Source organism: Gelidibacter sediminis, assembly GCF_004364975.1.
Taxonomy (GTDB): Bacteria; Bacteroidota; Bacteroidia; order Flavobacteriales; family Flavobacteriaceae; genus Gelidibacter; species Gelidibacter sediminis.
Genome location: NZ_SOBW01000007.1, coordinates 749,728 through 807,398, shown reverse-complemented (window position 1 = coordinate 807,398; position 57,671 = coordinate 749,728). Strand labels below are relative to the sequence as shown.

General features: G+C 37.8%; 48 protein-coding genes (2 of these 48 only partly in view). 15 read left to right on the top strand and 33 right to left on the bottom strand.

Features of this window, described 5'->3' with window-relative positions; translation table 11 throughout:
- The 13 genes from BXY82_RS03415 to BXY82_RS03355 all read right to left on the bottom strand — a co-directional run.
- Positions 1–188, bottom strand: partial view of an NINE protein gene (locus BXY82_RS03415; RefSeq protein ID WP_133756771.1) — the start only. Its footprint begins 223 nt before the window's first position; the window shows 188 of its 411 coding nt (coding positions 1–188); it begins with the start codon at positions 186–188; its stop codon lies off the left edge, out of view.
- Positions 189–263: 75 nt separating this feature from the next.
- A complete protein-coding gene (locus BXY82_RS03410; protein WP_133756770.1) occupies positions 264–650 on the bottom strand; it encodes a VOC family protein in 387 nt (128 codons plus the stop codon).
- Positions 651–765: 115 nt separating this feature from the next.
- A complete protein-coding gene (locus tag BXY82_RS03405; RefSeq protein WP_133756769.1) occupies positions 766–1,224 on the bottom strand; it encodes a DUF1801 domain-containing protein in 459 nt (152 codons plus the stop codon).
- 38 nt (positions 1,225–1,262) lie between these two features.
- Positions 1,263–1,634, bottom strand: a complete 372-nt coding sequence (locus tag BXY82_RS03400; protein ID WP_133756768.1) for a VOC family protein — start codon at positions 1,632–1,634, stop codon at positions 1,263–1,265.
- 158 nt (positions 1,635–1,792) lie between these two features.
- Positions 1,793–2,731: a 2-hydroxyacid dehydrogenase gene (locus BXY82_RS03395; RefSeq protein ID WP_133756767.1), complete on the bottom strand. Its 939-nt coding sequence runs from the start codon at positions 2,729–2,731 to the stop codon at positions 1,793–1,795.
- Positions 2,732–2,964: 233 nt separating this feature from the next.
- On the bottom strand, positions 2,965–4,338 hold the full coding sequence (gene mgtE, locus BXY82_RS03390) for a magnesium transporter (RefSeq protein WP_133756766.1): 1,374 nt from the start codon (positions 4,336–4,338) through the stop codon (positions 2,965–2,967).
- A 19-nt stretch (positions 4,339–4,357) separates the two neighbouring features.
- A complete protein-coding gene (gene rsmA / locus BXY82_RS03385; RefSeq protein WP_133756765.1) occupies positions 4,358–5,143 on the bottom strand; it encodes a 16S rRNA (adenine(1518)-N(6)/adenine(1519)-N(6))-dimethyltransferase RsmA in 786 nt (261 codons plus the stop codon).
- Positions 5,144–5,268: 125 nt separating this feature from the next.
- The gene (locus BXY82_RS03380) at positions 5,269–5,592 is read right to left on the bottom strand and encodes a DUF4286 family protein (RefSeq protein ID WP_133756764.1); all 324 of its coding nucleotides are present in this window, start codon (positions 5,590–5,592) and stop codon (positions 5,269–5,271) included.
- Between the two features lie 179 nt (positions 5,593–5,771).
- Positions 5,772–7,556 carry a tetratricopeptide repeat protein gene (locus BXY82_RS03375; RefSeq protein ID WP_243835667.1) on the bottom strand — a complete coding sequence of 595 codons (1,785 nt, stop codon included), beginning with the start codon at positions 7,554–7,556 and terminating at the stop codon, positions 5,772–5,774.
- Positions 7,557–7,942: 386 nt separating this feature from the next.
- On the bottom strand, positions 7,943–9,211 hold the full coding sequence (gene serS, locus BXY82_RS03370; RefSeq protein WP_133756763.1) for a serine--tRNA ligase: 1,269 nt from the start codon (positions 9,209–9,211) through the stop codon (positions 7,943–7,945).
- Between the two features lie 108 nt (positions 9,212–9,319).
- The gene (locus BXY82_RS03365; RefSeq protein WP_133756762.1) at positions 9,320–10,648 is read right to left on the bottom strand and encodes an HTTM domain-containing protein; all 1,329 of its coding nucleotides are present in this window, start codon (positions 10,646–10,648) and stop codon (positions 9,320–9,322) included.
- On the bottom strand, positions 10,641–11,576 hold the full coding sequence (locus BXY82_RS03360) for a bifunctional riboflavin kinase/FAD synthetase (RefSeq protein ID WP_133756761.1): 936 nt from the start codon (positions 11,574–11,576) through the stop codon (positions 10,641–10,643). The genes BXY82_RS03365 and BXY82_RS03360 overlap by 8 nt, the downstream gene beginning before the upstream one ends.
- A 102-nt stretch (positions 11,577–11,678) precedes the next feature.
- Positions 11,679–12,218: a hypothetical protein gene (locus tag BXY82_RS03355; protein ID WP_133756760.1), complete on the bottom strand. Its 540-nt coding sequence runs from the start codon at positions 12,216–12,218 to the stop codon at positions 11,679–11,681.
- Positions 12,219–12,292: 74 nt separating this feature from the next.
- On the opposite strand from BXY82_RS03355, the gene BXY82_RS03350 reads away from it, so the two are divergent.
- Complete coding sequence (locus tag BXY82_RS03350) at positions 12,293–15,544, top strand: zinc-dependent metalloprotease (RefSeq protein ID WP_133756759.1); 3,252 nt, start codon at positions 12,293–12,295, stop codon at positions 15,542–15,544.
- 214 nt (positions 15,545–15,758) lie between these two features.
- Here BXY82_RS03350 and BXY82_RS03345 read toward each other — a convergent pair whose 3' ends face one another.
- Positions 15,759–16,949 carry a hypothetical protein gene (locus BXY82_RS03345; protein ID WP_133756758.1) on the bottom strand — a complete coding sequence of 397 codons (1,191 nt, stop codon included), beginning with the start codon at positions 16,947–16,949 and terminating at the stop codon, positions 15,759–15,761.
- Positions 16,950–17,028: 79 nt separating this feature from the next.
- Positions 17,029–19,764 carry a TonB-dependent receptor gene (locus BXY82_RS03340; protein WP_133756757.1) on the bottom strand — a complete coding sequence of 912 codons (2,736 nt, stop codon included), beginning with the start codon at positions 19,762–19,764 and terminating at the stop codon, positions 17,029–17,031.
- A gap of 179 nt (positions 19,765–19,943) precedes the next feature.
- Between BXY82_RS03340 and BXY82_RS03335 the strand changes: the two genes are divergently transcribed.
- A complete protein-coding gene (locus tag BXY82_RS03335) occupies positions 19,944–21,287 on the top strand; it encodes a deoxyguanosinetriphosphate triphosphohydrolase (RefSeq protein ID WP_133756756.1) in 1,344 nt (447 codons plus the stop codon).
- Positions 21,288–21,311: 24 nt separating this feature from the next.
- Here the strand turns inward: BXY82_RS03335 and dxs are convergent, their stop codons facing one another.
- A complete protein-coding gene (gene dxs, locus BXY82_RS03330; protein WP_133756755.1) occupies positions 21,312–23,090 on the bottom strand; it encodes a 1-deoxy-D-xylulose-5-phosphate synthase in 1,779 nt (592 codons plus the stop codon).
- A gap of 61 nt (positions 23,091–23,151) precedes the next feature.
- Here dxs and BXY82_RS03325 point away from each other — a divergent pair, with 61 nt between their 5' ends.
- Complete coding sequence (locus tag BXY82_RS03325; protein ID WP_133756754.1) at positions 23,152–23,601, top strand: nucleoside deaminase; 450 nt, start codon at positions 23,152–23,154, stop codon at positions 23,599–23,601.
- Here BXY82_RS03325 and BXY82_RS03320 read toward each other — a convergent pair.
- The 5 genes from BXY82_RS03320 to BXY82_RS03300 all read right to left on the bottom strand — a co-directional run bounded on the left by BXY82_RS03320 (position 23,598) and on the right by BXY82_RS03300 (position 31,224).
- The gene (locus BXY82_RS03320) at positions 23,598–23,831 is read right to left on the bottom strand and encodes a hypothetical protein (RefSeq protein ID WP_133756753.1); all 234 of its coding nucleotides are present in this window, start codon (positions 23,829–23,831) and stop codon (positions 23,598–23,600) included. The genes BXY82_RS03325 and BXY82_RS03320 overlap by 4 nt on opposite strands.
- Entirely contained in the window at positions 23,831–25,618 is a 1,788-nt protein-coding gene (locus tag BXY82_RS03315) for a chloride channel protein (RefSeq protein WP_133756752.1), read from the bottom strand. The genes BXY82_RS03320 and BXY82_RS03315 overlap by 1 nt, the downstream gene beginning before the upstream one ends.
- A gap of 57 nt (positions 25,619–25,675) precedes the next feature.
- Entirely contained in the window at positions 25,676–27,430 is a 1,755-nt protein-coding gene (aspS, locus tag BXY82_RS03310) for an aspartate--tRNA ligase (RefSeq protein WP_133756751.1), read from the bottom strand.
- 159 nt (positions 27,431–27,589) lie between these two features.
- Positions 27,590–30,067, bottom strand: a complete 2,478-nt coding sequence (locus tag BXY82_RS03305) for a ribonucleoside-diphosphate reductase subunit alpha (RefSeq protein ID WP_133756750.1) — start codon at positions 30,065–30,067, stop codon at positions 27,590–27,592.
- A gap of 176 nt (positions 30,068–30,243) precedes the next feature.
- Entirely contained in the window at positions 30,244–31,224 is a 981-nt protein-coding gene (locus tag BXY82_RS03300) for a ribonucleotide-diphosphate reductase subunit beta (protein WP_133756749.1), read from the bottom strand.
- A gap of 689 nt (positions 31,225–31,913) precedes the next feature.
- On the opposite strand from BXY82_RS03300, the gene BXY82_RS03295 reads away from it, so the two are divergent.
- Complete coding sequence (locus BXY82_RS03295) at positions 31,914–32,648, top strand: LytR/AlgR family response regulator transcription factor (protein WP_133756748.1); 735 nt, start codon at positions 31,914–31,916, stop codon at positions 32,646–32,648.
- 83 nt (positions 32,649–32,731) lie between these two features.
- Positions 32,732–34,642, top strand: coding sequence for a tetratricopeptide repeat-containing sensor histidine kinase (locus tag BXY82_RS03290; RefSeq protein WP_166643245.1), 1,911 nt, complete (start codon positions 32,732–32,734; stop codon positions 34,640–34,642).
- A 34-nt stretch (positions 34,643–34,676) separates the two neighbouring features.
- Here the strand turns inward: BXY82_RS03290 and BXY82_RS03285 are convergent, their stop codons facing one another.
- Both BXY82_RS03285 and BXY82_RS03280 read right to left on the bottom strand, forming a co-directional pair.
- Positions 34,677–35,297 carry an FEKKY domain-containing protein gene (locus BXY82_RS03285; RefSeq protein WP_133756746.1) on the bottom strand — a complete coding sequence of 207 codons (621 nt, stop codon included), beginning with the start codon at positions 35,295–35,297 and terminating at the stop codon, positions 34,677–34,679.
- A gap of 156 nt (positions 35,298–35,453) precedes the next feature.
- Positions 35,454–36,020, bottom strand: a complete 567-nt coding sequence (locus BXY82_RS03280; RefSeq protein ID WP_133756745.1) for a DUF3109 family protein — start codon at positions 36,018–36,020, stop codon at positions 35,454–35,456.
- 133 nt (positions 36,021–36,153) lie between these two features.
- On the opposite strand from BXY82_RS03280, the gene BXY82_RS03275 reads away from it, so the two are divergent.
- The 3 genes from BXY82_RS03275 to BXY82_RS03265 are packed head-to-tail and all read left to right on the top strand — an operon-like array spanning position 36,154 to position 37,557.
- On the top strand, positions 36,154–36,741 hold the full coding sequence (locus BXY82_RS03275; RefSeq protein ID WP_133756744.1) for a MarC family protein: 588 nt from the start codon (positions 36,154–36,156) through the stop codon (positions 36,739–36,741).
- Positions 36,742–36,752: 11 nt separating this feature from the next.
- Positions 36,753–36,962 (top strand): hypothetical protein, encoded by a 210-nt coding sequence (locus BXY82_RS03270; RefSeq protein WP_133756743.1) that lies wholly within the window; start codon positions 36,753–36,755, stop codon positions 36,960–36,962.
- Positions 36,955–37,557 (top strand): FAD-dependent oxidoreductase, encoded by a 603-nt coding sequence (locus BXY82_RS03265; protein ID WP_133756742.1) that lies wholly within the window; start codon positions 36,955–36,957, stop codon positions 37,555–37,557. The genes BXY82_RS03270 and BXY82_RS03265 overlap by 8 nt, the downstream gene beginning before the upstream one ends.
- Before the next feature lie 46 nt (positions 37,558–37,603).
- Here BXY82_RS03265 and BXY82_RS03260 read toward each other — a convergent pair whose 3' ends face one another.
- The 5 genes from BXY82_RS03260 to BXY82_RS03240 form a co-directional block, all read right to left on the bottom strand.
- Entirely contained in the window at positions 37,604–39,202 is a 1,599-nt protein-coding gene (locus BXY82_RS03260) for a S41 family peptidase (RefSeq protein ID WP_133756741.1), read from the bottom strand.
- Positions 39,202–39,633, bottom strand: a complete 432-nt coding sequence (locus BXY82_RS03255; RefSeq protein WP_133756740.1) for a deoxycytidylate deaminase — start codon at positions 39,631–39,633, stop codon at positions 39,202–39,204. The genes BXY82_RS03260 and BXY82_RS03255 overlap by 1 nt, the downstream gene beginning before the upstream one ends.
- Before the next feature lie 125 nt (positions 39,634–39,758).
- Positions 39,759–40,349: a HupE/UreJ family protein gene (locus BXY82_RS03250; RefSeq protein WP_133756739.1), complete on the bottom strand. Its 591-nt coding sequence runs from the start codon at positions 40,347–40,349 to the stop codon at positions 39,759–39,761.
- A gap of 556 nt (positions 40,350–40,905) precedes the next feature.
- Positions 40,906–42,123, bottom strand: a complete 1,218-nt coding sequence (gene dinB, locus BXY82_RS03245) for a DNA polymerase IV (protein WP_133756738.1) — start codon at positions 42,121–42,123, stop codon at positions 40,906–40,908.
- A 90-nt stretch (positions 42,124–42,213) separates the two neighbouring features.
- Positions 42,214–45,264, bottom strand: coding sequence for a DNA polymerase III subunit alpha (locus BXY82_RS03240; protein ID WP_133756737.1), 3,051 nt, complete (start codon positions 45,262–45,264; stop codon positions 42,214–42,216).
- A 587-nt stretch (positions 45,265–45,851) separates the two neighbouring features.
- Here BXY82_RS03240 and BXY82_RS03235 point away from each other — a divergent pair.
- Positions 45,852–46,622: an XRE family transcriptional regulator gene (locus tag BXY82_RS03235; RefSeq protein WP_133756736.1), complete on the top strand. Its 771-nt coding sequence runs from the start codon at positions 45,852–45,854 to the stop codon at positions 46,620–46,622.
- Positions 46,622–48,001: an exonuclease domain-containing protein gene (locus BXY82_RS03230; protein ID WP_133756735.1), complete on the top strand. Its 1,380-nt coding sequence runs from the start codon at positions 46,622–46,624 to the stop codon at positions 47,999–48,001. Before BXY82_RS03235 ends, BXY82_RS03230 begins: the two co-directional genes overlap by 1 nt.
- 72 nt (positions 48,002–48,073) lie before the next feature.
- On the opposite strand, the gene BXY82_RS03225 is transcribed toward BXY82_RS03230, so the two are convergent.
- Positions 48,074–48,514, bottom strand: coding sequence for a DUF2147 domain-containing protein (locus tag BXY82_RS03225; protein ID WP_133756734.1), 441 nt, complete (start codon positions 48,512–48,514; stop codon positions 48,074–48,076).
- A 9-nt stretch (positions 48,515–48,523) separates the two neighbouring features.
- Positions 48,524–49,459, bottom strand: a complete 936-nt coding sequence (locus BXY82_RS03220) for an outer membrane beta-barrel protein (RefSeq protein WP_133756733.1) — start codon at positions 49,457–49,459, stop codon at positions 48,524–48,526.
- A 337-nt stretch (positions 49,460–49,796) separates the two neighbouring features.
- Here BXY82_RS03220 and BXY82_RS03215 point away from each other — a divergent pair, with 337 nt between their 5' ends.
- Genes BXY82_RS03215 through BXY82_RS03195 form a run of 5 tightly spaced genes read left to right on the top strand, consistent with a single transcriptional unit; the run spans position 49,797 to position 55,573 of the window.
- The gene (locus BXY82_RS03215) at positions 49,797–50,795 is read left to right on the top strand and encodes a GntR family transcriptional regulator (RefSeq protein ID WP_133756732.1); all 999 of its coding nucleotides are present in this window, start codon (positions 49,797–49,799) and stop codon (positions 50,793–50,795) included.
- A 3-nt stretch (positions 50,796–50,798) separates the two neighbouring features.
- Positions 50,799–51,701, top strand: a complete 903-nt coding sequence (locus BXY82_RS03210; protein ID WP_133756731.1) for an aldose 1-epimerase — start codon at positions 50,799–50,801, stop codon at positions 51,699–51,701.
- Positions 51,702–51,729: 28 nt separating this feature from the next.
- Positions 51,730–53,376: a solute:sodium symporter family transporter gene (locus BXY82_RS03205; protein WP_133756730.1), complete on the top strand. Its 1,647-nt coding sequence runs from the start codon at positions 51,730–51,732 to the stop codon at positions 53,374–53,376.
- A gap of 2 nt (positions 53,377–53,378) precedes the next feature.
- Positions 53,379–54,533 (top strand): galactokinase, encoded by a 1,155-nt coding sequence (galK, locus tag BXY82_RS03200; RefSeq protein ID WP_133756729.1) that lies wholly within the window; start codon positions 53,379–53,381, stop codon positions 54,531–54,533.
- 17 nt (positions 54,534–54,550) lie between these two features.
- On the top strand, positions 54,551–55,573 hold the full coding sequence (locus tag BXY82_RS03195; RefSeq protein ID WP_133756728.1) for a UDP-glucose--hexose-1-phosphate uridylyltransferase: 1,023 nt from the start codon (positions 54,551–54,553) through the stop codon (positions 55,571–55,573).
- Positions 55,574–55,646: 73 nt separating this feature from the next.
- Here the strand turns inward: BXY82_RS03195 and BXY82_RS03190 are convergent, their stop codons facing one another.
- The 3 genes from BXY82_RS03190 to BXY82_RS03180 all read right to left on the bottom strand — a co-directional run.
- The gene (locus BXY82_RS03190; protein ID WP_133756727.1) at positions 55,647–56,573 is read right to left on the bottom strand and encodes a serine hydrolase; all 927 of its coding nucleotides are present in this window, start codon (positions 56,571–56,573) and stop codon (positions 55,647–55,649) included.
- 138 nt (positions 56,574–56,711) lie between these two features.
- Positions 56,712–57,269: a gluconate 2-dehydrogenase subunit 3 family protein gene (locus tag BXY82_RS03185; protein WP_133756726.1), complete on the bottom strand. Its 558-nt coding sequence runs from the start codon at positions 57,267–57,269 to the stop codon at positions 56,712–56,714.
- A gap of 2 nt (positions 57,270–57,271) precedes the next feature.
- A protein-coding gene (locus BXY82_RS03180; protein WP_133756725.1) for a GMC oxidoreductase crosses the window boundary here: on the bottom strand, positions 57,272–57,671 show its 3' portion. Its footprint extends 1,286 nt past the window's final position; 400 of the gene's 1,686 nt are visible here — the last part of the coding sequence; its start codon lies off the right edge, out of view — the gene reads right to left on this strand; its stop codon occupies positions 57,272–57,274.

Here is a 57,671-nt window from a genome sequence, read left to right as displayed (position 1 = left end):
ACAATGATGGCAAGAATCCCAGCCAGAATTTTTTTGTTTTCACCTGTGGTATTGTTAAACGCTTCTTTTGCACCTGAAGAGAATTCATTAGCGCTTTTTCGAGCTTCATTCGAGAATTCTCTCGAGTTGTCTTTTGCATCGTCTAACATGTCGTTAAGATCGTCTCCTAAATTTTGATCGTTTGCCATCTTTAATTTTATTTAGTCGTTAGTAGTAAGGTGTTTAAAATTAGAACATTAAATATAGCAAAAAATCTTAATGTTTTATAAGAATGCCTGATCGATAGGTTCCCAAAGTTCTATTTTGTTACCGTCATTATCCAAAATCCAACCAAATTTACCATACTCGTGGGTTTCCATGTCGCCTACAATGGTCACGCCTTCTTCTTTTAGGACCATTAGGAGTTCTTCTAAATTTTCAACCCGATAGTTGAACATAAAGTCTTTTTTAGAAGGCTCGTAGTAGTTGGTGTCCTTTGGAAACGGGCTCCATTGCGTAGAACAATCATTGCCTTCTTTATCCTTCCACCAAAAGGTGCTACCATAAGCGTCAGTGTCAAAGCCTAAATATTTTTTATACCAATCTTTTGAGGCGTCAGGGTCTGTGCTTTTAAAGAACAATCCGCCAATTCCTGTCACGCGTTTTTTCATTGAAAATTTATTTTTAATTCCCGTGAAGATGGGAATATTTTACATTAAACTTTTTTTATCAACATAGCATCAATGGTTTGTAAAATTATAAGTGATCGTTGATGGCTATTTATTGCTACCTATTCTTCACATTTTTTTCATACACCTCAATCCACTCATTAACCGATAATTTAGAAGCTAATTCTCCAATGAGTTCAAAGGGGATGTCTTCCGCTTTCTTAAACCGAATACAGCTTTTGCCCATATCTAATTTACGTGTGGAATGTTTTGAGTATTCCGCTACAAACCAGTCGTGAATTTCAGGAATTGCATAAATACCGCTATGATAGAGGTTGATTGAGTTTTTCTGTGATGCAAAACTCATAAAGGGTAGAGGTTCGGAGGGTTTGCAATGGTAGCCGTCAGGGTAGATACTGTGTGGGACAAAATACCCAATCATACCGTATTGAATGCCTTCTTCGAAACCTTCTGGTAAATTTTCGAGGATGGTTTTGCGTAATGTTCTTAAGCTGTGTTGACGTTCTTCAGGCACTTGGTTGATATAGTCTTCAGGTGAGTTTGCTTCGTATTGCATGTGGTGTGATTTAATAGTGCTATAAAGTGTAATTTCATCTACACGTGTTGGTCTACTAATATCATATTTCCGTCAGGATCTGTTAGCATAAAACTGGCGGGTCCAGAAGTATTTTCATCGGCTTCTGAAATTAAGGGAACCTGATTAGATTTCAAGTGTTTCTGCAGAGTTCTAACGTCTGTAAACTCTTCTAAAGGTGTAGCGTTTTCATCCCAACCCGGATTGAACGTAAGGATATTATTATCAAACATGCCTTGGAAGAGCCCTATTAAGGCATTTCCGTTTTTCATGATGAGGTAATTTTTTTCTGCCTGACCTGCAAAAATAACAAACCCAAGGTTTTCATAAAATGCTTGTGATATTTTAAGGTCTTTTACACTAAGGCTTATTGAGAATGCTCCGAGTTTCATGTGTTGTAATTTTAGAAGCACGGAAGTCGTGAGATCGAGCGCAACAGTGCTTAGGTTTCAAATAAAGATACACATTGCAATATGTATAAAAGGATACTTCAGCGGATTTTATTTCATCAATTTTTATAATAAACACATTTTACTAAAGCGCAAGAACGTTACATCTTGAATCGATTTTTAATTTTATCAACGATTGTTTGTGCTAATTTCTCTTTGCTTTCCACGGTCCAGCCTGCCACATGGGGGGTAAGGAGTACATTATCTGCAGTGATGAGGTATTGGAAGGCTTCTGGTATTTCTGAGGTAAATAAATCTTCAAATGATGATTTTTCGTATTCTAAAACGTCCAAGCCTGCCCCAAGTATTTTGCCAGATTTTAAGGCTGTCACCAAATCTTTTGTGACCACACTTTTACCACGTGCCGTATTCAATAACCAAAAGGGCTTCTTAAAAGCGTTGATAAATTCGCAGTTGATCATGCCTAAGGTCAGTGGTGTTTGTGGTGTGTGTAAGCTCACTACATCAACGCTGTCTTGAAATTCGTTAAGTGATACTTGTTTGGCATTAGCATCGCCCACATGATCTTGAATGTCGTAACACAGGACCTCTACATCAAATCCGCGGAGTTTTTTAGCAAATGCTTTTCCCATATTCCCGTAGCCAATTAAGCCGACAGTTTTTCCATCTAATTCAATACCTCTGTTGTCTTCGCGGAGCCAATGCCCTGAACGAACTTCCTGATCAGCTTTATTGAGGTTGTTGAATAGTGATAATAGCATGCCCAGGGCGTGCTCACCCACAGCATTTCGGTTGCCTTCTGGTGCTGCAATAAGCTGTACTCCTTTTTTTTGTGCATAATCGCCATCAATATTTTCCAATCCCGCACCTACACGACCAATGAACTTTAAGTTAGTAGCAGCGTCTAAAAAGGTTTTGTCAATGCTAAATCGGCTTCGGATGATCACGCCATCATACGCATGAATTTTATCCTCTATGGCTGATTTAGAAGAGGTGTAGTCTTCATCATTTATAAAGCCATAAGCTTGAAGTTGATTTATAAGTAACGGGTGATTGGTATCGAGATGTAGGATCTTCATGCGGGTTGCCTGATTGGGTAAGAGGTTTATTTAAGAAGTTATCGTATCAAAATTAAGAAAAGCGTGAGTATTTTCAGATGCTGTGAGTGATATATTTTAAAACCCTTCCGTCTTCAATTTCTAAATTGTTATTGCACCGAGCTCTCATTAAAAGGGAAGCGATTTTTATTTGCGTTGTATTTGAAGAATTAAATCTTCCTGTCCGTGAATGAAGAGAAGGAATTGATAAATTTTTAAAACCCTAAAATCAATTTCGCGATAAGGAAATAGGTCATAATACCAAAGATGTCATTACTAGTGGTGATAAAAGGTCCGGTAGCTACGGCTGCATCAACCCCGCGTTTATCCAAGAAAATAGGGATAAATGTACCAATTAAGGCAGCCATTATAATTACTGTGATCAGTGCAATGCAAATAGTCATGGATTCATAATACGTAGTTTTGAATCCAAAATGACTGATAATCAATACTACAAATGCAATCGCGAGCCCGTTTACCAAGCCTAAAAGCATTTCTTTAAATAATCGTTTTATAATGTTGCCATCAATAGTGTCATTAGCCAAACCTTGTACTACAATTGCCGAGGATTGTACGCCCACATTTCCGGCGGTTGCTTGTACTAAAGGGATAAATAATAATAACGCAGGAAATTTTAGCATCGCGTCACTAAACCCGTTAATGATACTGGCGGCGCCAATTCCGCCAAACATACCAATTAGAAGCCAAGGTAAGCGTGCTTTAGTTAATTGCCAAATGCTATCATCAGCCTCAACATCACCGGTAATACCTGCTGCCAATTGGTAATCCTTATCAGCCTCTTCACGCAAAACGTCAATAATATCATCAATGGTAATACGACCTAACAATACCATGTCATCATCAACAACAGGGATGGCTTCCAAGTCATATTTCGCCATTATTTTTGCTACTTCTTCTGGGTCTTCATCCACTTTTACATAATCCACACTTTTTATATAGATATCGGCAATCTTTTCGTTGCTTTTAGCTACAATCAGATCTTTAAGAGAGAGACGCCCAATAAGTTTATTTTGCTTGTTAACTACATAAATTGAGTGAACTCTGGTCACATCTTTAGCTTGACCTCTAATGCGGCGTAAACAGCCCTCTACCGTCCAAGTCTCATATACCTTGACCAACTCTTTGGCCATTAATCCACCTGCTGTGTCTTCATCATAGGCAAGCAGTTCAGTAATCTCTGCTTTATGGCCTTCGTCTTCAATGTGATGAATGACTTCGCGTTGCCGTTCTTCCGATAGTTCGGCAATAATATCTGCAGCATCATCTGTGTCTAGTGCTCCAACTTCATCTGCAATTTCTTTAGAAGAAAGGTTGCGCAGTACTTTTTCACGATTATCTTCATCCAATTCCATCAAGACTTCTGAGGTGGTTTCAGAATCGAGAAGTTTGATGACGTACATAGCCTCATCAAGATCAACTTCATCAAGAATTTCAGCAATATCAGCGTAATGGAATTCACTTAAAACCCGGTCCAGTTCCTCGTCATGTCTTATTTTGATGAGGTGCTGTACCTGTTCAATGAGTTCGTCAGTTAGCTCAAATTGTATGTTCTCTCTCTCGTCAGTCAAATGGTGTGATTTTTAAGAGTTAATTGTCGTTTTCAATCAGTTGGGTCAGCGTGATAAATTGTGCTACGCTTAACTGTTCAGGGCGTTGGTCAAAGATAGGGTTTGATTTTAAATTATCAGATAAATCCAATGATTTTAAACTGTTACGCAATGTTTTTCGCCGTTGTTGGAATCCTGTTTTCACCACTCTAAAAAACAGGTTCTCATCACATGGAAGCGTGTAATTATCCTTTCTGGTTAATAGTAAAACCCCCGAATCTACCTTTGGTGGCGGATTGAATACGCTTGGCGGAACGGTAAATAAATAGGTAGCGTCATAAAATGCCTGAGTCAATACCGATAGAATGCCATAAACCTTACTGCCCTCTTTAGAACAAATGCGCAGTGCTACTTCTTTTTGAAACATTCCAGAAAACTCCGGAATCTGATCACGCATATCCAAGGTTTTGAAAACGATCTGTGATGAAATATTATACGGAAAATTTCCAATTATAGCGAAGGCCTGCGTGTCAAATACCTCGTTAAGATTGTACTTTAAAAAATCTTTTTCAATAATCCGATCCGCTAAATTGAGATAGTTGCTCTTAAGATATGAAACAGATTCTGTATCAATCTCAATGACATGGGTGGTGATCTCTTTTTTTAGAAGATATTTTGTGAGCACCCCCATACCAGGACCAATTTCCAAAATATGGTCATACCCTTTAAAAGATAGGGAATCGGCAATTTTTTCGGCAATATTTTCATCAGTCAGAAAATGCTGACCAAGATGTTTTTTTGCTTTGACTTGATGATCTTTAGACACGTTTTAGAAGGATTAAGTGTAGGTAAAAACTAGGCGTAGGAAGCTTAAACTTGAAAGCACGAAGTTAGTGAGAATAATTTTGAAAAGCTGAAGTCGTTTATTTGTTTTAGGCGTTACTGAATACCCTAATGCGTTTTTACAGTATATTCATCTATAAGCTCTAACTCCGTGCGAAAGGCCAATACTTTATTGCCAAACATTTTTAATGCTTCCCCACGTAATCTGTCGGCGTCATTAAGATAATAGTTTTCTAGGGCTTCACGAGATTTTGCTCTGTATTGAACGGAATAGGTAGTAGCCCCTTCATGTTCTTCGACCATTACCTTGGTTAATTTTGCTTCGGTAAAATGACCCGTAGCCAATACGTGCGGAATATGTTCCTTAATCCAGACGAGCCATTGATCGTGCACGCTTGCGGCAACATTGGAAGTGACGTTATAGATAATCATAAGTTTAAAATTTAAAATACCACAATTTTAGAGTCATGAAAAAATGACAACTGTTTGAGGCTTCTTTACATATTTAAAGAATATTCTGCAAATTACTGAAGTTATTGACTGCCATCAAGAAAAACAGCGTTTTTTTATGCTGGTTTTAGTCGGTAAAAATACTGAAAGCTGCCTTTTATTTAATTTATAACGTCGCCACGTAACATTCTAAATTGCTTTCTGGCTTCTACAAAATAAATGCTGTCCTGATGGTTAAAGATGATTTTTTCATATAGGGCTTTCGCTTTCTCAGGTTCTTGAAGGATGTTTGCATAGAGTTCAGCTAAATAATAGTAGGCATCATCTGCCAAAATTCCATCCGAATAATGTGCAATAACAGCTTCATAGTTTGTGATTGCACGATCATACTGTTTTGTCTTTTTAAATAATTCTGCTTGTTTAAAGAGGGCTTGATCTTCTATGCTTTCACCTTTATGTTCAATCAATACGCGGTCTAAAAGTGCAATAGCCGCCTCAGCCTTATTTTGGAACGCCATTAAATCAGCCTTGGCATACAGTTGTAATGCGACTCGAAGTGAGTCTTCATATTTATTGTCAGAAATAAGTAGTTTTAAATCTAATGCATCATTCGCAATAAGTTGGGATGTGGATGATTTCAAGACATTTAATTGAGATTCTGCCCAATCAAAATCACCCTTGTAATAACTGGTTTTCGCAACTTTAAATCGCGCTTCCTGCGCTATTGGGCTGTTTTTCAAAGTGGCTTGAATCTGGGTATAAAAAATAAGGCCTTCATTAAATTTTTCTTGCAACACAAGTATATCGCCTAAAGCCATTTTAACTATAGCTTGTTGCTGGGTAGAAATGTTAAGGTCTAAAGTTTCTTTTAAGAATTTGCTGGCAGCATCTGGCTTTTTTAATTGGAAGGCAAGAAAATTGGCATAGGCTATTTGTAGTGCCAAGGTTTGTTGAGACCGTCCGTAGTTGGAAAAAAGATCGAGGTATTTTTGTTCTATATCTGGTAAATCTTCAATAGTCGCAGTGTCGGTCTTAATGCTTAACAAATAGTAGTGGACTTGCAGTATGGCTGTAATGTCTTGGGTGTGTTCTAAAACATAGTTAAAAATGTCAGTCGCTATTGTATTTTGCTTGTCGCTTAACGCTGTTAATGCCACTTCAATAATCCGGCCTAAACTTTCGCGTTGACGCATGTATAAAGCTTTTTCTTGTGTGAAGGCTTTATTGTAATCTTTTTCCTGAATAAAAAGCCAACTGAGTAATTCGTACCAATACGGGTGCGGTTGGGTTTGTATTTTTTTAAGCAATTGCTTTTTTAGGAGAATGTTGTTATCATTGTCTTTATTTTCTGATACAAAATCGCTAAACTCCCGTTTTATACTGTTTAGGTATTCAGGTTTAAGTTCTACATATGCCATATAATTACTGAAGAGCTGTTCTATATTGCCTAGTTCTCCATACACGCTAGCCAACTCCCGAAAATAATTAGCCTCAGGATTTAGCGCCATACCTTTGTTATAGCTTTTAATGGCGTAGTCCAATAAAGAATGTTGTTCAAATTGACGTGCAATTAAAGCGGCGTATTCCGGACGTTCTTCAAGAGCTGTTAGTGCTTCCTCATAATAGGTTTGCGCTTTCTCAAGGTCGTTTCGCAATTGATAATTATAACCCAATTCAATTATGAGGGACGGATTACGATATTGCGTCATCTTAGATGCAATTAATGTTTCGGCATCGTCAAAAAGTTCGAGTTCTTGATACGTTTTAATCAGATGGAAGATGACGTTGTAGTTGCTTGGTTGGGCCTCGTAAAGCTTTTGGTAGGTGAGCAGAGCTTTTTCAAATTCACCACGCTTATAATAGTCCGCAGCCACTTGTTCCTCATCGTTTTGGGTATACGATAAAAAACTGTTAAAGAAGATGAGCATACATATAAACCCTTTCATAGGACTAATTTATGGAAATATATGCATTTTATGGAGGTTGCTAATATGAATGTTATAATAAAAAAAAAGCCCAAACTTACGTTTGGGCATTACCATCAAAATAAATGTGCTATTAACCATTAATTATATAAAATGATTCAGTTATCCTGGTTGGTAATCTTAATATTGTGAGGACTATTTCTAACTAAATCAGAACCTTAATCATTAATACCACCAATGAGATAAGTATTAAAAGTCGCATAAAATTTTTCATATGATCTTAATTGTCATTTGGGATTACTAACATCAAAAAAAAATCTCGAATAACAAAAAAATATTACAAAAATTCGTTGAACAACGTGTTTTTTTAGCGTTTTATCCGAATTTTAACGAAAATTCTTACAATTTTAAATCTTTTTAAAACCTGTATATGGAATTAAAACTTTTGGAATATTGATGCCGTCTTCAGTTTGGTAATTCTCTAAAATTCCTGCCAAAACTCGAGGTAAAGCCAATGCGCTTCCGTTTAAGGTATGCGCCAATTCATTTTTGCCTTCAGAATTTTTAAAACGCAATTTTAAGCGGTTGGCCTGAAAAGTCTCAAAATTTGACACTGAAGAAATTTCTAACCAACGATCCTGAGCTGTAGAGAACACTTCAAAATCATACGTCAATGCTGAAGTGAACCCCAAATCGCCACCACACAATCGCAAAATTCGGTATGGTAACTCTAACTCATCTAATATGCCTTTTACGTGTTCTACCATAGCATCAAGTGCTTGGTAGGAATTATCAGGATGCTCTACACGTAAAATTTCAACTTTATCAAATTGGTGCAACCGGTTTAAACCTCTTACATGAGCGCCATAACTTCCAGCTTCTCGTCTAAAACATGGTGTGTAGCCTGTAATCCCGATAGGAAGATCAGATTCGTTAAGTAATTCATCTCTAAAAATATTAGTTCCAGGAACTTCAGCTGTAGGAATGAGATACAGGTTATCTTCCGTTACATGGTACATTTGCCCTTCCTTGTCTGGCAATTGCCCTGTACCAAATCCTGAAGCTTCATTTACTAAAAGGGGCAACTGATATTCAGTATATCCAGCTGCTGTATTTTTGTCAAGAAAATAGGCAATTAACGCACGTTGTAATCTGGCGCCCTTACCTTTATACACAGGAAATCCTGCGCCGGTAATCTTATTGCCCAATTCAAAATCAATGATGTCATATTTTTTGGCTAATTCCCAATGTGGTAAAGCCTTTTCGTGCAATTTAGGAATAGCTCCTTTTTTGTATACTTCCTCATTATCATCTTCTGTGCTTCCTGCAGGAACACTTTTATGAGGTACATTTGGAAGTTTGTATAGCAGCTGATTCAAATTTTCAACGGTGGTATTAAGTTCCTCTCCAAGTGTTTTTGAACTTTCTTTAAGCTCACCAGTACGCGCTTTTAATGCATTCGCTTTATCCGCATGACCGGATTTGTACAAGTTTCCTATTTCCTTTGATAAACCGTTAGATTCTGCCAAAGTATTATCCAATTCCGTTTGTAATCGCCTTCTCGATTCATCAAAAGCAATCACATCGTCAATCATTTGTGTAGCATCAAGGTTTCTTTTTTTTAAGGCCTCAATCACATGGTCTCGGTTTTCTCTAATAAATGGTACTTGTAACATAATTATTTAATTTGATGGTAAAAATAAGTAAATTTTGGGCATCCGCCTTGCCATAACTAGACAGTTGACTTAATTTTATATGAAGGAAGTTTGAAACAATTAGAAAACTTAATCTTTAGGTAATTTTTCCTGCTGAGAAGGTAGTAGCCAGTCGCTGTGTTTAAATGGATGCCATTCTTCATTCGCTAAATCGACATTAGGATCAATAAGCTGTTTCAGTTCGCCCCCGTTAACGCGTACATACGTTGTAACGTAGACTTTAACATCCCTCCCTTGCGCTGCAAAAAGTCGCTTCAATCGTTGAGAAAACTGCCAAATAACATCGGGCTTTGTGCTCACCGTGCGCAATTGCTTGCTAGATAGATAATCTTCTAACTTAATGGGAATCTGTTCGTTTGTTTTAGCATCCACCACTTTAAAAGTGGAGTGCCCGCTTTTTGCCCGTAACATCATACGCCATGATAAGCGATGACCTTCTTCAGTCCATAAAACATCATCCGTAAAAAACCAGTGCCGTAGCGGAAGGCCTATTTGTATTATGAAGTAAGTTATAAATACTGCGATAAATGGTTTATGATACTTTGGTACGATAATCTCTTGCTGGTCATAATATGGTTTATTTTTTAAAAATAAACGGTGTATGGTGGACGATGAGAAGAAGAATAACGCAAAGGATAATGATAAATACGGAAATATTCCAATCTGAAATATAAAGGAATTGAAAAGATGAAAGAAGATGGACGCACAAAAAGCCAATACTCTTGTGCGTTTCCATAAAAATAGTGGAATGATTAAGGCGTCAAATACAATACCCACGTAAGCAATGGCATAGTGGGTCCATTTTTGTTGGAGGAGTTTCCCCACCAATACATAATCTTCCTTGCTTTTCATTAAGATTTCTGCTACCGAAGCATTCAGCCAGTCAGGATAGATCTTTGCAATAGCGCCGTAGGTGTAAACGATAAACATTTGCAATATGAAGACTAATGCACACCAATTGGGCATAGATATCATCTTAATTTTTGGATTTAATCTGACATCTACGGAAAGGTATTTATGTGCTGGTTGAAACACCATGATAGCACTTAACAGAATTAATAAATAGTAATGATTATTATAAGAAGATTTTTGCATTAAATAGGTCCCCGTCCATAGTATTGTAAAGGCCAACATGCTCCAACGGTACTTATAACCAATCATTATAAAAAGCCCGCATAGTCCCATAACGCCGTAATAATAGTACATGCCATAGCCTGGAAGTGGTTGTAGCCACTCAAACCCAATAAAAGAGAATGTCACTTGGGGTTCCATAAGGGTGCGCCTAATATAACCTGTAGAAATGGCGCCAATACTTTCCATTATAATAAGAAATCCGAAAATAATTCGGAAAACAATCAGCGCGCTATTATCGATATGTTTAAAGAGAAGCTTATGCATTACGCTTTGTAATTGTTTGTTTGGCATTATAACGATCTTGCCTTAGCTGTGTTATAAGTGCATTAACAGATTCAAATTTACGTTCATCCCTTAATCGATCTAAAAAATAAATTCTCAGTTTCTGTCCATACAGATTTTCATTAAAATCAAAAAAATGAGCTTCAATGGTTGTTTTGTCACCCTCAAATGTTGGATTTATCCCTATATTCATCATTCCGTAAATAATTTTATCATTATAAATGGAAGAAATGACATAAACGCCATTTTTTGGAATCAATTTATAGGGCTCATCTATACTGATGTTGGCGGTTGGAAATTCCATTTTCTTACCAACACCTTTGCCATGTACCACGGTGCCGTTTATATAATAATCATATCCTAAAAATGCTGTAGCTGTTATAATATCGCCGGAATTCAAAGCATTTCTTATTTTAGTAGAGCTTACGGCTACGTCTTTTACATCTTGCGCTGAAATTTCTTCTACTTCAAAGCCAAATTCTGTACCGTATGCCTTTAAGTCATCAATATTGGCCGATCGGTCTTTTCCAAAATGATGATCATAACCAATAATGACGTGCCTTACATGGAGTTTTTCAACTAATATGTGTTTTACAAAATCACGTGCACTCATTTCTGCAAACGCCTTCGTAAACTCTTGTACATAAATATAATCCAATCCTAATGCCGATAAAATTTCCTTGCGTTCAGCAATAGTGTTTAATAATTTAATGTTCGCATTTTGTTGCAACACCATCCGAGGGTGTGGAAAAAAAGTAAGTACAACAGAAATAAGATGATGGTCTGCCGCTTTCTTGGTCAGTTTCTTGATAATTTTTTGATGACCAATATGAACGCCATCAAAAGTGCCAATGGTAACGACTGATGGTGTTTTGGGTATCGAATGTTTTGTGGGGGTAATGACCTTCAAGTTATTTTTTTGTAAAAATAACTATTTAAGGGTTTAAAAAAAATTACAATAGCTGATTTGAATCTCAGTATGACACAAATATCCAACAGCAGCTGCATGGGCTTATTTTAAGCTAAATAGTTCATCTATTTCACTGATGCTTTGTGGTACTTCAGAGGTTGAAAAGTGCAGGTTTAAATGAAATTTGTTTTGTTTTAAAGATGTTAGAGTTAGAGAACCATTGCTAATTTGGTAAACTCCTGTTTCTCCTTTACAATAGCACAACCGCTCAAACAGTAAATTAACTTGTTGTAGTGCCACATCATTTAATGCAAGAGGTTGCGGTTTGGAGGGAAGTTCTATGTAAACGCGTTCTATATGATAATCGTCAGGATTATTTGGGGTTTTATGTCGGTTATATTCAAAAATTAAAAGAATACTGTCTGTTTTTATTTGTTCAAGATAACCAATGTCAAATTCGTCCGTATTAAAAATATTTGAAGTATTTGGTAACACTTTAAAGCTGCAGTCGCCATTATCAGGACAGTTAGAATATGTGTTTAAGTTGTCAGAATCTTTCATGGTGTTGGTTTGACTTTTGCAGGAAGTTGCACCAATTAAAAGGAATAATACAAGCACTTGAATTGGCATTTTTATAAACATGAATTGTTTTTTGTAAGTTATTTATTTTGAATGTAACTTTCCGAATGTTAAATATAGTAGTAAAAAGAATTTAAATGGATATCAAATACTTAAAAGCATCCGTGTTTTCAATAGTTATTTTTGCTTTTTCGATGGGTTATGCCCAGAAAAATGAATCGGCATGGACCAAGATTTTAAAAGAGGATATCTCTTTAAACAAAATGCTACCTCAACAATCAATTCCTGAAAAAGCAACGTATTATAACCTAAATATGGACGTTTTAAAGAGGCGTATTACTACTGCGCCTCAACGAGATTCGGGAGTGTCTTCTAAAACGCTTCTCGATTTTCCAGATGTTGATGGCAATCTGGAAACGTTTAAAATTATGGAATATTCCGTCATGCATCCTGACCTTCAGTCTAAGTTTCCTGAAATCCGTTCTTATATGGGAAATAGTTTGAATAATCCTGCCACGGTTGTATATTTTAGTGTTTCTCCTCAGGGTTTGCATGCCATGACCCTAGCTCCCAATGAAGCCGCTCACTTTATCAATCCGTATACCAAAGACGGTGCGTATGAAGTGTTTTCAAGAAACGCCATTCCTATAAAAGAACGAGTGTTTGAATGTGGCGTTATTGATGACGGTCTCGTAAATCAGGTAGAAATGGCCAGACCCATGGAGGCTTTAAAAAATGCTAATGATGGTATGAGGCGTACTTTTAGATTGGCTATTGGTACAAGTATAGAATATACTAATTTTCATGGTGGTACTGTGGCTTCGGCATTGTCAGCAATCAACACGACAATGACAAGGGTAAATGGAATTTACGATAGAGAATTATCACTGAGAATGTCTTTGGTAGCAAATAATAATCTACTGATTTCTACCACAAATAACAGCATATTTTCCAATACTGGTAATATAGGAGAGATTACTAACATTATAAACACTAAAATTGGTGTTAATGCTTATGATATAGGACATACCTTTACCACAGGTTCAGGAGGGAGTGCCTACCTGGCGCGTGTATGTACCAACAGTAAAGGAGGAGGTACAACGGGGTTGTCTCAACCTATTGGCGATCCTTATAATATAGACTATGTAGCTCATGAAATGGGACATCAATTTGGTGCGACGCATACCTTCAATAGTGGTGTAGGTAATTGTCTGCAAAATAGGTCTGAAATATCGGCTTATGAACCAGGCAGTGGGTCTACGATTATGGCATATGCGGGATTATGTGCGCCACAAAATGTGCAACGTGCCAGCAGTGATTACTTTCATCAAATAAGTTTGCAGCAAATATGGACCAATATTACCCAAGGTAACAGTACCTGTGCCATTTTAACTGCAACGGGTAATACCGCTCCAAAAGCAATGGCGGGTCCATCCTACAATATTCCTATTTCAACACCCTTTAAATTAACGGGGTCCTCTACAGATGCTGACGGTAAATCTACCCACACCTACACTTGGGAACAATTTGATTTAGGCGAAGCTGGTCCTGCAACTGAAACAACACGATACGGACCTATTATTCGATCTTTAAATCCCTCAGCCAGTCCTGTAAGGTACATACCAAGATACGAAGACGTATTGTTCAATGGCGGCATCTCTACAACATGGGAAAAATTACCATCTATTGAAAGAACCCTGACTTTTGCATTTACGGTTAGAGATAATGATACGCGCGGTGGCCAGACGGCGGTAGACGTTATGGAAGTGCATACAATTGATGCGCCAGGACCTTTTAAGGTAACGTCTCAAAATGAAAATATTACTTGGGAAATTGGTGCGACCAAAAAAGTCACTTGGGATGTCGCCAATACCAATCGCGCACCTATAAACACACCTACTGTTAACATCAAATTATCTATTGATGGCGGGGTCACTTTTCCTTATATTTTGGCGGCAAATGTTCCTAATGATGGTGCTCATGATATTAAAGTGCCAAATGGTACTGAAACATCTAAAGCACGAATATTAGTGGAGGGTGTTGGCAATATTTTTTATAATGTGAATACTACAAATTTCAAGATTATAACGGTCGATTATCTTTTGAATTTTACAACAACCTCAATTGCAATCTGTCAACCTGAAAGTGCAGTCTATAACTTTACCTATAATACTTATGGAGGTTACGCCCAAAATACGGTGTTTTCAGTTAAGAACTTACCGTCAGGTGCTACTGCCACATTTAATCCTACATCAGCTAGCGTAAACGGTACTGCAGTGACAATGACCATTTCTGAAACAGGTGCTATTGCGCCAGGCAATTATCCAATTACGGCGGTTGGTACGTCCGGTAGTCTGACGCAGTCCTCTATAGTGGAGTTGGCAGTATTTAATAGTGTCATAAAACCTGTCACTTTAACCTCCCCCTCAAATGGTGCTTCGGGACTATATGGGGAAATTGACTTTTCTTGGAATGCTGATGTTAATATAGAATCCTATCTTTTGGAGATTTCCACAACCGCCAATTTTGATGCTATTGTGGAAAGCCAGATTCTGAACACTAATACATACACCACCAATTTAGCTGATGAAACTGTATATTATTGGAGAGTTACTGGTGTAAATCGCTGTTCCGGCTCTAAGACTTCTCCGGTTTACAGCTTTTCTACCGGTATTTCTACCTGTGGCGATCCAATAACTGCAACAGACACACCTATTATCATTCTACCCGATGCAGCGGCCACCTATACATCTATTATCAATGTACAGGAAAATTTGCCCGTTACTGATGTTGAAGTCAAAGTAAATATTCAGCATGATTGGGTAAGAGACTTAAAACTTGTGTTAGTTAGTCCGGAAGGTACCTCCATAATTTTAACCAACAATAATGGACTGCCCGAGGCTAAGAATTATACGAATACGGTCTTTGATCAGCAAGCCACTGATTCCATCACTAATGGTACTGCCCCCTTTACAGGATCATATATACCTGAAGAAAATTTATCACAATTAAATGGTGAAATGTCAGGAGGACAATGGAAATTAAATGTCATTGATTTATTTGATACGGATGGTGGTCAGTTTATTGAGTTTACACTTCAATTATGTCTGTCACGGCCACTTGCCATTGAAGACAAAGAATTTGTAGGCTTTGGACTTTTTCCAAATCCGAGTAAAGGCGAATTTACAGTAAAACTGCAATCATCTTCCGGTGAGGCCGTAGAAATTGATGTTTATGATATTAGAGGTCGTAAAGTATTCGAGAAGCGCTATTTCAACACTACTAATTTTAGGGAAACCATTCGTTTAGACAATGCCCAGTCGGGAATGTATTTGATGACCATTACCGATGGGTTAAGGAAAGCTACTAAGAAGATTTTGGTGAATTAATTAAAATCTTTACTGAACATCAAAGCCGTCTCTATAGTTGGAGGCGGCTTTTTTGTAGCAGTTACTTAAGAAGATTATGCCTGACTTTGCATTGCTATCCTCTCAATTAAATAACTTCAGTTTGATTGGTTTTTTACCTCAGACAAAAGACCCTTTCAATCGAATGAAAGGGTCTTTCTAAAATACGTAGACCTAACTGAGCATTTTGATTTTATTATAGACCAACAGTCCAGCCATTAGCCCAAGTTGGTTTAGCAGTACCATTACCTGCACCCGTAGCATTTTCATTGACAGAGAACATGGCAGAAACATCAACCGCTGTTCCTGCAGTGTTTTTACCTGAAGATAACTTTGTGATGTTGTCAAATTTCACGTTTGTTGCCACTAATGAACCAGCAGTTACATAGCCTAAACTTTCATCGTGTTGAACGTCAAAACCTGTTTTCCAGTTGCTCAATACTAAATTGTCAAATTTTGCTTTAGTACCTACACGTAATTTAATTGCTTGTGTTTCTGAACTTGTATCAGCAGCTCCTAAACCAATTAATGTTAAGTTTTTAATTGTAGGATTAGAGATTGGTGTTGCTAAATGGTTGTTAGAGTTGTTGTCAGCTTCAATACCTCTGTTACCAGCATTAGATCTGATACCAAACCAGTTTTCACCTGCTCCAGACCAACCTTCAGTCCAGTCAAACATATCATCACCTACTTGCTCAGAGAAGTTGCTTACTACTAAATATTTTGCAACTGCTGTTCCTCCAAAAAATTCGAAACCATCATCTGAACCTTCGTAAGATTGTACATACTCGATAGTTGTTCCGTTACCTACACCAAATAATGATAAGCCGTTAAATTCTTTTTCAGAATTGTAAGCAAATCCAGTATATTCTAATCTTAAATATTTGATAGAACCTGAATTGTCATTTGGTTCGTTGCCACCATAAGTTAAGTCAGAAACTTCAGCAGATGCTGTAATTCCTTTGTTGATAGGTGCTTTCCCGCATAATACAAGTCCGCCCCAAGAGCCTGGTGCTTTTGTTGCAGCTGTCATGACTACTGGATTTGAAGATGAACCTTGGACGTCAATTTTACCGCCTTGTGCGACTGCAATATAACGTACAGCTGCAAAATCTGAACTTGCTACTGACGTTGCTTCAATTCTAACGCCTTCTTTAATAGTTAATTTAGCACCTGAATTCACGATTAATTTTCCAGTCAATTTGTAGGTTCCAGATTCTAAAACCACTTCTCCACTGTTGATTTCTCCTTTTAAATCTTCACGGTTTAATACGAATGAGCTTCCACCATCATCAATTGTAGCGTCATCATCACTTGAACATGACGTTGTAAATAGTAAGGAAAATAAAAATACTGTTCCTAAAACTTTTGAAATTGTTTTTTTCATAATGTTTACTTGTTAATTGTTTTTAATTACAAATTTTTAATTGATTGAGTTGATATATGTTGGGTCGTTGTTTTGAGATTTATAATTTGTAGCGCAATCCTAATTTGAAAAATGCACCTCGTTTAAATGATAATACAGTGATGTCCTCTGAAGCATTTTCTTGAATTCTTTCAATTGCAGGATTCAATATGTTTTTCACTGTTAAATCAATTCCGAAATGCTTGTTGATTTTAGTTTTAAGGATAAAATCTAAAGTGCCAACACCCTTGTCAACCAAGTTTCCTTTAGTTTCTACACCTAATGCATAGATTTTGTCAGAAGTGTACGAGTAAGCAAGCGTGGCCATTAAATTGCCGTCATTCTTGAACGATTTGATGTAAGACAGATCAGCATTCAACAACCTATCTGAAGCGCCTGTAAATCCTGAGGTGTCATTTGTAAGATTCGTGTTGTAATTGGTTTCCTGTCTTACTTTTTCAGAATCCAATTCCTGGTGCGTTTGCATGAAAGATGCATTAAGTCCTGCAGAAAGCGTGTTAGATTCTTCAACATCAAAGTTGAATAGGTCTTTTCTAATTTCTATTTCAGCACCATAAACATAACCTGAATCTCCTGTGTTTATAAAGGAAATGTCATTGGTAGAAGACGCTAAAGTGATTTCATTTATAGGATCTAGAATGTATTTTCCAAAAGCAGTTACAGAGAATAATTCTGAGTTTTTAGGAAACACCTCCCACTTTAAATCTACGTTGTAGTTTTGGGAAGGATACAAATCTGGGTTTCCAACTTTTACCTCAGTCACGTCTTCATAAATAAAGAGTGCGCGTTCTTTAAATTGTGGTAAAGTGTAAGTTTTGCTGGCACCGAAACGTAGATTTTGTTTTTCGTTCAGTTCATATTTTAAAATGACACTTGGCAAAAACTCATTTCTGTTAAACGTATTGTTTTTTCCTGAGGCATCCAATTGTGTTCTCCAAGAAACGGTTTGTTCTACTCTCTCAAAACGCAAACCTGCAACAGCGCTTAGTTTATCTGATAGATTGTATTCTAAACTCGCAAACCCTGCGTGAATGAGTTGTTCGCCATCATAAGTTTGAGGTGTTAATCCAGCAAAGGATTCGATGCCAAATAGGCCATTGCTATAGTTTTGCTTATTTAAAAATGCATCTAAGTTATCAGGATTTACTGCCGAATTTAATTCTGATCCTGAAATTCTGAAGTTAAATTGAATGGCCTCAAAATCACGGTTTTTAAATCGGCCGTTATAGCCTAAAGTCGCTTTTCCTTTGGATACGCCATTTTCATCTTCATTCAACCTGTAGCTTACTGAAAGATTTGCTGCCAATTCATCTTCCACCAAATTTTGATAGTATCTGTGGTTGTCAGTAATCGTATTTTGAGCAAAAACATATCCGTTAGCATCCTCTGAATATTTTAAGGTGTTTTGCGTTCTGTCCGGCATATCACCTTCTACTTTATTATACGACGTTGCCCAATCGAAATCCAATTTATCGGATAGTTTATGGTTTCCTAATAATTGGTGAATCATTAATGTGTTTTGGATATAAGTACTACGTTGAATAAGTCCGTTATTGTCTTCCGCAATGTCACGAATAAACCCTTTGTATCCATCTTTAGTTTGGCTGGAAGAGTTAACCGTTAAAAAGTTATAGGCAATTTTATGGTTGGAATTAAGGCGATAATTCGCATTAAACATTCCTGTGGTATTCGTGTTATACGAAAAGCGTTCCTGATTGAATGATTTCAATTTGGCACCTTGAGCACTTACACTTTGGTTGATGCCATCTCTATATTCAAAGCCATTGTCAAAACTAGCTGTCGCGAATAAATTAAGGCTGCCTTCTTCGCCAATGCTGAAAGATTTACCTGCCTTTAAATCTAAGGCGCTGCCTATTGGTTTCTCTTTTACAGGTGCTAATTTGTTCTCAAAATTGTAGCCGTTAAGTGGATTATTTGGAACACCATAATTAGAGAATCCAAATCTATTTGGACCATCTTGAAGTTGGAAATCATTGAATTTGTCGAGCGCATTGGTTCCCATTGTAGAGCCCAAATTAACTTCTAACATGCCTTTTCCTTTGTAGTTTATAGAGGTAATATCTACGTTTCCCCCTGCGAAATCACCAGAAATTTTAGGGCCATAAACCTTATCAATAGAAATGAATTCAACAATATCTGTTGAAAAAAGGTCCAGGGAAATGTTTTTCTTTTCAGGATCGTTCGAAGTTATAGGAAGTCCGTTTAGCGATGTGGAATTGTAACGATCTCCAAGTCCGCGTACATAAATAGTGTTGGAGCCTTCCTGCTTGGAAACGCCCGTTGTTTTAACCACAGCACTGGCAACATCGCTGATGCCTTTGCGTGATAATTCTTCTGAACCAATACTTTGCTTGATTTCAATTGCATTTTTTTGGTCTAACAAAAGTGCAGTTTCACTTTCTTTTCGTGTAGTGGTTGTAATAACTACTTCGTCTAAGGAAGCTGAACTTGCAAACATTTCTACATCCACATTAACTTCTTTTCCAGCTTCAAGGACTACTTCTAATTCTTTGGTTTCATAACCAACAAAACTGTAAACTAAGGTGTAGAGACCTTCATCTAAGTTGTCAAAATGATAAACCCCATCCATGTCAGATGTGGTTCCAATAGTTGTTCCCTTAATAAGGACATTTCCAAATGCCAAGGGTTCGTTATTATATTCTTTATCAATCAATTTTCCAGCAATTGACGCTGTAGATTGTGCACTCAAAACTGAGGTGAATACAAGGGTTAATAATGTTAATAAATGCTTCATCAGTCGTTCTAAATTGTTTGCTGCAAAGAAACTGATGATGTGTAAAAAGAAGGTTAACTAAGGATTAAGGCTAAGTCATATATAAGTTAGGTTTGTGTTAGTTTTACGTGAATTATTGCCAATAGGTGATATAAATTTAACATTGAAAAATGTATCTTGCGTGCGCTTAAAGCATTACTATGAACTGGGAACAATTATTATCATTAAAACGATTTGGAGATACGCACAAACGTATCAGAAAAGAACAGGATGAAACTCGTTTGGGCTTTGAAGTAGATTATGATCGTGTCATTTTCTCTTCAGAATTCAGAAGCTTACAAGATAAAACCCAGGTCATTCCGATGTCTCAAACCGACTTTGTACACACCCGATTGACGCATAGTTTGGAAGTAAGTGTTGTAGGAAGAAGTTTAGGAAGACGCGTTGGTCAAAAAGTATTGGCTAAATACCCGCACCTTCAAAATATACATGGGTATCAGGCTAACGACTTTGGAGCGATTGTCGCTGCAGCAGCTTTAGCTCACGATATCGGGAATCCGCCGTTTGGTCATTCTGGTGAGAAAGCAATTGGCGAATTTTTTAAAAACGGTAAAGGCAAAAAGTTTAAATCGCAGTTAACGGATAAAGAATATCAAGATTTATGCGATTTTGAAGGAAACGCCAACGGATTTAAAATTTTGACTGAAAGTCGTGTCGGACGATTGGGCGGCTTACGCTTAAGCTATGCTACACTTGGTGCGTTTACAAAATACCCTAAAGAATCGCTGCCTAAAAAACCAACTTCGCATATTGCTGATAAGAAATACGGATTTTTCCAAAGTGAGAAAGAGGCCTTTGATGATATTGCTCAGGAACTTGGATTGATTAGCCGTGGTAATGACGAAGATTTAAGCTATTCCCGTCACCCTTTGGCATTTTTAGTGGAAGCTGCCGATGATATTTGTTATACTATTATCGACTTTGAAGATGGCATCAATTTAGGATTGATTAATGAGGAATATGCTCTGGAATATCTTATCAAATTGGTAAGAGACACCATTAATACAAACAATTACCATGCATTGTCCAATACTGAAGACCGCATTAGTTATTTGCGTGCGTTGGCAATTAGTACATTAATAAATGAAGCGGTTGAGCTGTTTATGGCACATGAAGAGGAAATTCTTAACGGCACATTTGATAAAGCCTTGATGGATGTTTCTAAATATCAAGCGCAGATAAAGGATATCATTAAAGTGAGTGTTGAAAAGGTCTATCAATCGGCTGAGGTGGTAGACAAGGAAATAGCTGGATTCAAGATTATTGATGGTATTTTGGACGTGTTTACGGGTACGATCTTAAATCATCACCAAGGAACTTTGGGCAGTTATAACAAATCAATTCTTAAGATTTTTCCAAAAACGCTCGACTTAAATCAGGAAAATATCTATCACAGCTTGTTAGGCATTTGTAATTATGTGGCTAAATTTTCAGATAGTAAAGCCATTATGACGCATAAAAAACTTCAAGGCACACATTTTTAATCGATTTTTTTAACACGTACTTTTCTAGCTGTTTTTGATTTGAAGTAAGGCCGTTTCTAAAGTATTAGAAATAGAATTTGCATCTACGTGCGACAATTCCTGTAATTGTTTTACGGTGCCTTGTTCTATAAAAGCATCCGGAATACCGAGTACTTTTATTGGTAATTGGTAATCGTGCTCTGCCGCAAATTCTAGAACTGCTGATCCAAATCCTCCTTTTACCGTGCCATCTTCAATAGTGATAATGTATTTGAAAGTTTTGAAAATGTCATGTAACAACACTTCATCCAATGGTTTTATAAAACACATGTCGTAGTGTGCAATTTCTTGTGCGTTACTCACTTTTTGGATGGCTTCTTTGGCGTTTTCAGCAATGAAACCTACGGTTAAAATCGCAATGTCTTTTCCTTCTTTAAGGACTTCTCCTTTGCCGATGACTAACTTTTGAAAAGGCTGTTTCCAATCTGCAACTGATCCATAACCACGCGGATATCTGATGGCGATAGGATGTTCAAGTCCCAATTGCGCCGTGTACATGATATTACGTAATTCGCATTCATTCCGCGGAGCCATGATGATGAGGTTTGGGATGCATCGGAGATAGGCTAAATCAAAAACCCCATGGTGTGTGGCGCCATCTTCTCCTACCAAGCCTGCACGATCCAAGCAAAAAATTACTGGTAAATTCTGTAAAGCGACATCATGTATAACCTGATCGTAGGCGCGCTGTAAAAATGTAGAGTAAATATTACAAAACACCATCATGCCTTGTGTGGCCATTCCAGCGGAAAGCGTTACTGCATGTTGTTCAGCAATGCCCACATCAAAAGCGCGATCGGGCATTTGATCCATCATATATTTCAGGGAGCTTCCGGTAGGCATTGCAGGCGTAATGCCTACAATCTTCGGGTTTTGCTCCGCCAATTCTACTAAAGTCAATCCAAAAACATCCTGAAACTTTGTAAGCGACGATGCTGATTTTGCTATCAATTCTCCGGTAAGTGAATCGAATTTTCCTGGTGCGTGATAGGTTACTTGGTTTTCTTCTGCTTGTTTTAAGCCTTTCCCTTTAGTAGTAATGACATGCAAAAATTTTGGGCCTTTAACAGATTTTAGTCGGGTTAATTCTGAAATTATAGCATCCAAATCATGACCATCAATAGGTCCGGTATAATCAAAATTGAGCGCTTCAAATATGTTGTCTTGCTTTTCTGTACCTTTTTTGACGTTGGTCAAATATTGCTTTAGAGCGCCAACACTCGGGTCGATGCCAATGGCATTATCATTAAGGATGACCAGTAAATTGGCATCGGTAACGCCGGCATGGTTGAGCCCTTCAAAGGCCATCCCGCTCGCAATTGAGGCATCGCCAATAATGGCTACATGATGTTTGTCTTCTCCTTTTAGTTGTGAGGCAATCGCCATACCTAACGCTGCTGAGATGGAGGTAGAGGAGTGGCCAACACCAAAGGTGTCGTAGTCACTTTCATCCCGTTTCGGGAATCCGCTGATGCCTCCACGTTGTCTGTTGGTATGAAAATTAGTGCGTCTACCAGTTAAAATTTTATGGCCATAGGCTTGATGACCTACATCCCAAACCAATAAATCTTCGGGTGTATGGAACACATAATGCAAAGCAATGGTCAGTTCTACCACTCCAAGACTCGCGCCAAGATGTCCTTCCTTAGTCGCCACAATATTAATTATAAAGTTGCGGAGCTCTTTAGCAAGGTGTGGCAAATCTTCCTGAGTTAAAGCTCTTAAATCTGACGGCGAATGGATATGGTCCAATATATTTTTCATCTGGATACAAATGTAGCATTTGAAATTGTATTTTTGATTTTTAACCTCTGAAGATTGCCTTGTGGAAAATCCTTTTGACGATGTCTATTTTATGAGAAAAGCTTTGCAGGAAGCTGAAATTGCCTTTGATAAGGGCGAAATTCCTGTGGGTGCATTAATTGTGATTGATAATAGAATCATTGCCCGTGCTCATAATTTAACTGAACTTTTAAATGATGTTACTGCACATGCAGAGATGCAAGCTATTACAGCCGCGGCCAATTTTTTAGGAGGAAAATATCTTATTAATTGTACGCTTTACGTCACCTTAGAGCCCTGTCAGATGTGTGCTGGAGCTTTGTATTGGAGTCAGATTAACAAAATTGTATATGGGGCCAGAGACCCGGAACGCGGGTGCATTGCCTTAAACACAAAGTTGCATCCCAAAACGGTGATGGTTGGTGGGATTTTGGAAGAAGAGTCAGCGCAATTATTGAAACGTTTCTTTATTGAAAAGCGGAACTTAAACTAGAATTTGTTTTTTTCTTTATCGCGCATCTTATCTAAATTCTCCTTAGTGAGCATATAATCCTTAAAGTTCCGATCCTTCCAGCGGTGGTAGGTGAATAATGGAAACACTACCAAAAACAGTCCAACAGTTCCAAAACCGATCATCTTTTGGGAATATTCGGTCTCAAAGATAAATCCGGCAGCAATACTGCCTAACGTTAAGATTACCAATACGATTATTAAATATTTCATTATTGTGTGATGTTTATTAGTTTGCGACGGTACATGGTGAGCAGTTTGGATTTGGATATAAATCCAACATAAATTCCGTTATCTACCACAGGCAAATTCCAAGCATTACTATCTTGAAATTTTTTCATGATTTCAGTCATCTTGTCTTTATTAATGTCGATGGTATCCGGTGGCGCTTGCATCACATCGCGAGCAAATACTTCAGAATATAGTGTTGGGTCAAACATTATCGGGCGAATGTCGTCCAATAAGATGATCCCTTTTAAGGTATTCGTTTTGGCGTCGACCACAGGAAATATATTCCGATTTGATTTTATTACTGCCTCGTGTACAATATCGCCCAAAGTCATCGTGGTAGTAATTTTAATAAAATTTGTTTCAATAACTTTATTGATGTCCATCAAGGTTAACACCGCATGATCTTTGTCGTGGGTAATGAGTTCTCCTTTACGCCCCAATTCCATAGTATAAACGGAATGTGGGTGAAAATATTTCGTAATGCCGAACGATATGGCGGCCGTCAGCATAAGCGGTATAAATAACTCATAGCCGCCCGTGACTTCGGCAATTAAGAAAATTGCAGTTAAAGGCGCATGGAGTACCCCGGCCATTAAACCCGCCATGCCAACTAACGTAAAATTACTTTCTGAGACAGGATAATTTGTGAATCCACTGTGATTGATAAGTTTAGCAACACAATTGCCCATAATGCTGCCCATAAATAACGTTGGTGCGAAAATACCACCAACACCACCAGCTCCAAAAGTGAGCGCACTGGCAATAATTTTAAAAAACACCAAACCTGCTAAAAGTAAAATGACCACCCAAATGTTTTCTACATTGAGATTTAAAAAATTATTCTGAATGGCTTTTTGATGATTCCCAGCAATTAAATTATTAATCACTTCAAAGCCTTCACCGTATAAGGGGGGAATAAAATAAATTAAGACACCCAAAAGCGAACCTCCAATCAGTAGCCTTTTTATGGGTGAGTTCACCCGATCAAAGAGCCGTTGTATGCGATCATACACTTCAGTGAAATAAATAGACGTAAATGCGGCAACAACTCCTAAGATCAGGTAAAATGGAGCGTCCGATAATTTAAATCCGTCCTCGAGACTGAAGGGTAGAAGCACATCATTACCAAGAAAAAAATAAGACGTCAAAATCGCCGATAATGATGCCGTTAGTAGCGGTAACATGGAGGCAATGGTCAAATCTAAACTGAATACTTCTATCGCAAAAATAATGGCTGCAACAGGTGCTTTAAAAATGGAGGACATGGCTCCCGCTGCGGCACAACCTATCAATAAGTTCCGCGTGGATTGATTGACGTGAAACAAGCGTGCAATGTTTGAACTTATGGCCGCTCCAGTAGCCACAGTAGGGCCTTCCAATCCCACAGAACCACCAAAACCGACCGTGAGCGGTGCAGTAATAACAGAGCCGAACATTTGATAGCGTTTCATGAGGCCTTTACGCTTTGAGATTGAATAAAGCGTTGAAGGGATTCCGTGACTTACCTTATGCCTGATGACATATTTCATAAGGAAGTACACTAAGGTCAGACCAACAATGGGAAACAGGAAATAGAACGCCTCTTGGTAATACTTCACCAATTGCCCTTCCATGATACTTTGGATAAAATGCGTGAGATTTTTTAGAACAACCGCACCTAAGCCAGAAGTAAAACCAACCAAAATACTTAGAATAATCACAAACTGATTGTGAGAAATGTATTTGGCTCTCCAGATGAGGAGTTGCTTAAAAAGTGGTCGTTTAGGCATTTTTAAATCTACTAAAAAATATGTCCCGATGGTTATCGGGACAAGGTTTAAATTTTATTAAGATTTGAGATTCAGTTTTAAACTGAGTTCCTCTAGTTGTTTGTCATCAATTGGAGCAGGAGCATCAATCATGACATCACGACCGTTGTTGTTTTTTGGAAATGCAATAAAATCGCGAATGGTTTCTTGTCCGCCTAAAATGGCTACCAATCTGTCCAATCCGAATGCTAATCCACCGTGTGGCGGCGCACCATATTGGAAGGCATCCATTAAGAACCCAAATTGCGCCTTTGCTTCTTCAGGAGTAAATCCTAAATAATCAAACATTAGAGATTGGGTCTTTTTATCGTGAATTCTGATCGATCCACCACCAATTTCATTACCATTTAATACCAAGTCATAGGCGTTGGCTTTCACCGCTCCCGGATCCGTATCCAACAATTCCAATTGTCCTGGTTTTGGAGATGTAAACGGATGGTGCATCGCGTGGTAACGGTTGGTTTCTTCATCCCATTCCAATAATGGAAAATCTACAACCCATAACGGTGCAAATTCTTTAGGATTACGTAAACCTAATCGTGTTGCCAATTCCATACGTAAGGCACTTAACTGCGTTCTTACTTTATGTGTAGGTCCTGAAAGTACACAAATCAGGTCTCCAGGTTTTGCGCCTGTAATTTCTGCCCATTTTGCTAAATCATCTTGATCATAGAATTTATCAACAGAAGATTTGAAAGTGCCATCGTCATTGTAACGTGCGTAAATCATGCCTAACGCACCAATTTGAGGACGTTTTACCCAATTAATCAATTGGTCAATTTCCTTACGAGTATAAGCGTTTCCGCCAGGTACAGCGATTCCAACTACCAATTCAGCAGTATTGAAAACACCAAAATCTTTATGTTGTGTCACTTCGTTTAACTCGCCAAATTCCATCCCAAATCTAATGTCGGGTTTGTCATTACCATACTTTTGCATCGCTTCATCATAGGTCATGCGCGGGAACTTTTCAATTTCCACGCCGTTCACTTCTTTTAGTAAATGACGGGTTAAGCCTTCAAAAGCATTTAAGATATCTTCTTGCTCCACAAACGCCATTTCGCAATCAATTTGCGTAAATTCTGGCTGTCTGTCGGCACGTAAATCTTCATCCCTAAAACATTTCACAATTTGAAAATATTTATCCATGCCACCAACCATCAACAATTGTTTAAAGGTTTGCGGACTCTGCGGAAGCGCATAAAACTGTCCTTCATTCATACGGCTTGGTACCACAAAATCGCGTGCACCTTCTGGTGTAGACTTAATTAAGTAAGGCGTTTCCACCTCTATAAATCCTTCGTTTGATAAGTAATTGCGAACTTCTTGCGCTACTTTAGCCCTAAAAATCAAACTGTTTTTAACAGGATTTCTTCGGATGTCCAAGTAACGGTATTTCATACGGAGTTCTTCACCACCGTCAGTGTCATCCTCAATAGTAAATGGAGGAAGAAGTGCTGAATTTAATACTGTTAATTCTGAAACCAAAATTTCAATATCGCCAGTAGCTATATTGGCATTTTTAGATGTACGCTCTATTACGGTTCCTTTAATTTGAATCACAAATTCACGACCTAAATTTTGGGCTTGTTCCATCAAGGCTTTTGGCGTGCGCTCTTCATCAAAAACAAGTTGCGTAATGCCGTAACGATCGCGTAAATCTACCCAAAGCACAAAACCTTTGTCACGGCTTTTTTGAACCCATCCTGATAAGGTAACTTCGGTATTGATGTGTGATGCTCTTAACTCACCACAGTTGTGACTTCTGTACATAGTATGAAAAATTGAAGTGCAAATTTAATGAAGTTCTATGAGTATCAAATAAAAAAGGCTTAACAATTACGCTATATATGTAGCAAAGCCATCAAATGAAAAAAGCATCCCTTTCAATTGCAGAAAGAGATGCTATTAGTAACACTTAAACTTAAATATTTATGAACCGCACATTAAGCAGTCATCACCTTCAGCTTCTTTGGCTTGTGCAATTAAAGCTTTCATTTCTTCTGGGCTCATTGGTTCTATTTCCGTAGTTTCTTGCGCAAATTTTACAGCAGCCTTTGCGGCCTGTTGTTTTTGTTGTGCAATAAAACTGTCGTCAACTTCAATAACATCTGCCAGTGCTTCTGCTGGTTCTTGTTTTTTGGCATTGTCTAATGTAAACTTAATGGCATCTACAGCGCTCTTCGTTCTTAAGTAATACATTCCTGTTTTTAAGCCGCTTTTCCAAGCATAAAAATGCATAGACGTTAGTTTTGCCATCGTTGCACCTTCCATAAATAAGTTTAGGGATTGTGATTGGTCAATAAAATAACCTCTATGGCGTGACATGTCGATAATATCTTTCATGCTCATTTCCCAGACGGTTTTGTAGAGTTCTTTAATATTGTCAGGGATGTTATCAATATGTTGTATGGAGCCGTTGGCTCTCATGATTTCCTGTTTCAATCCTTCGTTCCAAAGACCTAGTTCTACTAAATCTTCCAATAAATGTTTGTTGACGATGATGAACTCCCCAGAAAGCACACGACGTGTGTAGATGTTAGAGGTATATGGTTCAAAACATTCGTTATTGCCTAAAATTTGAGAGGTACTTGCGGTTGGCATTGGTGCCACTAATAAGGAGTTGCGGACACCGTGCTTTTTAACTTCAGTGCGGAGTTTTTCCCAATCCCAGTTGCCACTCAATTCGTTGTCATTGATGCCCCAAAGGTTGTGTTGAAACTCGCCATTGCTTATTGGAGATCCTTTGTAAGTAGAATATGGACCTTCCACTTGCGCCAATTCCATACTTGCTGTAACTGCAGCATAGTACAAGGTTTCAAAAATATCTTGGTTCAGTTTTTTAGCTTCATCACTAGTAAACGGTAGGCGTAACATAATGAATGTATCTGCCAACCCTTGCACACCTAATCCAACAGGACGGTGGCGTAGATTGGAATTTTCCGCTTCTTTAACTGGATAGTAATTGCGGTCAATGACCTTATTCAAGTTTTTGGTAACGCGTTTGGTAATTCTAAACAATTCTTTATGGTCAAAAGCGCCATTTTTCACAAACATTGGTAAGGCAATGGAGGCCAAATTGCATACGGCAATTTCATCTGGAGAGGTGTATTCCATGATTTCCGTACATAAGTTTGAAGAGCGAATTGTACCTAGGTTTTTCTGATTGGATTTTCTATTGGCCGCATCTTTATACAGCATGTACGGTGTGCCTGTTTCAATTTGCGATTCTAAAATTTTCTCCCAAAGCTCACGTGCTTTAACCGTTTTTCGACCTTTTCCTTCTGACTCGTATTTGGTGTAAAGTGCTTCAAATTCTTCGCTATGTACATCACATAATCCTGGACATTCATTAGGACACATTAAGGTCCATGGGCCGTCTTCTTGCACGCGTTTCATGAATAAATCAGAAATCCACATGGCATAAAATAAGTCTCTAGCACGCATTTCTTCTTTTCCGTGATTCTTTTTTAAGTCTAAAAACTCGAAAATATCAGCATGCCATGTTTCCATGTAAATAGCGAAACTACCTTTACGCTTTCCACCCCCTTGATCAACATATCGCGCCGTGTCATTAAACACTTGAAGCATTGGAACAATACCATTACTTGTACCGTTGGTACCTGCAATATAACTGCCTGTGGCTCTCACATTATGAATAGACAACCCAATGCCACCGGCAGATTGCGAAATTTTTGCAGTTTGTTTTAAGGTGTCGTAAATACCATCAATACTATCGTCCTTCATGGTTAGAAGGAAGCAAGATGACATTTGTGGTTTTGGTGTGCCCGAATTGAAAAGAGTTGGGGTGGCGTGAGTAAAATATTTTTTAGACATGAGCTCGTAAGTCTCAATAGCCGAGTCAATATCATTGCCATGAATGCCTACTGCAACACGCATTAGCATGTGTTGAGGACGTTCAGCAATTTTACCGTTTAATTTTAGTAGGTACGAACGTTCTAAAGTTTTAAAACCGAAATAATCATAACCAAAATCGCGGTTATATATAATAGTAGAATCTAATTTTTCTCTGTTTGCCATGATAACATCATAGACATCATCGGCTAATAACGGCGCTTTTTTATTGGTTCTTGGATTAACGTATACGTATAAATCGTGCATAACCTCGCTAAAGGTCTTTTTGGTGTTTTTATGAAGATTGGAGACAGAAATACGTGCAGCCAAACGTGCATAATCAGGGTGTGCAGTGGTCATGGTTGCGGCTACTTCAGCAGCAAGATTGTCCAATTCGCTGGTGGTAACACCATCATAAAGACCTTCAATGACCCGCATAGCTACTTTTACAGGATCAACAAGTTCATTAAGTCCATAACATAATTTTCGTACTCTAGCAGTTATTTTATCGAACATCATTGGTTCTTTTCTGCCATCTCTTTTTACTACATACATACAATTACACGATTTAATTATCAGTGGCACCTACACTGAAAGTTATTATTAGTTGGTTATATTTTGAGAACGAGTTTTAATCGATCTTCAATGGCCTTGGTTTTAAATACAAATGGTGTTTGTCCTGAAAAGTTTCAGAGATCTAGCATTGTATTTAAATGCAAGGGTTTTTAGGATTAAAAATCAGCGTCAAAGTTGAATTTATCTTTCTCCTCTTCTTTATTCATAACACCAGCTTTTTGATATTCAGACACGCGTTTTTCAAAGAAATTTGTTTTCCCTTGAAGGGATATCATATCCATAAAATCAAACGGATTTGTGGTGTTGTAGACTTTATCGCAATCTAACTCAGATAACAATCTGTCCGTAACAAATTCAAGGTATTGCGTCATCAAATTAGAATTCATTCCAATTAAACTCGCTGGAAGTGATTCTGTGATAAATTCACGTTCAATATCTAAAGCTTCCACAAGAATTTCTCTTATACGTTCTTTAGAAACTTTATTAACCAGATGATGGTTGTGTAAGTGCACTGCAAAGTCACAGTGTACGCCTTCATCACGAGAAATCAATTCGTTGGAAAAAGTCAGTCCTGGCATGAGCCCCCGTTTTTTTAACCAGAAGATAGAACAGAACGCACCTGAGAAGAAAATGCCTTCTACCGCTGCAAACGCGATCAAACGTTCAGCAAAACTTGGAGATTCAATCCATTTTAAGGCCCAGTCTGCTTTTTTCTTTATGGCAGGAAAATTATCAATTGCATTAAATAATTGTCCTTTTTCTTTTTCGTCCTTAACATAAGTGTCAATCAACAACGAATAGGTTTCACTATGAATGTTCTCCATCATAATTTGGAAACCGTAGAAAAACTTGGCTTCACTATACTGCACTTCATTAACGAAGTTTTCAGCTAAATTTTCATTAACAATCCCATCGCTTGCCGCAAAAAATGCCAAGATGTGTTTGATAAAATAACGCTCGTCGTCATTTAATTTATTGTTCCAATCTGTAAGATCTTGATGAAGGTCAATTTCTTCAGCGGTCCAAAAGCTAGCTTCAGATTTTTTATACCAATCCCAAATATCATGGTGTTGAATTGGAAATATCACAAATCGATCTTTATTTTCTTGGAGAATTGGTTCAATAGCTTCAGACATTATCTAGTGTGTTTTAAGAATTTAAAATTAGACGTAATTTTTGGTGTGGTTTGGAACTATCAAAGATTCAAAATTGGGATTGAAAATGAAAGGTATATTTATAAACATTGTCAACAAGTTTTTAACATACCACACATTGTTTTGATTTCGGCTACAATTATATTGAAAATATGTTATGTTGATTTTCAGCAGGTTGTGAGTGTTGATTAAGTGTAAGTCCAATGGGTACAAGGGGTTGGAAGACGTAGAATTTTGATGTTTTGGAGTATGGTACACTGGTTTATTAACTACTAAAATAGGAACTGGTATTTACGGTTTCACATTACCCCAAAAATTCATAAAAAATTACCTAAACTGTTGTGCTGGTAATAGCGGTTTAAAATAAAAAAGCCAGAGAAAACTCTGACTTCTTTTGATTAATAGCATTTAATCTAAAGTGAATCCCCACGATCACCTTTTATATTTAGGTTAAATAAATCCCTAATCGAAGATCATAATTTTTTGGCAGATAGGAATGACTGCTTGTACGGTTGGTATAAAAAAATGTATAGTTGGTGTTTTTGAAAGTTCTATTTATAGTAATTCACAATAATAGTAAAATACTAAGGTGCACTGCGCGTTATACATCAAATGATGCTAATCATACATATTTATTTAATTGGCAATTGTAATAGTATTATATTTAAATTATGGTAAAAGCTATAATAGTTGATGACGAACCAAAGGCTATCCAAAGTCTGTCATGGGAACTTTCAAATTTTAGTGATGATATTGAAGTTATCAGATCGTTCACAAATCCGGAAGAGGCCATAGATTATATAGACCAAAGTGCCTTTGACTGTCTGTTCTTGGATATCCAAATGCCTACCATGGATGGGTTTCAGTTTTTAGGGAAGCTTACAAACAGAGATTTTGCAGTGGTCATCACAACAGCCTACAATGAATATGCTTTAAAAGCCTTGAAGAATGAAGCTATAGATTATTTATTAAAACCAATAGATTCTGACGATTTAGAACATACTATTAAGAAAATAAAGAAGCACAATTTTAAATTGGTGAATTCGAGCAAAATAGAAGATGTTCTTCTTGATTTTAATTCAAAATTTGATCATAAAAAAATCACCATCAATACCGACGGCAAATTAATTTTTTTAGATGCAGAAGAAATAATGTTTGTTGAATCAGATGGAAATTATTGTACCATCATTATGAAGAATTCACAAAAAATTGTCATCACTAAAAAACTTAAGGAAATGAATGCCATTTTGCCCCAAGAACATTTCTTCAGGATACATAATTCATATATTATCAACTTAAAGAAAATCAAGGAATTTATAAAGAGTGATGGCTATGTCGTTATGGAATCCAATCATAGAATTCCTGTAGCTCGTCAACGAAAATCAGACTTTTTGGAGAAGTTGTAGAGATGAACTTTAAAGCAGCATTACATAACACATTTTTTAGGTCTCCTGTTTTAACCTGGGTAATGGGGTTATTCTTTTTTTGTATGGGCGCTACTTTAATGGCTCAAGACGAAGCAGGATTAGATGTTGATCAAACCCTTAAAAATTTGCAAGGAACTTGGCCTAAACAATATGAAATTATTGACTCCGTATTTTCAAAGTTTAAAAATGACAGTTTGGCTTTAAAGGAATTGATTGTCAAATCTGAAACGGCCAATGCTTTGGAGGTGGAAAGTTATGCCAGTAATAAGTTGGGCGAACTGTACCGAAATATCTCCTTGTATGATGCTGCGTTGGAAATGCACTTAAATGCTGAAAAGCTGGCTAAGAGAGCGCAAAATGTTCAGTTGAAGGTTATTAGTCTTAATATGATTGGTGTGGTTTACCGCCGTAAAGATATTATAAAGGCGGCCTTAGATTATCATAAAAAAGCACTGGATATTGCCAATGCCGTAAAAGTCAAAACACCAGCATTGAAAGCTAGTATTGCAGTGTCTCAAAATAGCATGGGAAATGTTTATCTGACCCTAAAACAATATGATTTGGCCATAGCACAATTTGAAAAATCCCTACGTATTGAAAAGCAACTTGGCAATAAACTTGGGCTTGCTATAAACTATCACAATTTAGGGTATGCTGATGAAGCTAAAGGGCTTCTCGATCTTGCGTTAATAAATTATGAACGGTCTTTAGATTATAATGAGCAGATAGATTCTGAGGTAGGCCGTGTCATATGCTATAACAGTATTGGTCAGGTGTACATTAAGCAAGGGCGTTATAAGGATGCCAAGAGTATTATTGAAGATGCCTTACAGAAGGCAATTCAGCTAGAAGATCAATTTTACATTGCCTTTGCCTATATAAATTTAGGTTGGGTGCAAAATGAACTGCATTTGGATAGAGAGGCCGAGCAAAATCTTAAAAAAGGATTGGAGATTTCAGAAACTTATGGCTTAAAAATGTCAACTGTTGATGCGCACAAACATCTTGCTGATCTCTATAAAAAACAGCGCAATTTTAAACTGGCGATGTACCATTTTGAGGAGGCCATAGCGCTAGAAAAGACAGTTTTTACCGAGCGCAATATGCAATATGTGAGTGATATTATCATACAATATGAAAATCAAGCTAAAAACGATCAAATTCGTCAGCTGGCTAATGAAAATGAGTTGGTTAAGTCTAAAATGCAGCGCAATCAAACCATATTTTGGCTGGCAATATTGGCATTGGCAATAACTGCCGGTACCATGGTTGTGATTAATAGAAACAGGCAATTGCGACACGAGAAGCAGATTCTGACTTTGGAGCAAGATATGTTAAGAAGTCAGATGAATCCCCACTTTATTTTCAATTCTCTAAATTCCATAAAGCTTTATATCATTAATAATGAGAAGGAAAATGCAGTGTACTATCTAAATAAATTTTCCAAGTTTATTAGAAAAATCTTAATAGCATCTACAGAAAAAGAGATCCCTCTAGAAGATGAGTTGGATACCATGAAGCTGTATATGAATATTGAAAATATTCGTTTCTCCAATGAGATTCGTTTTACAATAGATGTTGCTGAGGATATCAATACATCAAATATTCGTGTGCCTTCGCTTATCTTACAGCCATTTCTCGAAAATGCACTTTGGCATGGGCTTTCGTCCAAAAAGGATGATAAACAGATAGCGCTAAAAGTGTTTAAGGAAAATCAGGATTTTGTAACCATTTCTATTACTGACAATGGAATTGGGAGAAAAGCATCGGCCCTCATCAATCACAGCAGGGTGATTAAAAGAAAATCAGTAGGATTGGCAATCACCAAGGCGCGCTTAACCAATTTTTCCAAACGTTTTACAATGGGTTATAAATTAGAAATTCAAGATTTATTTGATGACCATAATATACCTATAGGCACACGGGTTATAGTGAACATACCTATACGTGCAACAAATTTAAAGAGTGCTTAATTTAAGTTATTAAATGGCGGATGTTCTTGTTTAATTACCGTCGAATGCCAAAGGGTTGCGCAGGGAGTTTACTTTTCCAAACCTCACCAAATTCAGAGGTTAAATAGGCTGCCAGCACTTTATTGTTGGCTTGAGTAGTTTTATAAGTCTGCGGATTTAATGCACAATTCTCACTTATAAATCCGATTCCATATTCCTTTTTGAAGGCCTGATAAGTGTCAGGAGGTATTGCTACTAAGCCATGAACTATAAAATTGACGGTGCCGGCAGCAATGTGTTGTTTTAATTCTTCGTTAGAAAGCTCCGCAATACCTTTGGTTTGTACAGAAACTGGAGTGATTCTTGCTTGTGATTTCTTCTCTAATCTGATGGTGATGGTGTCTTTTTTCTCAGTGATCTTAGAAGGGTAATAAGTATATGCAGACACAATTTCAGAATGGAATTGAAATTCATAACTGCCCTTATTGGGAAGGTTTATTTGAAAACTCTCCAAAGTGGTGACATCAAATTGCTGATTGGTTTGCTTAATGTAAAATATACCGTTTATGGTGGTTTCTTCGGTGAGGTTTTCAAAAACAACGGTTGCCGTAATAGGCTTGGCATTACTTATAGTATAGGCCATCACTGTTAGTAAAAGACCAAGTAAAAACTTCATACAATATAATTTTAGTGGGTATCTAAAATAAAGCTAATTGTTAAGAACTCCCAATCTTTCAACTAAATAGTATTTCTGTGCATCTTTAAAATCACCCATTCATAACAGAACATCAAAATATCTTATATAAATTTTGGACTTGTAAAAATGCGGATTTTATTTGCGGCCGTCGGCAATTTTCTCTAATTCCATATACCAATCTTCCCCAAACTTTCTAATGAGGGCTTGCTTTACAAATTTGTAGACGGGTACTTGGAGTTCTTTGCCTAGAGTACAGGCGTCATCGCAAATTTCCCATTTATGATAGTTAACAGCAGAAAATTCAGAATAATCTTTAACTCTAACAGGGTATAAATGGCAGGACACAGGTTTTTTCCAATCAATTTCACCCTGGTTGTGCGCTTCCTCAATAGCGCAAAGTGCGGTACCTTTATTATCGAACATCACGTAGGCACAATCGGCACCATTAATTAGCGGGGTTTCAAACTCGCCATCTTCAGTAGTTATAAACGTGCCTTGAGCTTCAACAGCATCAATACCTGCCTGACGCATAAACGGTTTAACTTTTGGATAGATGTCTTGAAGAATTTTGGTTTCGGCTAATTCAACAGGTGCGCCAGCATCGCCATCAATACAACAAGCGCCTTTACATGCGGACAGATTGCATACAAAATCCTTGTCAATGATGTCTTCTGAAACAATAGTTTTTCCTAACTGAAACATAATGTATTGGCTTAAATATGAGGTGTTTTTTGGTCAAAAATTGGGTGACAAAAGTAACTAAAATTTAGAGTTATTTAGTATTATAAATCGATATTAAACGTCTACTTTTGCAAAAAATTAAAAGCCTAGGAGTATGCAACTTGATTTTAAGGAAATTTTTACAGCATTTATGATTCTTTTCGCCGTAATCGATATTATCGGTAACATTCCAATTGTGATTGATTTACGGAAGAAATTTGGGCATATTGAGAGTGGTAAAGCTTCTATTATTGCCGGAATTATATTAATCATATTCCTATTTATAGGTCAAAATATATTGTCATTAATTGGAATTGATATCAATTCTTTTGCGGTTGCGGGTGCGTTTATCCTCTTTTTTATAGCAATAGAGATGACTTTGGGGATCACCTTGTATAAAAATGACGAAAGCAGTAGCATGACAGCAACAGTTTTTCCGTTAGCTTTTCCATTAATTGCGGGACCCGGAAGTTTAACCACCTTATTGTCATTAAGAGCTGAGTATGCAGTAGAAAACATTATTGTTGCAGTTTTAATGAATGTTGTGGTTATCTTTATCGTATTAAAAACATCGTCAAAAATTGAACGATTTCTTGGTCCGAGTGGTATTAATATTATCCGAAAAATATTTGGAGTTATACTGCTTGCCATTGCGGTAAAATTATTTGCTGCCAACATTAAAACCTTGTTTGAACTTGTATAATATTTAAAATTATGAAAATAGCAACCATCATCTTATCCATTATAGCAATAGGTCTTATTGGCTATAATGTGACCAAACTTAATTTTGATCAACTTTTTCAAGGGGAAAGCGCTGTAGCCGTAATTACTATTTTAACAGCACTTTGCGCTATCATCCTATTACAGATTCTTAGAGTGTCTAAACGCATTGAAAAACTCTCGAAACAACAGCGTGATGTATGATGTGCTAATCATAGGCGCTGGGGCAGCAGGCATGTCTTGTGCCTTAATATTAGGCTCTGCTAAATCAAAACCTTTTGCTGCAGATAAGCGCATTGCACTTATTGCACATCAGAGAACATCACATTTGCAAAATGCAGTATTCAATAATGCACTAGGTGTGCCCGTGGGCTCTTTAGGGGCTGACATTTTGAGGCAAGGCAAAGCACAATTGGCAACTTTGTATCCGCATGTAGATCAAATAGAAAACGAGAAAGTGAAGTCGATTGTCAAATCCACAGGAGCGTATACGGTAGCCACCAACAAGTCAGTCTATACAGCCGATCTTGTAGTTATAGCGGTGGGTTATACAAATTTCATTACTATTGATGGTTTGCAGTCTTACATAGAAGCACATCCAAAAGCGGCGCCTGATAAAGACAGAATATGGCTTAAAAATCAGGATCATCTTGTGGCACCAGGATTGTATGTGGCTGGTACGTTGGCGGGATGGAGAAGTCAGTATGCCATTGCTTGTGGTAGTGGCGCTCAAGTAGCTACTGATATATTAACACTTTGGAATGATGGTAAGGATGCTCACGTTCATGATAAAATTTAAAAAATTAAACATTTTCCGTGATTTAATACTCGGTTATTAATAGAACTTAGTGTTTTTTAGATTTCACAAGTTTCAAGACCTCTTCAATCATATCATCTGTAGCATTCAGAATTTCTTCGGAAGCATTGGACCCGTACAACTGGTCCGCCAATGCCGCTTTAATTAAAGATTTCATCTCTTGATGGTATGCAACAAAAGTAACTTGATCTCTCTGCCTACTATTTAAATAATCTTGAAAACGGAGTACAATGTCATCACTTACGATAAAATTATCAATAAAGTCCTTCTTAGAAATATTTAAATAACTTCTGCGGTCTTTATCCAATTCTTCAAATACAAAATAATTGATAAGACCACTATACTTGATGAAATTTAATGTTTCATTTTGTGTGTTAGGGTTAATTGGCACAAAAATATCGGGAATAATGCCACCACCGCCATAAACCACTTTGCCTTTAGGTGTTGTAAACTTTAAAGAGTCGTCAACCTTGATGTTCATTTCATCATTAAACTCGCCATTGCTTCTGCGTTTGTAATAATCATTATAATAGTCTTGATTATGGCCATTATCATAAGGACGTTGGATGGAACGGCCCGTCGGGGTGTAATAACGAGATACAGTTAAGCGTACGGCGCTACCATCGCCTAAAGACATTTCGCGCTGCACCAAACCTTTACCGTAACTGCGGCGGCCTATAATTGTACCTTTATCATTGTCTTGTAATGCTCCTGCAACAATTTCGCTGGCCGAAGCTGAATTTTCATTGATTAAAATAAAGACTTCGCCTTCTTCAAAATCGCCGCGTTTAGTGGCGAAACTCTTATCTACACGTCCAGATTTGTTTTTAGTAAACAGAATAAGTTTATCATCTTCCAAAAACTCATCGGCAATCTGTTCAGCAATGGCCAGAAAGCCTCCGGGATTGTCGCGTAAATCTAAAACTAACTTAGTGGCGCCCTCGTCTTGTAAATCGTCTAAAGCTCTTTTAAACTCCTTATAGGTAGATTCTGCAAATCGATTAATCTTAATATATGCCAATTCAGGTGTCAACATATAGGCAGCATCCACACTTGTAATAGGAATGCTGGAGCGTTTTACCTTAAAGTCAATAAATCGGTCTTCACTTTTGCGATATATTTTTAAATCGATTTTACTGTTTTTGTCGCCTTTTAGTTTTTTGATTATTTGATCATTGCTCCAATGACTGCCAAAAATGGAATCTCCATCCGCCATAATTATTCGGTCGCCACTCTTAATGCCTGCTTTTTCGCTAGGTCCTCCAGCTATGGGTCTGATAACGGTAATAGTGTCTTTATAAGTGTAAAAGCTCACGCCAATGCCTACAAAATCACCTTTCATATTTTCAGTAACGCGTTGCAAATCGCGTTTTGGAATATAGGTAGAATGTGGGTCGAGTTTATCTAAAATACCATTTACCGTAACATCTACAATGCTATCAGTGTTCACTTCATCTACATATTCATAATCAATATAATCAATAAGACGGTTAAGTTTGTCTTTTTTACTGTTGACGGTAAATAAACGGTCAGAATTATCGGTAAAATTGAGTTTTCCACCAATGAAGACGCCGGCTGCAACTGCAACGCCAATAATTAATGGGATATATTTTTTATTAAAAGCCATTATGAGTTTAAATCATCAATATGTTGCAGTTCTATGCCTGCTTTAGACAAAAACTGGAGGCCAGAATCATCTTTATAGCCTTCGTGATATACAACACGAATGATGCCAGCTTGGTGAATTAACTTACTGCATTCCTTACAAGGTGATAAAGTAATGTATAAGGTCGCGCCTTTACAGGATTGGGTAGAAGCTGCTACTTTTAAAATAGCATTGGCTTCAGCATGGAGTACGTACCATTTAGTGTAGCCTTCATCATCTTCGCAGTAATTTTCAAAACCTGTTGGCGTACCATTATAACCGTCAGAAATAATCATTCGGTCTTTAACAATGACGGCGCCAACTTGTTTGCGTTGGCAATGTGATAATTTGCCCCATTCTTTTGCGATTCTTAAATACGCTTTATCATAGCGCAGCTGTTTTTTGTTTGGCATTTATGTTATTTACAATTTTGAAAGTATAATTTAAAATGAAGCTGTATTGAATAGGACAAAACCTAAATACGAATATAAAAGCTTCGAATTTTAATTTATCTAATTTAGAGTTAAACTTTGCAGATTTATGCAAATAACTCGCTGTCTATCAACATCGGGATGACTAATCCTACAACAATGGCAGATAGCACCATAATCCAATCGCGTTTGGCAGTTCTGAAAATGGTTTGGCATAAAAATCCGAGGAACAAGACTACAAACACAATAATAAGCTGAGCCAATTCAATACCCAATGCAAATTCCACTAAAGGTATTAATTTACTTTCTGCGCGTCCTACAAACATTCTAAATTCTCCAGCAAATCCAAGCCCATGGATCAATCCGAAAAATAAGGTAGAAAAAAACAACACGCCAATTTTTTCATTCGGCGCTTTCTTGCCTGAAGTGAAAATATTATAGAGGGCCACCACTAGAATAGAAATGGGAATTAAAAATTCCACCAACTTAGAGCTGACGCTCACAACACCATAAACAGCCAATACCAAACTCACTGTATGGCCTAGCGTGAACATGGTAACCAAGAGCAATACTCGTTTCCAGTCCTTAAACATGTATGGTACCGTAAGCACCAACAAAAACAGGACATGGTCATAGGCATTGATGTCCAACACATGGTTCATGCCATATTGCACGTTAAACCAAAAATCGTCTAGCATAAGTTTATTATTTGGGTAATATCAAAGGTACGATGATTGCTATGAGCTGCAAAATATATTTTGTTAAACGGGCAGAGGAGAAGTTGGTGGAAATGTGGAGGTTTTGGATTGGAGAGAAGAGAATAGAGAATAAAGAATTAAGAATAGAGAATAAAGAATAAAGAAGACACTTGTTGTTATTTATGGTTCCAATAATGTAAAAATCCTTAATGCTCACATGAAAGATCGTCAAATTTAAAAATGAACCAACCTCCAGTCTAACAGCGCAGCGGTCTCTATTCTCTGTTCTAGCAGCGAAGCGGTCTATTTCTAAGCAGAGCAGCGGTCTTAATTTTTCCGGAACACTAATCAGGGAAGTTCATGGAATTATGCTGGAGGTTTAGTATTTATAAATGATTCCAAAAATGTAAAAATCCTTAATGCTCACATGGAAGAGCGTCAAATTTATAAATGAACCAGCCTCCAGTCTAACAGCGCAGCGGTCTTTATTCTCTGTTCTAACAGCGAAGCGGTCTATTTCTAAGCAGCGCAGCGGTCTATCTTAGAAGTGATGTGACTATGCTTTTCGATGTGGCAATAGCGGTGGCGGTTCTCCATTAAACGGATTCCATCTGCCAATGGTTCGTGCTTCCATACCTGCCGCACTAATGACGGCCCTGTCGCCGTAACGTTCACGCATTTTGTCAATGGCTTCGCTTAAGTGTAGGAATTTAGTATCGTCATCAAATAAATTGACTTGATGTCCGCCTTCTACCAAATGACTGAATTTTACCCCAATCAACCGCACTAAGAGCCGTCGGTTATAAAGCTTTGCAAACAAATCCAACACTATGGGGATGATGTTGTGGTCCATCGCACTATACGGAATGCGTTGTTGTTGGGTATAAGTTTGAAAATCAGAATAGCGGATTTTAAAAGTGATACACGCTGTTAATTTATTACCACGTCGTAATTGGTAGGCCAAATTTTCGGCCATGGCAATAATAATACCTTTTAATTTGGTGACATCTGTAGTGTCTTTATTGAAGGTGCGTTCGGTAGAAATAGATTTACGTTCATGGTATTGAATCACCGGCGAATTGTCAATACCGTTAGCTTTGTTCCAAATGCTCAAGCCGTTTTTGCCGAGCACTTTGTACATGAGTTCCATAGGCATTTCCTGTACGGTCCTGATTTGTTTGATGCCTAAATCGCAAAGTGATTTATAAGTGACCTCACCCACCATCGGGATTTTTTTGACGGACAAGGGTGCGAGAAATGGTTTTTCAGTCCCGGAAACAATTCTTATCTCATTATTGGGTTTTGCTTCGCCTGTAGCAATTTTGGAAACGGTTTTATTGAGTGATAATCCGAAGGAAATGGGTAGTCCTGTTTCGCGGATGATCCGCTGGCGTAACTCTGAGGCCAGTTTATGGCAGCCAAAAAACTTGTCCATCCCGGTCAAATCAATATAAAATTCGTCGATTGAGGATTTCTCGTATAAGGGCACGGTATCTTTAATAACATCAGTTACGTTTTGGGAGAATTTGGTGTACGTGCCCGCGTCACCACGAAGAATGATGGCTTCGGGACACAATTGTTTGGCCATCCGCATGGGCATGGCGGAATGCACGCCAAATTTCCGTGCTTCATAACTGCAGGATGCCACCACACCTCTATCGCTAGTGCCGCCAATAAGCACGGGTTTTCCGTTAAGGCGACTGTCGAGCAGGCGTTCACAGGACACGAAAAAGGTGTCCAAATCCATGTGTACTATAGAGCGTTGGTAGGTCATTTTAATAAGATGAATTAAGAGTTGAGAACCTTAATTGGTTTTCAAAGCCTTAAATAAAAAGATGTTGGGTTTTATGCGATTTGATTTTTGTTAACTAACCGTCGGAACAGGTATAACTTCTGGTTTTGGTCTTCCTTTTGCTAACATTTGACTGTAACTATTTCTTGCTGTAGAAGGTTGAGGTGGCGGATTGGTACTATACCTCGGGTCTTCAATCACGGCCAAGCGTTCCATATGGGTAACTTCAATAGAAACGCAATCAAATTCAATCATCACTTTGCCTGTAATATTATAAATGCCTTTGCCTCTAAAAGGAAATTTTGCTGCCACAGGAGGAAAGTGGACGGTATCTATAAAATCGCCATCCCGATCTAAAAAATTTCCAAAATGCATGATTTTACCACTGGTCGTTTTAGTGTTTTTTGTGGTGATGAGGTAGCCTTCAATGGTGACGGTTTGCTCTTTCATGGTTTCCAAATACTTCGCACGTAATGGGTTTATGGAAGGGTTTTCTAGCAGATGAAACGGATTGCAGAGCGGAAAGCCTAACAATTCAATCTCATCAAAAGCATTTTCCAATGCGGTACTTGGCAATTCTGGTGTTTTATAGTGGACGCGTTCGGTTTTAAATAAGGTGACTGCAGGTTCTTGCGCTACGTGTTTGCTGATTTTTAAATGGGCTTCCCACAGCAATTCGCGCTTGTTGTTTCCCGTGAATCGGAATGCATTGATTTTTATCAAAATCGACACTTGTTCTATAGAAATGGGAACCCGTTCAATAAAGTCGTCCAAGCTTAAAAAAACACCGTTTTCATTGCGTTCTTTAACGATGCGTTTGATGGTTTTTGATTCAAACGATTGTAAAAACATAAAACCGAGATAAATGGTTTTTCCATGAATAACTGTTTGCGTAAAACTATGATTGATGCAGGGCGCTTCAATAATCCCGCCGTTCATTCGAGCTTCATGAACATAGAGTTCCGTGCTGTAAAATCCGCCAAAATTATTAATGGTAGCCACCATATATTCCAACGGGAAATAGGCTTTCATAAACAAACTTTGGTAGCTTTCTACGGCATAGGAAGCGGAATGCCCTTTGGCAAAAGCATAGCCGGCAAAACTTTCAATTTGTCGCCAGATATCTTCTACGAGTTCATCCGGTTTTCCCGAGTTTTTGCAATTGTCAAAAAACTGTTGCTTCACTTTCATGAACTCTTCACGCGATCGGAATTTACCCGACATGCCACGCCGCAGCATATCCGCCTCTCCCAATGTGAGTCCGCCAAAATAATGTGCCACTTTTATTACATCTTCCTGATATACCATCACGCCATAAGTTTCGGGCATAATATCGAGCAAAATTTTAGGAGCATCTTTACGACGCTCGGGGTCGCGGTAACGTAGAATGTATTCGCGCATCATGCCACTTTTGGCCACGCCGGGGCGAATGACGGAACTTGCCGCTACCAAACCTAAATAATTATCGACACGTAATTTTCGCATCAGCATACGCATGGCGGGCGATTCTACATAAAAGCAACCAATGGCTTTGGCGTTTTTAAGTAAGTATTTGATGCGGGCATCTTGTTTAAAACGTTTGATATCGTGAATGTCAATCGGTGGTTTTTCAGGATGGTTATAAGCCACAATTTCTGTAGCTTCCTTTATTTTACCAAGTCCGCGTTGGCTTAAAATATCAAATTTATACAACCCGATATCCTCTGCAACCACCATGTCAAATTGCGTGGTGGCGTATCCTTTGGGCGGTAAAAAGGTGGCGCCGTAATAATGGATGGGTTTTTCGGATATCAAGATACCACCCGCATGAATACCCAAATAATTAGGGAAACCTTGAATGTATTTGCTGTATTTAATGACTAGTTGCGACAATTGATCCAGTTGCTTAAGATCGTATTTGCCTCGGGTCAGCATATCCATTTCTGATTTTGGCAAGCCAAAGACTTTGCCCAATTCGCGCACGGAAGCTTTAAATTTAAAGGTGTTATAAACCGCAATCAGGGCGGTATTCTTAAATCTTTTAAAAATAAAATCGGTGATATCATCGCGGTCTCGCCAGGAGAAATCGAGGTCAAAATCGGGTGGATTTTGTCTAAAAACGTTAATGAATCGCTCAAAATACAAATCGAGTTCCACAGGGTCGACATCCGTAATGCGTAGCAAATAAGCCACAATACTATTGGCACCACTGCCGCGGCCTATATAGAAGTAGTTTTTACTGCGGGCGTATTTTAAAATCTTCCAATTGATCAAAAAATAAGAAACAAAGCCTTTTTGCTCAATAATGGTCAGTTCTTTTTCAATCCGTGTAAAAATGCGCTCTCCCGGTTTTTTATAGCGGTAATGCAACCCGTCATAGGTAAGTTTTCTCAGCAACCTAAAATCTAAAGCCTCACTTGTGGTGTAAGAGCGTTGGTTGTTCGGGTTTTCTTGAGAAAAGTCAAAATCTACACGGCATTTTTCCAGAATGGACGCTGTATTTTCGAGAAGTTCAGGAAACTCATTATAGGTGTCGCACAATTCCTGATACGGCAACATGGTGTCTGTTTCTTGAGCTTGTTCACTTTTTGGAAGCTTGCTCAACAAAGTGTTATTATCGATGGCGCGTAGCAATCGATGGGTGTTAAAATCTTTTTTATTCTGAAATGATACGGTTTGTAAAACGACCAACTTGTTCCGCAATGCATTCCATTTTGAGAATTTAAGATGGTTTAAATCCTGTGGCTTGATGCCTAAAAACTCATGGTCTTTAAGCTGATAGTTTTTTTTATGGATGTAAGGATAAATCACAAAGACATCTTCCAATTCTGGAGCTATTTCAGGAATTTTTAATTCTGAATTGTGCAAAAAACCAGAGAGGTAGGTGTTGATGTTTTGGAACCCCGTATTGTTTTTCGCAATCAGTATAAATTGCTGCTGAACGCCATTTCTGAAATCAATGCCCAACACGGGTTTAATCTTGTATTTTGAAGATAATCGCGCAAAATCCAAACAGGCCGAAGTACTATTAATGTCTGTCAATGCTAACGTCTGTAGTCCATTTTCTGAAGCAATGGCAAGCAGTTGTTCCGGCTTGATGGTGCCGTAGCGAAGGCTGTAGTAAGTGTGACAATTGAGGTACATTTTTTTTCGGTTTGTATGTCAGTTCGAGTGTTTTTTAAACACAGTTTTACTGTGTTTAAAAAATGTATCGAGAACAGGTTTAATTTTTTGCTACGGTCCTAAATTCTTTAGTCAAATATTGGTTTAATCACTTAGAAAAAATAGTCAGTTGTTTTCTGATTTTTTGTCAATTCGAGTGTTTTTTGAACACAGTTTTACTGTGTTACAAAAAACGTATCGAGAACGGGGTTCGAAAATTAATTTTAGCATTCTAAAAAAATGAATTCGGTTGTTGGTACATTTTTCTTCTCCCATTTTGGTGGGGTACAAAGAAAATATACTCGGTTCTCGATACATATTTAAATACCGTTTAGTGGCATGGAAAACACTCGGTTCTCGATACATTTTTTAATACCGTTTTTTGACGGTATTAAAAAATACTCGAACTGACAAAATTATCATTTTTCAAAATTAACTATTATTTGTAGTGAGTCTTGCTTATATTTGTAGCAAGTTTTAAAATGCAGAATTAAGATTTGAGAATCAAGTACTAAGAATCAAGATTCAGGACTTTGTCTCAATAGTGTATTTGTAGTAGAAAGAAGAAAATGAAAAACATTCAAGCAAACATAAAACACCTTCGCTCCTTAAAACAGTTGTCTCAAGAGCGTTTTGCCGATGAGTTGGGTTGGTCACGATCGGTAGTGGGATCATATGAGGAAGGGCGTTCTGAACCACCTATTGACCGATTGATTGATTTGTCCAATTACTTTAAAATCCCCATTGACATTTTGGTCAAAAATGATTTACGTAAAGCCAAAGATACCTCGTTTATTGATATTGGAAGTAAGCGCGTGCTGTTCCCGATAACCGTCAACGAAGACAATGAAGATCTTATTGAAATTGTGCCTGCAAAAGCCTCTGCGGGGTATTTGGCAGGTTATGATGATCCAGAATATATTGAACAGCTGCAAAAAATAAAGTTGCCTTTTCTTCCTACAGGAACCCACCGTGCCTTTCCAATTAAAGGCGACTCCATGCTGCCCGTAAAAGACGGGTCTTTTGTGGTGGCAAAGTATGTGGAGGATATTCAGGATGTGAAAAATGGACGCACCTATATTGTGTTGACTAAAGATGATGGACTGGTTTATAAGCGCGTGTATAATTTAATTGAAGAGAAACAGACCTTGATGTTAAGTAGCGATAATAAAGCTTATCAACCTTACGAAGTTCCTATTGAAAATGTATTGGAACTGTGGGAATTTACCTGCTGTATCAACACTCAGGAATACGATGAAAAGGAATTGAAACTGAGCAGTATTATGGCAATGTTCCAAGAATTAAAAGTAGAGCTGGAAGCGGTTCAAAAAATGGCCTAATGGGAAAAACCAAAGCAACATATACCATTATTGACGTTGAAACCACCGGACGTGGTAACAAAATCACTGAAATTTCCATTTTTAAACATGACGGTGACAAGGTGGTTGATGAATTCACGTCGCTGGTCAATCCGGAGTCGTTAATTCCTGATTATATTACCGCATTAACCGGTATTGATAATGCGATGGTTGCGGATGCACCCACCTTTGCAGAAATTTCAGAAGCGATTCTTGCCATTACTGAAGACACTATTTTTGTGGCCCATAATGTCAATTTTGATTATAACGTGATTCGTAATGAATTCAAAGCCATTGGCGGCGATTTCAGACGACGAAAATTATGCACCGTGCGATTGTCGCGTACGCTGTTCCCCGGATTCCGATCGTATAGTTTGGGAAAATTGTGTGCTGCTATGGAGATTGATTTGGTAGACAGGCACCGTGCACGCGGTGATGCCGAAGCTACCGTGACCTTGTTTCAAAAACTATTGGCGCATAAACATTCGGAAACTGTTTTTGCGGACTTTTTGAAAAAAGGATCGAAAGAAGCCACCTTGCCGTCGCACTTGCCAAGCGCCATTTTTGAAAGTATCCCTAATGGTCCGGGCATTTATTATTTCAAAAACAAGAAAGGAAAAATTATTTATATAGGGAAGGCCATCAATTTAAAAAAGCGTGTCTTGGGACATTTCTATGATAAGAAAGAAAAGGAACTGAACCTTTGTAGAGAAACGGCCCACATTGATTATGAACTGTCAGGAAGTGATTTGGTGGCGCGATTAATGGAAGATGCTGCCATTAAACATCATTTTCCGCTTTATAACCAAGCCGCCAAACGTGTGCCAAAGCCTTATGCGGTTTTTAGTTATGAAGACCGTCGCGGCATTCAGCATTTGGCATTCAACACGCTTAAAGCGACTCCATTTCCGTTACAAATTTTTCACAGCATTCGCGATTGCCGATTGTATTTAGAGCAAGTATGCGAAAAATTTGAATTGTGCCCAAAATACTGTCATTTGCAAGAGAGTGTTTGGATGTGTTCGCATTACAAATTGACCACTTGTAAAGGTGTTTGTAAGGATGAAGAATCGGTAGTGGATTATAACGAACGGGCGAATTTGGCCATTGAATATATGGCAACGTCCAATCAGAACATCGTCTTGAAGGAAAAGGGACGACATCAGGAAGAGGAAGCTTTTGTGTTGATTAAAAACGGACTTTATCTAGGCTATGGTTTTGTAGAAAAATCAGCGCAAGTTGTGCACATGGACGATTTGGAAACTTTCCTTATTCCGCAAAAGGAAACCATGGAAGTTCAGGGCATTTTGAGAAAACTGTTGTTGCAGCCTTCCGGTGTCGAAACATTGGAATTGCACTAATATTATAAATAGTCTATATAAAAAAAAGCACTTAATTTCTTAAGTGCTTTTTCATTTTTTAAGTTGACATTATTATTCCGTCACACGATACCATTTTTGGGTTCTGTAGAAAAAGGCCACGTAGCCACGAACGTTTAATGTGTTTGGACTGTCTTTATCAATCCACATTTTGCATTTGTATTCTTTGCCTTTCTGCGGATCGAAAATCGTACCGCCTTCATACTCATTATCGCTATTTTTAGTCAAACCTTTCACTATGACCAAGCCTTCAATGGGCTGATTGTAATCTTTTCCTTCACATTTAATGCAAGGTTTGCCTTGATCTTCAGGAAGCAATAATTTTGAAACCTTTCCGTAAATTTTTCCGTTAGCGTTATAAAGTTCAACGATGGATTTGGTCTTTCCCGTTTCATCATCAACCGTTTTCCATTTGCCCGTAATTTGCTGTGCTTGGGCTAATGGAATGCTCAAGAGTAATGCGAGGCATACTAAATAGGTTTTTATCGTCTTCATAACTGAATATTAAAGAATAAATCGAATTCCCACATTAATTCCTGTGCCACTTGCATTCACGTATTGCGTCGGGATGACACGTGGTTTGGTTTGGTCAGGTTGAGTGGTGGTACTTTGATTGTAATCATCAGAAAATTCAAATTCTTTTTCATAAACAGGTAAATCTGCTAACTGTTGTCCCGGTACCAATTGCGATTGTCCGTCAGAAATAGCGGTTGTAGAATATTCCGTGATTTTTGCCGATTTACTTTTGATGCTTAAGTTTTTGATCTCTACTTCACCAAAAACACTAAAGTTGTCGCTGATTGGGTAAGTGATTCCTAGCGCTCCAAAATAGCCCACGCTAAATTTAGCTTGCACTTCACTCAATGCCTCTACCAAAATATCCGTGCCTTCGCCACCGCCATTTTTTTGTCTTGCAACAGTTTCAATCGTCAGGTCGCCTGCTACAGGAACAATCAATCCGATACGCGCGTAAGGGTTAACCGCCTTAAAATTTGGAGTGATGAAGATTCCTGGAGCCACATCAAATCCTCTTAAATAGGTATTGGCTTCAGAATTGACCTGCGGACTTCTCAAACGGCCAATCATTGTTTTATCACCATGGAAATACGTGATGCCCATTTCAGCACCAAAATAAGGGTTGAACATATAGCCACCGGTAACATTGAATTTTAGTCCAGCACCAGCCGTGCCATTTAATGATTTTACATTAATTGAAGAACCGTCTGCATTCACCGTAATATCAGTAGATTGCTTGATGCCAGTAAGTTCATTTGGGTCAGCGTTGTTAAATTCCGTTTTTCCAGATTGAAAACTGTAACCGCCAGTAACACGGATGTAAAAGCTTGAATCTTCAATAGGAGTCATGTCATTTTGAGCTTGTGAAACATAAGTTGTCGCCATTAGTATACAAGCTAACAAAGCGTTGCGTGTCATTTTCATAATTATAATTTTTAGTTCTATAATTTTTTCATGTGGATATGGTTGAGATGCTATTTCTCAAACCATAATGGGAGGTAAAGTTACGAAGAATAAAATGCTTCAATGCATTAAATCCTAACCCATATAGGCGTTTGTGAGCACTTGGGTTACCATCATACGACTCGTTTTTGACGATTAAAAATGGTATAAAAAGTGATTTTTAATCAAATTATATTTTAGTTAAATTATATTTAAATTTTCAGACTGAAATTGAATCAATTACAACAGATTTTGTGTCAATTTTAACTACTAGTACCTACCAGTTTGTATATGTGCAAAAATATTCTACATTTGTTACATGGGCATTGTCAATATTAAAAAGAAATCCAGCATTCCTAAGTACAAACAAATTGTGGCTTCCATTGAGGCGGCGATTGTTTCCGGTACTTTAAAAAAAGGGGATAAGCTACCTTCTTTAAATACAATTAAAAATCAGCATTCCCTATCTCGAGATACCGTTCTTATGGCATTTAATGAGTTGAAAACCCGCGGAATTATTCAATCTATCGTTGGAAAAGGCTATTATGTTAATAGTGTTGATGTTGAGGTCAACCATAAAATATTCTTACTTTTTGACGAATTTAATTCGTTTAAGGAAGATTTATACAATTCGTTTTTATCTAATTTGGGCGATAATATTCAAGTGGATATTTTCTTTCATCACTTTAATCAGGATATGTTCGCCAAATTGATCAATGATAATGTTGGAGATTATAGCGCGTATGTCATCATGCCTGCAAATTTGAAGAATACCGGACAAGTTATAGAGCGATTGCCACAGGATAAGGTCTATATTTTAGATCAGACTCATGCCGATCTCAAGCAATACCCTTCAGTTTTTCAAAATTTCAAGAAAGATATATATCAGGGGCTTGAAGTGGCTTTAGATAAAATTAAGTCGTATCAAAAACTCGTTTTATTATATCCTGCATCGCGACAACCTCAAGGGATTAAAGATGGTTTTCAGTCATTTTGCGAACATTACAACCTGAATCATGAAATCATAGATAGTTTTTCAAACAGACTGATATCTGCCGGTGAACTTTATATTGTATTGGACGATAAAAACTTAATTCGAATTATAAAGCATATTAAAGAACAAGGGTTGCTAGTGGCAAAAGACATCGGTATTATTTCTTATAATGACACTTTATTGAAAGAAATTGTTGAAGGCGGCATCACGACCATTTCAACCGATTTTAATCTGATGGGGCAACGATTGGCAGAAATGATTTTGAATAAGGAATTTGCCCAAGTTGAAAACCCGAACCGTTTAATAATTAGAAAATCTATATAAACCTTGTATACACTTACAAAAAAAGAAGCGCATGGGTTGCAGTTTGTTGAACTGACTAATGCTGACCAAACCACTAAAGCTACATTATGTCTTAACCAAGGCGGCCGATTGAGTGACCTTGTGTTTAATGGTATTGCGGTGCTTGCCGACTATGCTCCGTCAACGTATAAAGACAATTACGCCTCTTCTATTTTGTTTCCTTTTGCGAACAGAATTAAGGATGGCACTTATTCTTTTGAAGATTATGAATACAGGTTAGATTGTAATGAAGTGGATAAAAACAATGCACTTCATGGATTGGTCTATGATAAGACATTCGAATGTAGTGGTGAAGATCTTCAAGCAAATTATGGATCTGTCACGCTAAATTATCATTACGATGGTTCTTGCAAAGGATTTCCATTTAAGTTTAAAATGAAATTGACCTATAAATTATCTGATGATGATTTAAGTCTGTCGGTTGAAATAAAAAATAAAGACGCGAAGGCACTTCCATTCACCTTAGGCTGGCATCCGTACTTTGTCAGTAAAAATATAGATGAAAGCAGTCTGCATTTTGATAGTGAAACTCAGTTTTTATGCGACACTCAGCAAATTGTTTCTGGCACATGTCCTTTTAATATTGAAATGCCCTACCATCTTAAAGGTGTCACTTTAGATGATGGATATGAGCTCCAATCCGATGCCGTCGAATTTCATACGCCTGAATATCTTTTAATAATAGGCAGTACTTCTGAAAAAAATTATTTACAATTGTATACGCCTAATACCTCAAATGTTATTGCTATTGAGCCAATGACGGGTGCGGCAGATAGTTTTAACAACGCTATAGGTTTGCAAACATTACAGCCAAATGCAGAGTATGACGTTACATGGACCATCGTATTTAAAGATCTTAGAGATTAATGAACACTAACAAACTAATCAGATAATTATGCAATTTTTAACTTTTATTGGGTTTACGGTACTCGTCGCGGTAATCTCCTATTTAAAAACCAGAAAAACAGATGAAGGCACTTCAGATGGGTATTTTTTGGGTGGACGTAGTTTAACTGCAGGCGTTGTTGCAGGATCCTTATTGCTTACCAATTTGTCTACGGAACAATTGGTGGGACTCAATGGATCAGCTTACCAAAGCGGATTATCCGTGATGGTATGGGAAACTGTTGCCGCCGTTGCTATGGTCCTAACCGCTATTTTCCTATTACCGCGCTATTTAAAAGGCGGGTTGACAACTATTCCTGGGTTTTTGTCAGAGCGTTTTGACGTTACAACAAAAACCTTAACCTCTGTATTATTCCTTTCGGGGTATGTAGTTGTGTTACTTCCGGTTATTTTATATTCTGGTTCTCTGGCTATTAGTGGGATGTTTGATGTGCCTGAACTATTAGGGGTTACCCAAACCCAGTCTATTTGGATCTGTGTGTGGGGCATTGGGATCATCGGATCTATTTATGCCGTATTTGGTGGACTTAAAGCCGTTGCGGTATCTGATTCCATTAATGCGATTGGCTTGTTGATTGGTGGCGTGTTAATCCCGATTTTTGGATTGTTGATGATTGGTGATGGGAATATGTTAGATGGGTTATCCATCCTAACTACTGAACATCCAGACAAATTTAAATCGATGGGAGGACCGACAGATCCGGTGCCATTCTATACCATATTTACAGGGATGATGTTGGTCAATTTATTTTATTGGGGTACCAACCAACAAATCATCCAAAGAGCACTTGGTGCAAAGAATTTAAAAGAAGGCCAAAAAGGATTATTGTTGGCAGGGTTCATTAAAATATTGGGCCCAATCATTGTGGTTTTGCCAGGATTGATCGCTTATCATATGTTTCAAGGAACATTAGAAAATGCAGATAGTGCTTATCCTATGTTGGTTAAAAAAGTATTACCTACAGCATTTGTAGGCTTTTTTGCAGCGGTAGTTTTTGGTGCTATTTTGAGTTCCTTTAATAGTGTGCTAAACAGTTCCGTTACCTTGTTTGGTATCGATGTCTATAAGCAACACATCAATAAGGATGCTGACGAAAAAACGGTAGTTAAATACGGTAAAACTTTTGGAATTGTCTTAGCAATTGCGGCTATGTTTATTGCGCCACTGATTGCCAACGCAGGTAGTTTGTTTGCGTATTTACAAGAGATCAACGGAATTTATAGTATTCCAATCTTAACCATTATTGTGGTAGGATATACCACTAAACGTGTACCTGCTATTGCAGCTAAGGTAGGTTTGGTGTCTGGGTGTTTCCTTTACATTATCAGTCAATTCTTTATGAAGGACTACTTTATTGGTAAGGCACTTGCTGAAGCATCGGTTATGGGCGTTACTGATAAGGCTGCGTTAGCACTTGTTGAAGCGCAGGCTTATCCTCACTTTTTGGATATCATGGCTATTTTATTCGTGTTGAATATTGTGATCATGTTAATCATCGGGAAACTAAAACCAAGAGAAACACCTTTCGTTCAAGAATACACCAAACAGGTAGATATCACCCCTTATAAGCATGTGAAGGCTGTTGGTTTGGTCATCTGTTTATTGGTTATTGCAGTGTATGTTTATTTTGCTTAATTATGAAGAATAAGAAATTAATTAAAGACGTTAAACAGCGTTTTAAATCACATTTTAATACAGAACCTTTGCTTGTCTATTCGCCAGGAAGAATCAATTTGATAGGTGAGCATACTGATTATAATGAAGGCTTTGTGTTTCCTGCCGCCATCAATAAAGGCATCGCACTTGCTATTCAAAAAAGTGATGCTCCTACAAGTAAAGTTATTGCCTTAAACATGGAAGAAGCGCATGAATTTGGCTTGGACGCTTTACAGCCTTTGAGTGATGGTGGATGGCGAAATTATATCTTAGGGGTTATTGCTGAAGTTCAAAAGTTGGGTAAAAACCCAGGCAACTTCAATAGTGTGTTTGCGGGCAATATTCCTGGAGGTGCAGGCATGTCTTCATCAGCAGCCTTAGAAAATAGTTTTGTCTATGGGTTAAATGAACTTTTTAATCTTGGTTTGACCAAAGAGGAAATGATTTTAGTCTCCCAAAAAGCGGAGCATAATTTTGTAGGCGTTAATTGTGGGATTATGGATCAGTATGCCAGTATGTTTGGCATCACGGACAGCGCTTTACTTTTAGATTGTCGAACGGTTGAGTCCAAAGCCTATACCATCGACTTTAAAGATTATGAATTGATGCTCATTAATACTAATGTAAAACACGATTTATCAGAAAGTGCCTATAACGACCGACGCGCAGTATGTGAGAATATATCAAAACTTCTAAATGTTGCTGCTTTAAGGGATGCAACAAAGGCGGATTTAGATGGTTTGAAGTCTGAGATTAGTGAAGCTGATTATCAAAAAGCACTCTATGTTATTCAAGAAAATAATCGTGTTCAGCGTTTTGCTGAAGCGATTGAGGAAAATGATGTTGACACGTTGGGAGACTTGCTTTTTCAATCGCATAACGGTTTGAGTAAACAATATCAAGTGAGTTGCGCTGAGCTCGATTTTTTAGTGGAAAAAGCAAAAGAAAGTCCCGATGTTGCTGGTGCCCGGATGATGGGTGGCGGTTTTGGTGGCTGTACAATCAACTTGGTGTTGAAAAGTGCCTTTAAAACCTTTAAAAAAGAAGTTTCTGAACAGTATAAAAACGAATTCGGAACAGCGTGTTCTGTTTATAAAGTGAAGTTATCACAGGGAACACACGTTATCAAGTCTTAATTATACATTAAAGTACAATGAATACAAATTTACAAGATTACTCGCATAAACGATTCAATATATTAACTGGCGAATGGGTATTGGTGTCGCCACATAGAGCGAAGCGACCGTGGCAAGGACAAAATGAAGCGGTGGCAAATGAAAACCGTCCAGCACATGACCCAGAATGTTATTTGTGTGCGGGAAATACACGGATTAATGGTGAAAAAAATCCAGATTATAAAGATGCCTTTGTATTCACCAATGATTTTGCAGCTTTGCAAACCACATCACCTGTGTTTTCTGTAAATGAAGGTTTGTTTAAAGCGGAAAGTGAGCAAGGTATTTGTAAAGTGATTTGCTTTAGCCCTGACCATTCGAAAAGTTTGGCGGATATGGCAGTTGAAGATATTACGAAAGTGGTGAAAACCTGGCAAGCTGAATATGACTTATTAGGTGCTAATGAAGCGATTAACTACGTGCAGATTTTTGAAAATAAAGGTGCTGTAATGGGCTGTAGCAATCCACATCCGCACGGTCAAATTTGGAGTCAATCAACGCTACCAAACGAGGTAGAGAAAAAAGATTTACATCAAAAAACCTATTATGATACGCATAAAAGCAGTCTTTTAGGCGATTATTTAAAGCAGGAACTTGAAGCGCATGAACGTATCATTTATCAGAATGACCACTTTGTAGTACTGACGCCGTTTTGGGCGGTTTGGCCGTTTGAGACCATGATTGTTCCGAAGTACAACTACACCAATATTTCAGAATTATCAGATGCTGAAAGTATCGCTTTTGCAGATGCTATTTCTAAAATCACCAAAGCTTATGATGCACTGTTTCAAGTGTCATTTCCATATTCTAGCGGGATCCATCAAGCACCAACCAACGGACAAGATAATAGCCATTGGCATTGGCATATGAGTTTTTACCCGCCATTATTGAGAAGTGCGACGGTTAAGAAATTTATGGTAGGCTATGAAATGTTTGGATCGCCACAACGTGATATTACTGCGGAGCAAGCAGCCGATAGGCTTAGAGCGTTGGTTGTTTAATAATATATTTATAACGATAAAAAAAGGCTTCAATAATTCTATTGAGGCCTTTTTTGAAGGTGTCGCACGCTAATCAGTATTTTAACCCCTTTACTAACTCTGCAAATCCTGCAGCAGGTTTCCAGTCCGATTCTGGTTCAAAGTAATTCCATAAATATGCGGAAATTGCTCTCTGTAATTCCCATGCTTTATTATCAAATCCCCAAGATTCATCGGCATTGTTTTTAGTAGCGATGTAAAATACATAATCTCCACTTGGCGCATTCACCATCACTAATTCTGAACGTGATTTATTAACCATCCCTTGTTTAGCAGCAGTTTGTACGTGCGGCGGAATTTGAGAAAGGGAGTAATCAGTATAAAAAGAGTTGCTCATAATTCGGTACATTTCATCACTCGCAGCGTCATCAACTAAGGTTCTGTTTCTCATTTTTATAAGCAAAGACGCCATTTCACGAGGTGTAGTTTGTCCCCAACCATAGGTTTCCCAATCTAAAGTTCTGCCTTCGGTTCGGCTATTCACTCGCGTATGTTCTAAGCCTAAGTCGGCCAAGGTTTTGTTGATGGCCAGTCCGCCACCTACAAGTTCTTGGCACCACAAGGACGTGGTATTATCACTCATCGTAATCATCAACGACACCAAAGTACGAAGGTCCGTAACGGTACTGTCTTTATAAAACTGCATTAATCCTGATCCGCCATACACACGTTTTGCATCATACACCATGGTGTCATTAAGATGCAGTTTCCCCTTTTTTATCTGATTAAACACTTCAATTAAAATTGGCACCTTAACAATGCTCGCCGTTGGGAAAATAGTATCGGCATTGATGGCCGCTTCTTTTTGGGTTTTAAGATTGTAAACATAAATGCCAACATCGCCTTCAAAGTTTTTGACGAGTTCTGTAAGTCCGTTTTCCAAGGTTTTATCAGTTTGCTGTGCCGACATAAAATGGCATAAAAAAATTAGCACTAAGGAACAACATAGTTTGGTTTTCATAAATAAGACGTGTCAATTGTATTCTTGGGATAATTTACGAAAATTATGATTATTGTGTCTTCATTGTATAGAAGCAGTAAGATGTTGCGCAACGAGATCAACGTTAGGAACGTAACATCAGGACTGTTGAGAAATCTGCTAAGCCCCCAAATCCAACTCCATAATGGTTTGGGACGTATAGTAGCCCAGTAAGCTCAACTCACGCACCGTAGTCATAAAAGTGTATAAATGGTAGTCTGGTTTGATAGCATTTGAAAGCGTATTATAATCGGAGTCCAGCATTTCAAATACGGCTTTCTCTTGATCTTTTGAAACATTAAAATAAGTGCTTAGCATCAATTCATAATCTTGTTGAGTACCTTCAGTGGTTGAATTGCCCGTGATTTTTAAAAATTTTTTGGAGAATTCAGCAACACCCAATCTCATTTCCTTTTGCTGTTGATCATCTAGCACATGCTGGCACATCTTGTCAACAAAATGTGCAATGTTGAGGTCTTTCGCGCCTACAGTGGCTGTTTTAGGTAGTATAAAATCTACTAACTGTGCGATGTTATACATGTCAGAAGCCTTAAAAAACTCTGAAGTTAAAGTCGGTTTTTCATCGCTGCAGGAATTAAACAAACTGATGATGGTTGCGCCTGAAACCGCAAAGCCAAAGGACAATGCCATATTTTTAAGAGCCATTCTTCTATCCATCGTTACAATAGGTTTTGTTTTAATTGTTTTACAGCATGGTCTACCGCTCGCGCCGTAAGTGCCATATAGGTTAGCGACGGATTTTGGTTTCCAGAAGAGGTCATACACGCCCCATCTGTGACGTAAACGTTGGGAACGGCGTGAATTTGATTGTATTTATTTAATACAGAAGTTTTCGGATCGTGGCCCATTCGTGCAGTGCCCATTTCATGGATGGCATGCCCCAAATAGAGTGCGGTATCAAAACCTTTAACATCTTCAAAACCGGCAAGCTCTAACATTTTTATGGCTTCCTGCTGCATGTCCTTACGCATCTCTAGCTCATTTTCTTTAAATTCTGCATCAAAAGTGACTGTTGGGAGTCCCCATTGGTCTTTTTTAGTATCATCGAGCGTCATTTTA

Excerpts from the sequence above, each read along its gene's own strand:
- BXY82_RS03410 (WP_133756770.1), bottom strand. The coding sequence starts at position 650 with ATGAAAAAACGCGTGACAGGAATTGGCGGATTGTTCTTTAAAAGCACA.
- BXY82_RS03405 (WP_133756769.1), bottom strand. The coding sequence starts at position 1,224 with ATGCAATACGAAGCAAACTCACCTGAAGACTATATCAACCAAGTGCCT.
- BXY82_RS03400 (WP_133756768.1), bottom strand. The coding sequence starts at position 1,634 with ATGAAACTCGGAGCATTCTCAATAAGCCTTAGTGTAAAAGACCTTAAA.
- BXY82_RS03395 (WP_133756767.1), bottom strand. The coding sequence starts at position 2,731 with ATGAAGATCCTACATCTCGATACCAATCACCCGTTACTTATAAATCAA.
- BXY82_RS03380 (WP_133756764.1), bottom strand. The coding sequence starts at position 5,592 with ATGATTATCTATAACGTCACTTCCAATGTTGCCGCAAGCGTGCACGAT.
- BXY82_RS03375 (WP_243835667.1), bottom strand. The coding sequence starts at position 7,556 with ATGAAAGGGTTTATATGTATGCTCATCTTCTTTAACAGTTTTTTATCG.
- serS (WP_133756763.1), bottom strand. The coding sequence starts at position 9,211 with ATGTTACAAGTACCATTTATTAGAGAAAACCGAGACCATGTGATTGAG.
- BXY82_RS03365 (WP_133756762.1), bottom strand. The coding sequence starts at position 10,648 with ATGCATAAGCTTCTCTTTAAACATATCGATAATAGCGCGCTGATTGTT.
- BXY82_RS03355 (WP_133756760.1), bottom strand. The coding sequence starts at position 12,218 with ATGTTTATAAAAATGCCAATTCAAGTGCTTGTATTATTCCTTTTAATT.
- BXY82_RS03350 (WP_133756759.1), top strand. The coding sequence starts at position 12,293 with ATGGATATCAAATACTTAAAAGCATCCGTGTTTTCAATAGTTATTTTT.
- BXY82_RS03345 (WP_133756758.1), bottom strand. The coding sequence starts at position 16,949 with ATGAAAAAAACAATTTCAAAAGTTTTAGGAACAGTATTTTTATTTTCC.
- BXY82_RS03340 (WP_133756757.1), bottom strand. The coding sequence starts at position 19,764 with ATGAAGCATTTATTAACATTATTAACCCTTGTATTCACCTCAGTTTTG.
- BXY82_RS03335 (WP_133756756.1), top strand. The coding sequence starts at position 19,944 with ATGAACTGGGAACAATTATTATCATTAAAACGATTTGGAGATACGCAC.
- dxs (WP_133756755.1), bottom strand. The coding sequence starts at position 23,090 with ATGAAAAATATATTGGACCATATCCATTCGCCGTCAGATTTAAGAGCT.
- BXY82_RS03320 (WP_133756753.1), bottom strand. The coding sequence starts at position 23,831 with ATGAAATATTTAATAATCGTATTGGTAATCTTAACGTTAGGCAGTATT.
- BXY82_RS03315 (WP_133756752.1), bottom strand. The coding sequence starts at position 25,618 with ATGCCTAAACGACCACTTTTTAAGCAACTCCTCATCTGGAGAGCCAAA.
- aspS (WP_133756751.1), bottom strand. The coding sequence starts at position 27,430 with ATGTACAGAAGTCACAACTGTGGTGAGTTAAGAGCATCACACATCAAT.
- BXY82_RS03305 (WP_133756750.1), bottom strand. The coding sequence starts at position 30,067 with ATGTATGTAGTAAAAAGAGATGGCAGAAAAGAACCAATGATGTTCGAT.
- BXY82_RS03300 (WP_133756749.1), bottom strand. The coding sequence starts at position 31,224 with ATGTCTGAAGCTATTGAACCAATTCTCCAAGAAAATAAAGATCGATTT.
- BXY82_RS03295 (WP_133756748.1), top strand. The coding sequence starts at position 31,914 with ATGGTAAAAGCTATAATAGTTGATGACGAACCAAAGGCTATCCAAAGT.
- BXY82_RS03290 (WP_166643245.1), top strand. The coding sequence starts at position 32,732 with ATGGGCGCTACTTTAATGGCTCAAGACGAAGCAGGATTAGATGTTGAT.
- BXY82_RS03285 (WP_133756746.1), bottom strand. The coding sequence starts at position 35,297 with ATGAAGTTTTTACTTGGTCTTTTACTAACAGTGATGGCCTATACTATA.
- BXY82_RS03280 (WP_133756745.1), bottom strand. The coding sequence starts at position 36,020 with ATGTTTCAGTTAGGAAAAACTATTGTTTCAGAAGACATCATTGACAAG.
- BXY82_RS03275 (WP_133756744.1), top strand. The coding sequence starts at position 36,154 with ATGCAACTTGATTTTAAGGAAATTTTTACAGCATTTATGATTCTTTTC.
- BXY82_RS03270 (WP_133756743.1), top strand. The coding sequence starts at position 36,753 with ATGAAAATAGCAACCATCATCTTATCCATTATAGCAATAGGTCTTATT.
- BXY82_RS03265 (WP_133756742.1), top strand. The coding sequence starts at position 36,955 with ATGTATGATGTGCTAATCATAGGCGCTGGGGCAGCAGGCATGTCTTGT.
- BXY82_RS03260 (WP_133756741.1), bottom strand. The coding sequence starts at position 39,202 with ATGGCTTTTAATAAAAAATATATCCCATTAATTATTGGCGTTGCAGTT.
- BXY82_RS03255 (WP_133756740.1), bottom strand. The coding sequence starts at position 39,633 with ATGCCAAACAAAAAACAGCTGCGCTATGATAAAGCGTATTTAAGAATC.
- BXY82_RS03250 (WP_133756739.1), bottom strand. The coding sequence starts at position 40,349 with ATGCTAGACGATTTTTGGTTTAACGTGCAATATGGCATGAACCATGTG.
- dinB (WP_133756738.1), bottom strand. The coding sequence starts at position 42,123 with ATGACCTACCAACGCTCTATAGTACACATGGATTTGGACACCTTTTTC.
- BXY82_RS03240 (WP_133756737.1), bottom strand. The coding sequence starts at position 45,264 with ATGTACCTCAATTGTCACACTTACTACAGCCTTCGCTACGGCACCATC.
- BXY82_RS03235 (WP_133756736.1), top strand. The coding sequence starts at position 45,852 with ATGAAAAACATTCAAGCAAACATAAAACACCTTCGCTCCTTAAAACAG.
- BXY82_RS03230 (WP_133756735.1), top strand. The coding sequence starts at position 46,622 with ATGGGAAAAACCAAAGCAACATATACCATTATTGACGTTGAAACCACC.
- BXY82_RS03225 (WP_133756734.1), bottom strand. The coding sequence starts at position 48,514 with ATGAAGACGATAAAAACCTATTTAGTATGCCTCGCATTACTCTTGAGC.
- BXY82_RS03220 (WP_133756733.1), bottom strand. The coding sequence starts at position 49,459 with ATGAAAATGACACGCAACGCTTTGTTAGCTTGTATACTAATGGCGACA.
- BXY82_RS03215 (WP_133756732.1), top strand. The coding sequence starts at position 49,797 with ATGGGCATTGTCAATATTAAAAAGAAATCCAGCATTCCTAAGTACAAA.
- BXY82_RS03205 (WP_133756730.1), top strand. The coding sequence starts at position 51,730 with ATGCAATTTTTAACTTTTATTGGGTTTACGGTACTCGTCGCGGTAATC.
- galK (WP_133756729.1), top strand. The coding sequence starts at position 53,379 with ATGAAGAATAAGAAATTAATTAAAGACGTTAAACAGCGTTTTAAATCA.
- BXY82_RS03195 (WP_133756728.1), top strand. The coding sequence starts at position 54,551 with ATGAATACAAATTTACAAGATTACTCGCATAAACGATTCAATATATTA.
- BXY82_RS03190 (WP_133756727.1), bottom strand. The coding sequence starts at position 56,573 with ATGAAAACCAAACTATGTTGTTCCTTAGTGCTAATTTTTTTATGCCAT.
- BXY82_RS03185 (WP_133756726.1), bottom strand. The coding sequence starts at position 57,269 with ATGGATAGAAGAATGGCTCTTAAAAATATGGCATTGTCCTTTGGCTTT.